General features: G+C 72.2%; 46 protein-coding genes. 23 read left to right on the forward strand and 23 right to left on the reverse strand.

Translation table 11 applies throughout. From position 1 onward, the window contains the following. Positions 1-39 precede the first annotated feature (39 nt). The 13 genes from AB8A24_RS31175 to AB8A24_RS31235 form a co-directional block, all read right to left on the reverse strand. Complete coding sequence (locus tag AB8A24_RS31175; protein WP_369478168.1) at positions 40-708, reverse strand: class F sortase; 669 nt, start codon at positions 706-708, stop codon at positions 40-42. Positions 709-723: 15 nt separating this feature from the next. Then, a complete protein-coding gene (locus AB8A24_RS31180) occupies positions 724-1,320 on the reverse strand; it encodes a hypothetical protein (protein ID WP_328963246.1) in 597 nt (198 codons plus the stop codon). A 129-nt stretch (positions 1,321-1,449) separates the two neighbouring features. Then, complete coding sequence (locus tag AB8A24_RS31185) at positions 1,450-2,229, reverse strand: HAD-IIA family hydrolase (protein WP_328963245.1); 780 nt, start codon at positions 2,227-2,229, stop codon at positions 1,450-1,452. A gap of 135 nt (positions 2,230-2,364) precedes the next feature. Beyond that, positions 2,365-3,879, reverse strand: a complete 1,515-nt coding sequence (locus tag AB8A24_RS31190) for an alkaline phosphatase family protein (protein WP_369478169.1) — start codon at positions 3,877-3,879, stop codon at positions 2,365-2,367. A 182-nt stretch (positions 3,880-4,061) separates the two neighbouring features. Beyond that, positions 4,062-5,138 (reverse strand): 2-aminoethylphosphonate ABC transporter substrate-binding protein, encoded by a 1,077-nt coding sequence (locus AB8A24_RS31195; protein ID WP_369478171.1) that lies wholly within the window; start codon positions 5,136-5,138, stop codon positions 4,062-4,064. Between the two features lie 81 nt (positions 5,139-5,219). After that, positions 5,220-6,017, reverse strand: coding sequence for an ABC transporter permease (locus tag AB8A24_RS31200; protein ID WP_369478172.1), 798 nt, complete (start codon positions 6,015-6,017; stop codon positions 5,220-5,222). Continuing rightward, positions 6,004-6,867: a 2-aminoethylphosphonate ABC transporter permease subunit gene (locus AB8A24_RS31205; protein WP_369478188.1), complete on the reverse strand. Its 864-nt coding sequence runs from the start codon at positions 6,865-6,867 to the stop codon at positions 6,004-6,006. The genes AB8A24_RS31200 and AB8A24_RS31205 overlap by 14 nt, the downstream gene beginning before the upstream one ends. 67 nt (positions 6,868-6,934) lie before the next feature. After that, positions 6,935-7,984, reverse strand: coding sequence for an ABC transporter ATP-binding protein (locus AB8A24_RS31210; RefSeq protein WP_369478173.1), 1,050 nt, complete (start codon positions 7,982-7,984; stop codon positions 6,935-6,937). Beyond that, positions 7,981-8,700 carry a phosphonatase-like hydrolase gene (locus AB8A24_RS31215; RefSeq protein WP_328963240.1) on the reverse strand — a complete coding sequence of 240 codons (720 nt, stop codon included), beginning with the start codon at positions 8,698-8,700 and terminating at the stop codon, positions 7,981-7,983. The genes AB8A24_RS31210 and AB8A24_RS31215 overlap by 4 nt, the downstream gene beginning before the upstream one ends. 5 nt (positions 8,701-8,705) lie before the next feature. Then, positions 8,706-9,833 carry a TIGR03364 family FAD-dependent oxidoreductase gene (locus AB8A24_RS31220; protein ID WP_328963239.1) on the reverse strand — a complete coding sequence of 376 codons (1,128 nt, stop codon included), beginning with the start codon at positions 9,831-9,833 and terminating at the stop codon, positions 8,706-8,708. 148 nt (positions 9,834-9,981) lie between these two features. Then, positions 9,982-10,746, reverse strand: coding sequence for a GntR family transcriptional regulator (locus AB8A24_RS31225; RefSeq protein ID WP_328963238.1), 765 nt, complete (start codon positions 10,744-10,746; stop codon positions 9,982-9,984). Positions 10,747-10,995: 249 nt separating this feature from the next. Continuing rightward, positions 10,996-11,391, reverse strand: coding sequence for a cupin (locus AB8A24_RS31230; RefSeq protein ID WP_369478174.1), 396 nt, complete (start codon positions 11,389-11,391; stop codon positions 10,996-10,998). Continuing rightward, on the reverse strand, positions 11,388-12,836 hold the full coding sequence (locus AB8A24_RS31235; RefSeq protein WP_369478175.1) for an MFS transporter: 1,449 nt from the start codon (positions 12,834-12,836) through the stop codon (positions 11,388-11,390). The genes AB8A24_RS31230 and AB8A24_RS31235 overlap by 4 nt, the downstream gene beginning before the upstream one ends. Positions 12,837-12,893: 57 nt before the next feature. On the opposite strand from AB8A24_RS31235, the gene AB8A24_RS31240 reads away from it, so the two are divergent. Both AB8A24_RS31240 and AB8A24_RS31245 read left to right on the forward strand, forming a co-directional pair. Beyond that, the gene (locus AB8A24_RS31240) at positions 12,894-13,562 is read left to right on the forward strand and encodes a TetR/AcrR family transcriptional regulator (protein WP_328963236.1); all 669 of its coding nucleotides are present in this window, start codon (positions 12,894-12,896) and stop codon (positions 13,560-13,562) included. Continuing rightward, positions 13,516-13,767: a helix-turn-helix domain-containing protein gene (locus tag AB8A24_RS31245; protein WP_369478176.1), complete on the forward strand. Its 252-nt coding sequence runs from the start codon at positions 13,516-13,518 to the stop codon at positions 13,765-13,767. Before AB8A24_RS31240 ends, AB8A24_RS31245 begins: the two co-directional genes overlap by 47 nt. 64 nt (positions 13,768-13,831) lie before the next feature. Here AB8A24_RS31245 and AB8A24_RS31250 read toward each other — a convergent pair whose 3' ends face one another. After that, positions 13,832-14,575, reverse strand: a complete 744-nt coding sequence (locus tag AB8A24_RS31250) for a hypothetical protein (protein WP_266391712.1) — start codon at positions 14,573-14,575, stop codon at positions 13,832-13,834. A gap of 319 nt (positions 14,576-14,894) precedes the next feature. Continuing rightward, entirely contained in the window at positions 14,895-15,605 is a 711-nt protein-coding gene (locus tag AB8A24_RS31255; RefSeq protein ID WP_369478189.1) for a VIT family protein, read from the reverse strand. A gap of 134 nt (positions 15,606-15,739) precedes the next feature. On the opposite strand from AB8A24_RS31255, the gene AB8A24_RS31260 reads away from it, so the two are divergent. Continuing rightward, positions 15,740-16,834, forward strand: coding sequence for a PP2C family protein-serine/threonine phosphatase (locus AB8A24_RS31260; protein ID WP_328963620.1), 1,095 nt, complete (start codon positions 15,740-15,742; stop codon positions 16,832-16,834). Positions 16,835-16,947: 113 nt separating this feature from the next. Here the strand turns inward: AB8A24_RS31260 and AB8A24_RS31265 are convergent, their stop codons facing one another. Continuing rightward, positions 16,948-17,199 (reverse strand): hypothetical protein, encoded by a 252-nt coding sequence (locus AB8A24_RS31265; RefSeq protein WP_030012991.1) that lies wholly within the window; start codon positions 17,197-17,199, stop codon positions 16,948-16,950. 107 nt (positions 17,200-17,306) lie between these two features. Here AB8A24_RS31265 and AB8A24_RS31270 point away from each other — a divergent pair, with 107 nt between their 5' ends. Beyond that, complete coding sequence (locus tag AB8A24_RS31270; RefSeq protein WP_328963619.1) at positions 17,307-17,678, forward strand: ArsC/Spx/MgsR family protein; 372 nt, start codon at positions 17,307-17,309, stop codon at positions 17,676-17,678. A 91-nt stretch (positions 17,679-17,769) separates the two neighbouring features. Here the strand turns inward: AB8A24_RS31270 and AB8A24_RS31275 are convergent, their stop codons facing one another. Next, a complete protein-coding gene (locus AB8A24_RS31275; RefSeq protein WP_328963618.1) occupies positions 17,770-18,618 on the reverse strand; it encodes an alpha/beta hydrolase in 849 nt (282 codons plus the stop codon). Between the two features lie 187 nt (positions 18,619-18,805). Here AB8A24_RS31275 and AB8A24_RS31280 point away from each other — a divergent pair, with 187 nt between their 5' ends. Together AB8A24_RS31280 and AB8A24_RS31285 are read left to right on the forward strand one after the other, a co-directional pair. Then, complete coding sequence (locus AB8A24_RS31280; protein WP_328966006.1) at positions 18,806-19,261, forward strand: MarR family winged helix-turn-helix transcriptional regulator; 456 nt, start codon at positions 18,806-18,808, stop codon at positions 19,259-19,261. Further along, positions 19,258-20,673 carry a PLP-dependent aminotransferase family protein gene (locus tag AB8A24_RS31285; RefSeq protein WP_328963617.1) on the forward strand — a complete coding sequence of 472 codons (1,416 nt, stop codon included), beginning with the start codon at positions 19,258-19,260 and terminating at the stop codon, positions 20,671-20,673. Before AB8A24_RS31280 ends, AB8A24_RS31285 begins: the two co-directional genes overlap by 4 nt. A 10-nt stretch (positions 20,674-20,683) precedes the next feature. On the opposite strand, the gene AB8A24_RS31290 is transcribed toward AB8A24_RS31285, so the two are convergent. After that, complete coding sequence (locus tag AB8A24_RS31290) at positions 20,684-21,889, reverse strand: enoyl-[acyl-carrier-protein] reductase FabV (protein WP_369478177.1); 1,206 nt, start codon at positions 21,887-21,889, stop codon at positions 20,684-20,686. Between the two features lie 320 nt (positions 21,890-22,209). On the opposite strand from AB8A24_RS31290, the gene AB8A24_RS31295 reads away from it, so the two are divergent. Further along, on the forward strand, positions 22,210-22,785 hold the full coding sequence (locus AB8A24_RS31295; protein WP_328963614.1) for a hypothetical protein: 576 nt from the start codon (positions 22,210-22,212) through the stop codon (positions 22,783-22,785). On the opposite strand, the gene AB8A24_RS31300 is transcribed toward AB8A24_RS31295, so the two are convergent. After that, on the reverse strand, positions 22,778-23,647 hold the full coding sequence (locus AB8A24_RS31300; RefSeq protein ID WP_328966005.1) for a Gfo/Idh/MocA family oxidoreductase: 870 nt from the start codon (positions 23,645-23,647) through the stop codon (positions 22,778-22,780). The genes AB8A24_RS31295 and AB8A24_RS31300 overlap by 8 nt on opposite strands. 309 nt (positions 23,648-23,956) lie before the next feature. On the opposite strand from AB8A24_RS31300, the gene glnII reads away from it, so the two are divergent. The 3 genes from glnII to AB8A24_RS31315 all read left to right on the forward strand — a co-directional run bounded on the left by glnII (position 23,957) and on the right by AB8A24_RS31315 (position 26,396). Then, complete coding sequence (gene glnII / locus AB8A24_RS31305; RefSeq protein WP_369478178.1) at positions 23,957-24,976, forward strand: glutamine synthetase; 1,020 nt, start codon at positions 23,957-23,959, stop codon at positions 24,974-24,976. A 148-nt stretch (positions 24,977-25,124) separates the two neighbouring features. Continuing rightward, positions 25,125-25,454, forward strand: coding sequence for a hypothetical protein (locus tag AB8A24_RS31310; protein WP_369478179.1), 330 nt, complete (start codon positions 25,125-25,127; stop codon positions 25,452-25,454). Between the two features lie 345 nt (positions 25,455-25,799). After that, a complete protein-coding gene (locus AB8A24_RS31315; RefSeq protein WP_328963611.1) occupies positions 25,800-26,396 on the forward strand; it encodes a winged helix-turn-helix domain-containing protein in 597 nt (198 codons plus the stop codon). A gap of 99 nt (positions 26,397-26,495) precedes the next feature. On the opposite strand, the gene AB8A24_RS31320 is transcribed toward AB8A24_RS31315, so the two are convergent. Further along, on the reverse strand, positions 26,496-27,938 hold the full coding sequence (locus tag AB8A24_RS31320; protein ID WP_369478180.1) for a PepSY-associated TM helix domain-containing protein: 1,443 nt from the start codon (positions 27,936-27,938) through the stop codon (positions 26,496-26,498). A 62-nt stretch (positions 27,939-28,000) separates the two neighbouring features. After that, entirely contained in the window at positions 28,001-28,672 is a 672-nt protein-coding gene (locus AB8A24_RS31325) for a hypothetical protein (RefSeq protein ID WP_369478181.1), read from the reverse strand. 153 nt (positions 28,673-28,825) lie between these two features. On the opposite strand from AB8A24_RS31325, the gene AB8A24_RS31330 reads away from it, so the two are divergent. The 8 genes from AB8A24_RS31330 (at position 28,826) to AB8A24_RS31365 (ending at position 37,383) form a co-directional block, all read left to right on the forward strand. Continuing rightward, positions 28,826-29,413 (forward strand): rhomboid-like protein, encoded by a 588-nt coding sequence (locus AB8A24_RS31330; protein WP_369478182.1) that lies wholly within the window; start codon positions 28,826-28,828, stop codon positions 29,411-29,413. A 25-nt stretch (positions 29,414-29,438) separates the two neighbouring features. Beyond that, positions 29,439-30,233 (forward strand): tyrosine-protein phosphatase, encoded by a 795-nt coding sequence (locus tag AB8A24_RS31335; protein WP_369478183.1) that lies wholly within the window; start codon positions 29,439-29,441, stop codon positions 30,231-30,233. Between the two features lie 160 nt (positions 30,234-30,393). Beyond that, positions 30,394-32,304 (forward strand): hypothetical protein, encoded by a 1,911-nt coding sequence (locus AB8A24_RS31340; RefSeq protein WP_328966004.1) that lies wholly within the window; start codon positions 30,394-30,396, stop codon positions 32,302-32,304. A gap of 162 nt (positions 32,305-32,466) precedes the next feature. Then, complete coding sequence (locus AB8A24_RS31345; protein ID WP_369478184.1) at positions 32,467-33,957, forward strand: hypothetical protein; 1,491 nt, start codon at positions 32,467-32,469, stop codon at positions 33,955-33,957. 122 nt (positions 33,958-34,079) lie between these two features. Next, entirely contained in the window at positions 34,080-34,976 is an 897-nt protein-coding gene (locus AB8A24_RS31350; RefSeq protein ID WP_328963605.1) for a metal-dependent hydrolase, read from the forward strand. Continuing rightward, the gene (locus AB8A24_RS31355) at positions 34,973-36,019 is read left to right on the forward strand and encodes a 2Fe-2S iron-sulfur cluster-binding protein (RefSeq protein WP_369478185.1); all 1,047 of its coding nucleotides are present in this window, start codon (positions 34,973-34,975) and stop codon (positions 36,017-36,019) included. Before AB8A24_RS31350 ends, AB8A24_RS31355 begins: the two co-directional genes overlap by 4 nt. A 23-nt stretch (positions 36,020-36,042) precedes the next feature. After that, positions 36,043-36,762, forward strand: coding sequence for a TetR/AcrR family transcriptional regulator (locus AB8A24_RS31360; RefSeq protein WP_328963603.1), 720 nt, complete (start codon positions 36,043-36,045; stop codon positions 36,760-36,762). Positions 36,763-36,846: 84 nt separating this feature from the next. Next, positions 36,847-37,383, forward strand: coding sequence for a GNAT family N-acetyltransferase (locus tag AB8A24_RS31365; RefSeq protein WP_037865019.1), 537 nt, complete (start codon positions 36,847-36,849; stop codon positions 37,381-37,383). Here the strand turns inward: AB8A24_RS31365 and pulA are convergent. After that, positions 37,370-42,679, reverse strand: coding sequence for a pullulanase-type alpha-1,6-glucosidase (gene pulA, locus AB8A24_RS31370; protein ID WP_328966003.1), 5,310 nt, complete (start codon positions 42,677-42,679; stop codon positions 37,370-37,372). The two genes, AB8A24_RS31365 and pulA, sit on opposite strands and share 14 nt — an antisense overlap. A 136-nt stretch (positions 42,680-42,815) precedes the next feature. Further along, positions 42,816-44,543, reverse strand: coding sequence for a carbohydrate-binding module family 20 domain-containing protein (locus AB8A24_RS31375; protein ID WP_328963602.1), 1,728 nt, complete (start codon positions 44,541-44,543; stop codon positions 42,816-42,818). Between the two features lie 331 nt (positions 44,544-44,874). Between AB8A24_RS31375 and AB8A24_RS31380 the strand changes: the two genes are divergently transcribed. From AB8A24_RS31380 to AB8A24_RS31400, 5 genes are all read left to right on the forward strand, one after another. Beyond that, positions 44,875-45,615, forward strand: a complete 741-nt coding sequence (locus AB8A24_RS31380; protein ID WP_328963601.1) for a hypothetical protein — start codon at positions 44,875-44,877, stop codon at positions 45,613-45,615. Positions 45,616-46,105: 490 nt separating this feature from the next. Next, entirely contained in the window at positions 46,106-47,872 is a 1,767-nt protein-coding gene (locus AB8A24_RS31385) for a multicopper oxidase domain-containing protein (protein WP_328963600.1), read from the forward strand. 85 nt (positions 47,873-47,957) lie between these two features. Next, positions 47,958-48,479, forward strand: coding sequence for a hypothetical protein (locus AB8A24_RS31390; RefSeq protein WP_369478186.1), 522 nt, complete (start codon positions 47,958-47,960; stop codon positions 48,477-48,479). A 74-nt stretch (positions 48,480-48,553) separates the two neighbouring features. Then, positions 48,554-49,120 carry a hypothetical protein gene (locus tag AB8A24_RS31395; RefSeq protein WP_266390894.1) on the forward strand — a complete coding sequence of 189 codons (567 nt, stop codon included), beginning with the start codon at positions 48,554-48,556 and terminating at the stop codon, positions 49,118-49,120. Further along, positions 49,107-50,146: MAB_1171c family putative transporter (locus tag AB8A24_RS31400; RefSeq protein ID WP_369478187.1), on the forward strand; the 1,040-nt coding region annotated here is incomplete at its 3' end. The genes AB8A24_RS31395 and AB8A24_RS31400, both read left to right, overlap by 14 nt.

Consider the following 50,146-nt stretch of genomic DNA (forward strand, 5'->3'; position numbering starts at 1 on the left):
CTCGCAGCGAAAGCTGCGAGGGGCTTCTTCGTTTTCCGCTCAGGCCGCGGTGCCCGGCGCGCCCGGGCGGGCTCCGACGCCCGTCAGGTAGGCGGAGACCACCACGTTCGCCGTGTACTCCTTGGCCACCTTGTCGTACGTGCCCCCGCAGGTCACCAGCCTCAGTTCGGCGCGGCCCCGCACCCGCTGGCCGTACGCCTTGTGCGCGTCGAAGGCCGCGCGCTCGTAGACTCGTACGTCGTCGACCGTGAACTCCGCGACCGAACCGTCCGTCCGCACCACCCGCACCTTGTCGCCCGGCTGCGCGGAGCTCAGGCCGTAGAACACCGCGGGCTTGGAGCGGGTGTCCACGTGCCCCACCATCAGCGCCGTCCCGGCCGCCCCCGGCTGGGTGCCCCGGCCCCACCAGCCCACCGTGCCCGGCTGGTCGTACGGGGGCGGCTCGATCGCCCCGTCCTTGTCCAGGTCCCGGGAGATCACCGGGGCCTGGATGCCTATGGAGGGCACGTCGACGCGCTGGGGCGGGGCCGCGGCGAGCGGGGCGTGCGCGGCCGGCAGCCCCGGACCCACCGTCCCGCCGGCCTGACCGGCGGGCGGGGCCGGCGCCACGGTGAGCTGGCGGCCCCACAGCCACAGGCCGAGCACCAGCACCGACCAGGCGGCGAAGGTCAGCAGCCGGCCGCCCGCCGAGGCCCTGTCCTCACTCACCGGCCCTCACCGGCCTCACTCACCACTGCGGCGCCGGCGCAGGGCCAGCGCCCGGCCCGCGACGGCCAGGGTGGCGACCGCGGCGAGGACGGCGCCGATCACCGTGTGCGGCAGCCCCGGGCCGTCGGCGCCGTGGGCCTTCTTGACCGGCTGCGCCGCGAGCTCGGCCGCCATACCGCCGCCACCCGCGTGGACCGGCCAGACGGGACTGGGGTGGTGGGACGGGCGGTACTGGGAGATCTGGATGGAGCCGCTGATCTTCTCGTGGCCGTCGCACATCACCCGGACGGAGTGCCAGCCGGGCGAGACGTGCGAGCTGATCATCGCGTCGCCGTAGAGCGGGCTGCGGCCGCCGTCCCGGCCGTAGAGGTCGACGTCCGACACGAAGGCGGCGGACTTGGCCGCTCCGCGGGTGCCGTCACACCCCTGGACGCGCAGCTTGACCTGCGCTCCGGGGTGAGCCGGATTCGGGTCGACCGTGACGCTGCCGCGGTCGCCGCGGTCACCGCGGTCCTCTTCGCCCGCGAGGGCGATCGGCGCGGTCACCACCGAGAACGCCGCCAGGGTGACGGCCATCGCGGTGGCGCGGACAGCGATCGGAACACTGCGCATGGTGAACCTCCTCGACAAGGAGATTCACGCGCGGCGCGCCGCCGCGCATCCGGAGCGGCGCCGTACGTGTCGGCCGTACGCCCCAAACGCGCTACGCCCGTTCGGCCGTACGCCGTACCCGGGAACGGATCAGATCAGGTCGACCAGATCCGCGATCGAGGCGACCGTCCTGGTCGGGCGGAACGGGAACTTCTCGGTGTCCTGCTCCGTGGTCAGGCCGGTGAGGACGAGGAAGGTCTGCATGCCCGCCTCCAAGCCGGCCAGCACATCGGTGTCCATCCGGTCACCGATCATCGCGCTGGTCTCCGAGTGCGCGCCGATGGCGTTCAGGCCGGTACGCATCATCAGCGGGTTCGGCTTGCCGGCGAAGTACGGCTTCTTGCCGGTCGCCTTGGTGATCAGCGCGGCGACGGCGCCGGTGGCCGGGAGCGGGCCCTCGGTGGAGGGGCCGGTCTCGTCGGGGTTGGTGCAGATGAAGCGCGCGCCCGCGTTGATCAGACGGACCGCCTTGGTCATCGCCTCGAAGCTGTACGTCCGGGTCTCACCCAGGACCACGTAGTCGGGCTCGTGGTCGGTCAGGATGTAGCCGATGTCGTGGAGGGCGGTGGTCAGGCCCGCCTCGCCGATGACGTAGGCCGTGCCGCCCGGACGCTGGTCGTCGAGGAACTTCGCGGTGGCCAGCGCCGAGGTCCAGATGTTCTCGACGGGGACCTGCAGCCCCATGCGGCTCAGCCGGGCCTGGAGGTCGCGGGGGGTGTAGATCGAGTTGTTGGTCAGCACCAGGAAGGGCTTGCCGGACTCGCGCAGCCGCTTGATGAAGGCATCGGCGCCCGGGATCGGGGTGCCCTCGTGGATGAGGACCCCGTCCATGTCGGTGAGCCAGGATTCGATCGGCTTGCGCTCTGCCACTGGATTGTTCTCCGCTCTCGGTGACCTGCGACCTCTGGTCTGTACCACCCTATCGGGGCCGGGCTGTGGACGGCAGGGACGTCCACAGCCCGGACCCGGAGCGCGACCCGGAGCGGCCCGGAGCGTGGGGAGCGGTCAGCTCAGGCGGACGTTGTCGACGGTCCAGAACCAGTTGTTGGTGCCGCTGTAGCGGAAGCGGACCTGGACGTCGGTGGCGCCCGCGGGGACCTGGAGGGCGAGGGACTCGGCCTTGGCGACGGCGTCGGCGGTGTAGGTCTTCACCACCGTCGGGGCGGCGCCGTTGTAGGAGACCAGGACCTGGGCGGTCTGGCCGGCCTCGTGCCGGTAGTGCGTCTGGAAGGTCAGATTCCGCGTGCTGCCGCCGCTGACCGCCCACTTGGGGGTGACGAGGGTGGAGTCGAAGGTGCCGGTGTGGCTCTTGTCGTCCCACTCGTCGGAGTCGGCGACGGCGAAGACGTCACGGGAGCGGACGTTCAGCTCGCGCCACTGGTCGCGCTGCGACTGGCTCCAGAACTCGTCGGTCGCGAACGCCCAGCCGGCCCACTCGGTGACACCGCCCGTACCCATCCGGGAGTTGTCGACGGACCAGCCGGCGGGCGGGGTGTGCGTGAAGCCCTTCACCCCGGCCGGGATGCCCGTCTCGTCCACCCGGGCCTGGAGGTTCGGGCGCAGGGTGTCGAAGGGGTCGTCGTCCGGGGCGTTCAGCGGGACGCCGTCGAGGCCGGAGCCGCTGACGCCGACCTGGGCGAGCGCGGTGGCGGCGACGTCGACCAGGCGCACGTCGGAGCGTACGGAGCCGGCGGGGATGCCCGCGCCCTTGGCGATGACGAAGGTGCCGCGCTCCTGGATGGTCGAGCCGCCGTGGCCGCCGGAGTCGGTGTGGCCGTGGTCGGTGCTGACCAGGACCTTCCAGTTCTCCTGGGCGTACGTCGGGCGGTTCTTGACGGCGGTGAGGAGCTGACCGACCAGGGTGTCGACGCGGGCGATCGTGTCGAGGTACTGCTGGCTGGCCGCCCCGTAGGAATGGCCGGCCTCGTCGATCTCGCCGAGGTAGACGAAGGCGGCGTCCGGGTTCTGGTCGCGCAGCTCGGCGGCGGCCGCCGCGGCGATCTTCGGGTCCTCGGTGCGGTAGCCGTCGCGGTCGCCCTTGAGGGAGAGGCGCTTGTCGACCTTCGAGGAGAAGATCGGGCCGTTCTGGTCGGTGGAGGTGATGGGCTCCCAGTCTGCGGCCGCGTAGGTGTTGAGCGCCGGCTCGGCGTTCTCGATGCGGGTCAGGAAGTCCGGGTGGGCGGCGTAGTTCTTGCCGATGAAGGAGTTGTCCTTCACCCCGTGCTTGTCGGGCCAGACCCCGGTGGCGATGGTGGACCAGCCGGGGCCCGAGGAGGTGGCGGCCATCGGGCCGGCGTAGAGGGTGCTGCGGGCGGTCAGGCCCTGGGCCATCAGGCCGTTCAGGTTCGGCGCGGCGGCGACCTTGACGCGATCGAGGACCGCGCCGTCGATACCGATGACGAGGACCTTGTCGGTGTTGGCCGCCGCGGCGGCGGGGGTGGCCGCGACGGTGGCGGCGATCAGGGCGGAGGTGACGGCGGTCGCGGCGATGGCACGACGTCCGGGCAGGACAGGGGACACGTACTCCTCCTGGGAGCAAGTGAGCGGCGAAAGGAGCGGGGGTGTTTCGACGTTCGGGTGTTCCGGTGTTCGGCGTTCGGCGTTCCGGTGTGCACCGGGTCCGGACCGAAGGTGCGGTCTTCGGTCCAGACCTGTTATGCAACGGTCACTCTGCCGGGCGGGGATGGCCGGCAAGTAACCGGTCAGCTTCCGGTGGCCGACTTCCACGCGTCGACGTAGCCGGTGAGGTTCTCGTCGATGTCGGCCCAGTTCGGCTCGAAGATCTCCACGCCCGTCATGAGCTTGGTGAGTTCGACGGCGTTGGCGTCGGTCGGCTTGACGTCGGTGCGCGCCGGGAAGCCGCCGCCCACCGCGCTGACCTGCTGCTGGGCCTCCTCGCTGAGCAGGAAGTCGAGCAGCTTCCTGCCGTTCTCGGTGTGCGGGGCCTTGTCGACCAGGCCGGCCGCGTAGGGCAGGGCGAAGCTGGTGGGCTTGCCGCCCTCCTTCGCCGGGAACCAGATGCCCAGGTTCGGCATGGACTTGGACTGCGCGAAGTTCATCTGGACGTCACCGTTGGCCACGAGCAGCTCGCCCTTGTCGGTCTTGGGCGCCAGCTTGCTGGTGGAGGAGGACGGGCCGACGTTGTTGGCCTGGAGCCTCTTCAGGAACTCCATCGCCGGCTCCTTGCCGCCGAAGTCGTGCATCGACTTGACGAGCACGGCCGTGCCGTCGCCCGCGACACCCGGGGTGGAGTACTGCAGCTTGCCCTTGTACTTGGCCTCCAGCAGCTCCTCCCAGGTCTTGGGGGCCTCGGGGAGCTCCTTCTTGTTGTAGACGAAGCCGAAGTAGTTCTTGACGACCGAGGTCCACGTGCCGTCGGAGGCCTTGTCGGCGCCGTTGACCTTGTCGGAGCCCTGCGGCCGGTAGGACTGGAGCAGGCCCTTGCCGTCGGCCTGCTGGATGAAGGGCGGCAGGGTGATCAGTACGTCGGCCTGGGTGTTGGTCTTCTCGCGGACGGCGCGCTGCACCATCTCGCCGGAACCGCCCTCGACGTACTTGACCTCGATGCCGGTCTTCGCGGTGAAGTCGGCGAAGACCTTGTCGTACCAGCCGTCGCCCTTCTCGCTCTTGAGGCCGTCGGCGCTGTAGACGGTGACGATCTTCTCGCCGCCCTTCGAGTCGGCGGCGGAGGAGCCGCCACCGCAGGCGGTGAGGGAGGAGGCGAGGGCGAGAGCGCCGGTGACGACGGTGGCGGTACGGAGGAGTCTCTTGCCGGTCATGGAACTTCCTTACGGGAAAAGGGAGTCGGCGGGGGTGGGAGTACGGGTTCCTACGGGGTGGGTACGGGGTGCGTACGGGGTTCAGCGGTAGGAGGCCCTGGTACGGACGCGGGAGACGGCCAGGAGGACCAGCAGGGTGGTGGCCATCAGGACCACGGCGACGGCGGAGCCGCTGTGGAGCGAACCGCGGTCGGTGGCGGTGAAGACGCGGACCGGGAGGGGCATCCAGTCCGGCGGGTAGAGCATCATCGTGGCGCTCAACTCGCCCATGGACAGGGCGAAACAGAGGCCGGCCGCGGCCGTGAGGGACGGCAGCAGGAGGGGGAGTTTGACCCGCCACAGCACGTATGCGGGACGGGCGCCGAGGGAGGCGGCCGCCTGCTCGTACGCGGGGTCGAGCCGTACGATCGCCGCCGAGACCGACTGGTGGGCGAACGCCGTGACAAGGATCGTGTGCGCCAGGATGACGATCGAGCTGGTGCCGTTGAGCAGGACCGGCGGCCGGCTGAAGGCGACGAGCAGGGCGAGGCCGACGACCACGGACGGCACGGCGACGGGCAGCACGAACAGCGCGTCCAGGAGCCGCTTCCCCCGCTTGCGCAAGGTGGCCGCGGCGAGCGCGGCCCAGGCGCCGACGGCGAGCGCGAGCAGGCTCGCGGCGAGGGCGGTGACCAGGCTGGTGGTCAGGGCCTGGAGGGATTCGCCGCGCACGGCGGCCGCGTAGTTCTCGGTGGTCGGTCCGGAGGGGAAGGCCCCGGACCAGTGGGTGGCGAAGGAGGCCGCGACCACGACGAGCAGGGGCAGGGCGAACAGCGGCAGGAAGAGGAGGCCGAAGAGGCCCCAGGCGGCCCAGCGGCCGCTCTTGCTATGCACCAGCACGCTTGCCCACCACCCGGTAGAGGCCGAACAGGCCGACGGATATCGCGATGTTGACGACGGCGACCACGCAGGCGGCCGCGTAGTCGGATTCGAGGATGGCCTTGCCGTAGATGAGCATCGGGAGGGTCGTGACGTCCTTGGCGCCGGTGAACAGGACGATCCCGAACTCGTTCAGGCACATGACGAGGACGAGGCTGCCGCCCGCGGCGAGGGCCGGGAGGGCCTCGGGCAGGATCACCTGCCGGACGATCCGGGCGGGCCGGGCGCCGAGGCCGGCGGCGACCTCCAGTTGGGCGGTGTCCAGCTGGGAGAAGGCGGCGAGCAGCGGGCGCATCACGAAGGGCGTGAAGTACGTGATCTCCGCGAGCAGGACGCCCCAGGGGGTGGTGAGGAAGTGGAAGGGTCCCTCGGCGGCTCCCGTGAGGTCGGTGACGAAGCCGTTGGCCATGCCGACCGTTCCGTAGACGAAGAGGAGGGCGAGGGTGATGAGGAAGGAGGGGAAGGAGAGGAAGACGTCGATGAACTTGGCGACGGCGCGGGCCCCGGGGAAGGGCACGAAGGCGATGATCAGCGCGAGCACGAAGCCGAGTACGAGGCAACCGACGGTCGCGCCGACGGCCAGCCAGACGGTGGTCCCGAGGGCCTCGCGGAAGCTCTGCGAGGCGAAGACGGAGGCATACGCGTCGAAGGCGCCGCCGCCGTTCTCGGGACTGAACGACTGCTGGACGACCAGCCCGAGCGGATACAGGAACACGAGCCCGAGCACGACCACGGGCGGCAGCGCCCAGACCGGATTCATCCTCGCCGGCGTTCGAGGCGCGGGGTCCGGGGCGGAGCCCCGCTCTTCCAGCCCCGCCGGCGCTTGAGGCGCGGGGTCCGGAGCGGAGCCCCGTGGGAGCGCGGCCCCCGGCGCGGCGTCAGGCACGGGTCACCCCTGCGGCCAGCAGCACGGCGTCCCGCGGCTCGAAGTGCAGCGTGACCCGGTCCCCCAGCGCGGGCGTCTCCCGCAGCTCGGGAAGGTCCGCCTTCACGCGGTGACCGGCGACGTCCACGTACAGCCGGTGCGTCGAGCCGCGCCACTGGACCTCGGTGATGGTGCCGCTCAGCGCGTTGGGGCCGGTCCCCAGACCGAGGAGGTGTGGTCGTACGCACAGGGTGGCCGTGGCGCCCGGCGTCGCGCGGCCGCGGTCGAGGGCCAGCGTCCGGCCCGCGAAGACCGCGCCGCGCTCGGCCACCGTCACCGGCAGCAGGTTCGCGTTGCCGACGAACGAGGCGGTGAACTCGGTGCGCGGGGCCCGGTACAGCTCCTGCGGGGTCCCGCAGTCCCGCAGCCGGGCCCGGTCCATGACGGCGATCCGGTCGGCCAGGGTGAGCGCCTCCACCTGGTCGTGGGTGACGTACAGAATCGATACGTCGGGCAGTTCGCGGTGCAGGCGGGCCAGTTCGGCGAGCATTCCGGAGCGCAGCTGCGCGTCGAGGGCGGACAGCGGTTCGTCGAGCAGGAGCACCCCGGGGCGGATGGCGAGGGAGCGGGCGATGGCCACGCGCTGCTGCTGGCCGCCGGAGAGCTCGCGCGGGTAGCGCTTGGCGTACGCCGCCATGCCGGTCATCTCCAGCGCCTCGGCGACGCGCCCCGGGATCTCGGCCTTCGCGGCTTTCTGGGCCTTGAGGCCGAAGGCGACATTGTCCTCGACCCGCATGTGCGGGAAGAGCGCGTACTGCTGGACGACCATGCCGATGCCGCGTTTGTGCGGCGGGAGCGCGGTGACGTCCCGGCCGCCGATCAGCACCCGCCCCGCGACGGGCCGTACGAAACCGGCGACGGCGCGCAGGGCCGTGGTCTTGCCCGAACCGGAGGGGCCGAGCAGGGCCATCACCTCGCCCGGTTCGACGGTCAGGTCGAGGGAGTCCAGGACGGTGTTGCCGCCGTAGGCGACGCTTACCGCGTCGAAGCGAATACCGCTCACGGCGACTCCACGAGGAGGGAGGGGAGTTCGGCGACGGAGGCCAGGACCTGGGTCGCGCCGTGCCGGGTGAGCGCCGCCCGGTCGTGGGCGCCGGTGAGGACGCCCGCCACGATCCCGGCGCCGGCGCGACGGCCGCTGAGCATGTCGTAGGCGGTGTCGCCCGCGACCACGACGTCGCTCACGTCGGCCACGGCGCCGGTGCGCAGGAACGCGGTCAGCACCATGTCCGGGTACGGGCGCCCGCGGCCGCCCGCGTCGGCGGGGCAGAGGGTGAGGTCGGCGAGGTCCTGCCAGCCGAGGGCGTCGAGGATGGCGTCCTGGGTGATCCGGGCGAAGCCGGTGGTCAGGACGACGGTGCGGCCGTCGGCGCGGAGCTGCTCGATCGCGGCGCGGGCGCCGGGGAGCGGGGTGACGAGGCCGCCGTCGACGAGGGCGCCGTAGGCCTCTTCGAAGGCGGAGTTGGCGCGGCGGGCGAGTTCCTCCGTGCCGAAGAGGTGGCGGAAGACCGAGATCTTGGACTCGCCCATGGTGTCGAGGACGTACCGGAGCTTCTCGGCGTGGTCGGGGGTGCCGGGCTCGACGCCGAGGCGCTCGGCGGCCTGCTCGAAGGCGCGCTCGACGAGGCCGCCGTCGGCGACGGTGGTGCCGGCCATGTCGAGGACGACCAGCTTGTGGCCGCTGCTGTCGGTTGCGTTGGTGATGTCGCTGTCGCTCATCTGACTTACCAGCCCAGTTCGTTCGCGGTGGTCTCGGCTATGGCGGGCGAGCAGGTCATGCCTCGCCCGCCGGGTCCGGTCACCAGCCAGACGCCGTCGGCCACCTGCTGGCGGTGGACGACGCGGGTGGTGTCGGTGCACTGCGCGTACACGCCCGCCCAGCGGTGTCGGATCCTCGGCAGGGGGCGGCCGAGGAAGGACTCGACCACGGCGGCGACGTGCTCGTAGGGGTCTTCGAGGGTGTCGAAGGCGAAGGGGTGCTCGTACTCGTGGGTGTCGCCGATGGTCAGTCCGCCGTCCCGGCGCTGGACCATCAGCAGTTGCATCTTGTGCTCGGCGGCGATCGGCGCCTGCTCCTGTTCGGCGTTGAGGGCGTCGAGCGCGGGGGACCGGTAGGCGGGGTAGTAGCGGAAGCTGTCGGCGTCCGCGACCGAGGTGGTCAGCGGCTCGCCGAGCGGGTCGGTCTGCATCATCTGAAGTCGGACGCGGCGGACGGGCAGGTCGGGGACCAGTTCGCGGACCAGGCCGGACAGCCAGGCGCCGGTGGCGAGGACGACGGCGTCGCCGCGGTGGACGTCGCCGTGGTCGTCGCGGACGGCGCCGTGACCGACGACCTCGCGGACCTCGCGGCCGGCGAGGAAGGTGTAGCGGCCGGCGGCGCGGGTGCGCAGGGCCTCGCGGAGGTGGAGCTGCGCGGTGCGCGGCTCGACGGCCGCGTCCCGTTCGCACCACAGAGCGGCCTCGAACGCGCCGCGCAGGGCCGGGTTGATCTCCCGCGCCTCGGCCGCGGTGAGCAGTCGGTAGCCGCGGGCGGCGGCGTCCGGGCGGGCCAGGGCCGCCTCGGCGACCGCGAGTTCGCGCGGGGTGCGGACGGGGGTCAGGGAGCCGTTGGCGCGGAAGCCCAGGCCGGGCACCTCCGCGCCGATGCGCTCCCAGAGCTCGCGGGCCCGCAGGGCGGTGTCGAGCTCCTCGCCCCCGGCTCGTCCGCTGACCCAGATCTGGCCGAAATTACGCAGGGACGCGCCGCGGGCCTCCGCTTCTCGCTCGATCTGGACGACCTCGTGGCCGCGTTCGACTGCTTGCCAGGCGTGCATGGTGCCGACCACGCCGCCTCCGACGACTATGACTCTCACGCCGCCAACGGTGGGTCGGGTCCGTGGCCCGGGAGGGGCCGTCCGGCGACGCGCCGGTGAACAGCCCTCGACACTTGGACTAGACCCGTTATCTTTTTGTGATGTGAGTGCGTCCTGATTCGACCTGTACCGGATGATTCCTCCTGGGCTATTCGGCGTGCAGTCGGGTCGTGAAGCTGAACCGGTCACCACGGTAGAGCGAACGCACCCGCTCCAGCGGCCGGCCCTCCTGGTCCCGCGAGAAGCGGTGGATCAGCAGCATGGGGAGAGCGGGCGGGGTACCGATCAGCAGGGCTTCGCGCGGGGTCGCCAGGACCGTCTCCAGCTTCTCGTCGGCCTCGCCGAAGGAGATGCCGAGGCTGTCGCGGAGGTACCCGTAGAAGGAGGAGTCGGGCTGGAAGTCGCTGTTCAGGCGAGGGGCCCGGGCCACCCGGAGGTACGTGCTCTCCAGGCCGACGCGCTCGTCGTCGGCGAGCAGGACCCGCTCCAGGTGCCAGACGGGCTCACCGGGCTCGGCCCCGATGCCGGGGGCGAGGTCGGGCGGGCAGGGGAACTGCTCCAGGCCGATGAGGTGACGGCCCGGACGGCGGCCTTGGCGGCGTACGCCCTCGGTGTAGCTGGCGAGGGAGAGCGGCTGCTCCAGCTTGGGGCCGGCGACGACGGTCCCGCGGCCGGAGCGGCGCAGCCGGCCCTCCAGCAGCAGTTCGCGCAGGGCCTGGCGGACGGTCTCGCGGGACACCTCGTACCGCTCGGCGAGATCACGCTCGGTGGGCAGCGTGCCGCCCTCGCCGAGCTCGTCGAGGAGCTCGGCGATCCGGGCCTTGACGGCGTAGTACTTGGGGATCCGGCCGTGCTCGGGAATGCCGGAACGCACGGGCGAGCCGGGGCGGTGCCGCTGGGTCTGTTCTTCCACGGTGGGACTCTATGCGGGGCGGTCGACGGCGCGCGGTGACGGGGGCCTCGCCCGTGGCATCCCTGCGCATGGCGGTCATGTCCCGGTCCGCCGGACCGGGGAACCGGCGACAGTTGGATACGCGAGCTCATCCGTACGGGATCGCTGTGCAGTCGACGAGGGCTGTCCGACGGCGCGTTGTCGGAACTTCGTGAGGACTGGGCGAGGCTCGCGGTGGCCCGGCAGCGAATCTGTCGGGCCACCTCCCGATCAGTGCGTGTCGGTGCGCTTTTCGAGGCGCGTGCCGTGGCGAAGGGTGATCGACATCAGGTCGCTGGGGGCGTTCAGCTCCAGGCGGTGCCAGCGGCCGCGGGGGACGATCACTGCGGTGCCTGCCTGCAACTGCACCATGTCCTCGGCGCCACCGGGCGTGGTGGCACGGAAGTAGAGGCGGACGCCGCCGGTCAGGCAGCACACCGCCTCTTCGGCCTCCGGGTGCATCTCCCAGTGGTCGGCGTGGACGTCGACGTCGGTCTCCACGTGGAACGTCGTGATCTGCCAGGCGCCCGAGTCGCTGCTCGTCATCTGCCGTTCGGCGGCTCGGACATCGCCGTCGGGGCGGAACTGCAGCGCGGAGACGAACAGGTCGATCGGGGTCGTCGTCATGACGGCGTTCCTTCCAGTCGGTTCTTTGCGGGGGCAGCGGGTTGCGGGTCGGGCAGGGCGGCCTGGCGTCGGGGCAACACCCCGATCGCCACGACTGCCGCGAGTACGAAGAGGCCGGCGGTGACGGCCAGGACCAGGGCATAGCCGTCGTTGAGGGAGGCGGGGTCGGTGGCCGTGCCGGTGCGGAGTGCGGCGATGGTGGCCAGGGCGGCCAGGCCGACGCAGCCGCCGAGTTGGCGGGAGCTGTTGAAAAGGCCGGAGGCCATACCGGCCTCGTGGGAGGCGACGCCGGTGGTCGCGGCGGCAGCGACCGGGGCCAGGACCAGTCCGACGCCGACGCCGGTGATGAGGCAGGGACCGAGCACGTCGGTGAGGAAGCCGCCGCTGGGGCTGATGAAGGCCAGCCAGGCCAGGCCCACGGCGGCCAGCAGAGCGCCGGGCACCAGGGCAGCTCGGGGGGTGCGCGCCGTGGTGACGCGGGTCGCGATGACGGTGCCCGCGACCAGGCTCACGGAGAACGGCAGGAACGCGGCGCCGGTCGCCGCGGCACCCATGCCCAGAACCTGCTGCATGTACAGGGACACGAAGTAGAACGCCGCGAACTGGCCGGCCGCGGCCAAGAAAACCAGCACGTTGGCGCCGGCCACCCAGCGACTGCGCAGCAGGCCGAGGCGCAGCAGCGGCGCGGGGGCCCTGGATTCGGCCAGGGCAAAGGCGGCCAGGAGCGCGGCCGCAGCGGCGAGGGTCGCCACGGTGGCCAGGGATCCCCACCCTCGGGCGTCGGTGCGGACGACACCGAACACCAGCAGCCCGACTCCGCCGGTCGCCAGGACAGCGCCGAGCACGTCCGGCCTCTCGCGCCGGTCGGGCTGTGCTCCGGCGGGCACGCCTGCCAGAACCAGCGCGAGAGCCGCCGCCACGATGGGCAGGTTGACCAGCATCACCCAGCGCCAACCCGCGTACTCGGTCAGCAGGCCACCTGCCAGTACCCCCAGCGCTCCCCCTGCGGCGCTCACCGCGCTCCACGCCCCGAGCGCCCGGACACGCCGAGGGCCCTCAGGGAACGTGGTGGTGAGCATGCCCAGCGCGGCTGGGGCGGCCGCGGCAGCGCCCAGGCCCTGACCGGCGCGGGCGGCGATCAATTGCCAGGGTTCCTGGGCCAGCCCGCCCACCAGCGAGCACAGCCCGAAGACGACCAGGCCCCCCACGCACAGCCGACGGTGCCCGTACAGGTCACAAGCGCGACCCCCCAATAACAACAGTCCGCCGAAGGTGAGCGCGTAGGCGTGCACGATCCACGACAGGTCGAGCGGCGAGAATCCCAGCGCGGTGCGGATTGCGGGCAGTGCGACGTTGACCACCGACATGTCCAGAGCGAAGACGAACTGGGCGACGGCCGCCGCCGACAGCACCACTCCGGGTCGCCTCCGTTGGTTTTTATACATGTAAAGAAATTAGCGTCAGGGGATCGTCGTTGTCGACACCTGGGGAATGATGGGGGCATGCCGCAGCCGTCCGCACCGCGCAAATCCCCCGGCCGACCTCCCCGCATCTCCCGCGAGGAGGTCATCGGGACGGCCCGCCGGATCGTGACCGAGGAAGGCGTGGACCGGCTGACCATGCGACGGCTGGCCACGGAGATCGGCAGCACACCGATGGCGCTCTACCATCACGTCCGCAACAAGGAAGAACTGCTCGTCCTGCTGCTGGACGACTACGCGGCGCAGGCGCTGCGTCGACCCGAACTGCCCGCCCACCCTCGCCGGCGGATCGTCGTTGCCGCCGCCGCGATCCACGAGGCGCTCGCCGCCTGTCCCTGGATCGTGGAAGTGCTGACCGCCGATGACCTGATGTCCACGTCAGCGCTGTGGTTCGTCGAGCAGATCGTCGACGGCCTGGTTGAATGCGGACTGTCCCCCGAGCGGGCCGTGCACGGTTACCGCGCGATCTGGTACTACACCGCCGGCGAGATCGTGGTCCGGGCGACAGCGGCCCGGCGGCGCGCAGACGACGACCGAGGGACCTACCGGGAGCAAGTCTTCGGCGATCTCGACCCGGGTGAGCTGCCCCGGTTGGCACAGATCGCGGACCGCTGGGCACCGCTGACCGGCGAGGACACCTACCTTGACGGGCTCCGAGCTCTGGTGGACGGCCTTCTCGCCGCCCGCTGACGACCGCGGCCGGGTCGGGGGGCGCCGGCCGAACCTCACGGCCGACCAGGCCGAGCTCGCCCAGCAGCTCCACGACGCCCGGGAGAAGACCGTCCGGCAGATCGCCGACATGTTCGACGTGCCCCGCTCCACGGTCTACGAACACCTCGACAAGGCCAAGACCGTGCCCCGCCGACCGAAGAAGACCGCTGCGGCGAAGCCCTGAAAGCTACCGGCGGTTGCCTAGTCACTTGGTTCGCCACTCGTCGACGACACCCCGTACGCGTGGGTCAGCGTGCGGAACGGCGCAGTCGGCGGGCCCCCAGCAGCAGTCCGCCACCGGTGGCGAGCGCGGCCACGGCGCCCGTGCCGTACACCCACTCGCGCGGGCCGGTGTGGGCGAGGGAGCCCGCCTCGACGGGATCCTCCGGCCCCTCGACCGAGAACCGGTAGCCGCCCGCCTCGCCGATCCAGTCACCGTCGTCCCCCTTGCGCTGGACGAGCGCGGCGTCGGCGACGACCTCGCCGACGGGCGCGTCGGGGGCGAAGGAGAGGCCCACCTTGACGGTCATGGAGCCCCCGGGGCCGACGGTGAAGCCGGGGAAGGCGTCGCCGCCGTCGAAGATGGCGATGATCTCGTCGCGGTCGCTGTGCTCCAGGCTGACGGGGAAGGTGCCGCCCGGGGCGTCGAACTCCATGCGCAGGTGGGCGGGGCGCAGGGTGTGGGCCTTGTCCGTGAAGACGACGATCGGGTGGATGGCCGTGCACTCGGAGTTGGTGGTGTTGGTCAGGTCCAGGTACCAGGTCTGCGGCCCGGCACCGGTGCGGTACACGGCCGGACCGCCACGGATCCGCGCCCCGATGGGGAAGGCGGTGCTCTTCCCGTCACCGCAGGTGGCCTGCGCGCGCGAGGGCAGCGCGGGGGCGGGGCGCCCGCCGCCCGCACCGATGTCGGCTCCGGCGGTGGACGCGGTGGTGGCGACCAGGGCGGCGGAGAGGGCGGCGGTGAGGGCAAGGGCTTTGCGCAGTCGCATGGAAGACCTTCGCTGCTCGCCGGACGGGACGATGATCGGACGAGGTGACAATCACCCTGGCCTGCCCGCACCCTGCCACTCCCGCGCGACCCCTCATCGGGAGCCACGCCTGAGTCGTACCGGTTTACGCCCGAATGACGCACGAGGTCAACCCCGTCCCACCCCCTGAACCCCAACCAGCGCATCCCAGCCCCGCCGGTGTTTGGGCGATCTTTCAGCCCCGCCGGCGTTTGAGGCGATCTTTCAGCCCCGCCGGCGATTGAGGCGATCTTTCAGCCCCGCCGGCGATTGAGGCGCGGGGTCCGGGGCGGAGCCCCGGTCAGGCGGTCGTGCCGAGCCAGGTGCCCACCGCGTAGGTGACGGCCATGGCGAGCGCGCCCCCCACGACGTTGCGCAGCACCGCCCGGCCCACCGGCGCCCCGCCCAGCCGCGCGCTGATCACCCCGCACAGCGTCAGCGCGGCCAGCACCGCCACCACCGTCACCGGTACCCGCTCCGACGGCCCCGGCAGGATGATCGCCAGCAGCGGCAGCAACGCCCCCACCGTGAAGGCGATGAGACTGGCGAAGGCCGCGTGCCACGGGTTGGCCAGCTCGTCGGGGTTGATCCCGAGCTCCACCCGGGCGTGGGCCCGCAACGCGTCCCGCTCCGTCAGCTGCTCGGCGGCCTCCCGGGCCACGTCCCGGCTGAGCCCCCGCTCGGCGAGCAGGTCGGTGAGTTCGTCGAGTTCCGCCTCCGGCTCCTCGGCCAGTTCCCAGCGCTCCAGGTCCAGCGCGGCCTTCTCGGAGTCCCGCTGCGAGCTGACGGAGACGTACTCCCCCGCCGCCATCGACAGCGAGCCCGCCAGCAACCCTGCGACACCCGCCGCCAGGATCGCCGAGCGCGAGGTGGTGGCTCCCGCCATACCGACCACCAGGCCCGCGGTGGAGATGATCCCGTCGTTGGCGCCGAGCACACCCGCGCGCAGCCAGTTGAGCCGTGTGCTGATCTCCGCGCTCTGCGATCCGCTGCCCTCGCCGTGCGCCTCGATGTGCGCCTTGCCGGGCCGTTCGCCCGCGCCTTCGCCTGCCGTCACGCCCCCACTGTCGCGGCCCGGGGCCCGCGGGGCCACCCGGCGGACCGGTCCGGGGTGCGCGGGCCCGGCCCCCGTACCAGGGTGGAGGGGTGAGACGCGGACGTCAGGAGCCGGGTTGGCTGCGCGGCGAGCCGCCGCCGCGCTGGGCCCGGATCGCGCCCGCGGTGGCCCTTGTCGGGCTGGTCCTCGCGCAGGCGCTCACCCCCGGTGACGTGGAGCTCGGCTATTTCCTGGCGGGCCTGCCCCCGGTGGCCGCCTTCGCGTACGGGGCGGCCGGGACCGCGGTCTTCGCCGCGATCGTCCTGCTGCTGCTGGGCGTGCACGAGCTCGGCGTCGCCCATGCCCGGGGCACCGATCTGGCCACCGTGGCCGTCGTCGGCGTGCTCAGCGTGGTGATCGCCTGGGTCCGCCAACGCCGGGACGCGCAGCTGGTCAGTGTGCGGACGGTGGCGGAGGCCGCCCAGCTCGCGGTCCTCCCGCCGGTGCCGGAACGGGTGGGCCCGGTGCGCTGCTCGGGCCTGTACCGGGCGGCGCAGCGCGGCACGCTGGTCGGCGGCGACCTGTACGACGTACGGGCCGGGCCGTACGGGGTGCGGGCCCTGGTCGGGGACGTACAGGGGCACGGGCTGGCGGCGGTCGCCACGGTCGGGGCGCTGCTCGGCGCCTTCCGCGAGGCCGTGATCGACGACGCCGGGCTCGGGGCGGTCGCGGCCCGGCTGGACCGCCGGCTGGTGGCGGACGCGGCGGCCGCCTCGGTCGAGCATCCGGAGCTGTTCGCCACGGCCGTGCTGCTGGAGTTCCCGCCCGGCCTGGATGTCGTACGGATCGTCTCGTGCGGGCATCCGCCGGCCCTGCGGGTCCGAGGACCGGCGGTGGAGGAGGTGGTCGTGGATCCGGGGCCGCCCCTGGGGCTGGGGCTCGCCGGCCCGAGCCCGCCGAAGGTGACGGAGCTGGCGGTGCACCCCGGGGACCAGCTGCTGCTGCACACCGACGGCGTGACGGAGGCCCGCGACGCGACGGGGCACTTCTACCCGTTGGCCGCCCGCGTGCCCGTACTGGCGCGGGACCCTGGGGGCCTGGTCGGGGCGGTGTGGCGGGACCTGTTGGCCTTCACGAACGGCGGCCCGAACGACGACGTGGCCCTGCTGCTGCTGTCCCTGGACGGCCGGGAACCGGTGACGTAGGCCGCCGTGCCCGGGCGGAGCCCGCTCGTCCAGGGGACCGCGGGGTCCGACCCCGCCCGGCCGGCGCCCGGCCGGTCGGGGCCCTGTCGTGCGGTGCGGCCGACAACCGACGCCTACGACTCCATGATGAACGCGCGCACCATCTTGCAGGTGACATTCGACGGCCGGTGGATCCCCGTCCGGACGGCCATCGTCCGGATCTTCCGGTTGGTGGCACGCCGAGCGTCGTACGTCCCCGAGTCGAGCAGGGATATCGCCAACCGCATCGCCTTCAGACGGCGGTTGTGGCTCTCGTACCACTCGCGGGGCAGCCCCGCCGGCAGTGGCTTCTTCTTGACGTGCTGGACGGTGGTGGCAGTGGCCATCTACAGCCTCCCAAACGGTAGTTGGCTTCCTGTCGTTCTCCCTCGATTTTACCGGGGACCACTGACAGAAACCCCTGGCCGGACGCAGCCCGGTTAGGGTTGACGCCATGGAGATCTGGATCAATCCCGCCTGTTCCAAGTGCCGCAGCGCCCTGACGCTGCTGGACGCGGAGGGCGCCGATTACACGGTGCGCCGCTACCTGGAGGACGTGCCCTCCGAGGACGAGATCCGCGAGGTGCTCGGCCGTCTCGGGCTGGAGCCGTGGGACATCACGCGCACCTCGGACCCGCTGGCCGAGGAGACCGGTGTCAAGGACCTGCCGCGCGAGGGGACCGACGCGGCGCGCGGGCTGTGGATCGCCCACCTCGCCGCCCACCCGAAGCTCATCCAGCGCCCGATCATCACCGCCGAGGACGGTACGGCCGTGGTCGGCCGCTCCGAGGAGGCCGTCCGCGAGGCCCTGTCCCGCAAGGGATAGGAGTGTCCCGCCCGGTCGGACGCGGCGGCCGAGGTCGAGGTGCCCGTCTCCGTCGACCTCGTGATGCCGCGCGGGAGCTGCAGAACCGTACTCAGCGGGCGAGCCGCCGGACGATCTCCTCGGCCGCCGTCAGCGGCAGCGCGTGGTGCGTGACCCCGGGCAGTACGTCGACACGCGCGCCCGGCAGCACCTCGCGCGCAGCACGGGCCGCGCGGCCGGAGTCGTGGCAGCGGGCGAGCCCGGCGAAGAGGACCTCGACCCGCGGGCCCGTGCCCGAGGGGTGCGCGAGCCCGGCCGGGTCCGGGCGCGGCCCGGTGACCGGCCGGACGGCGGGAAACCCGGCGCTCTCCTCCTGCAGCCGCAGCCAGGCCGGATCGAGCACGGCCCCGCGGGTCTCCCAGGCGAGGAAGGAGCGGATCCGGTCCGGGGTGGGTCGCGCCAGCATGGGCACGGCGCGCAGTACGTAGCCCGGGCGCAGCCCCGCGAAGACCTGGGTCGGGTCGAGCAGCACCAGACGGCCGAGCCGGGCCGGGCGCAGGGCGGCGTGGTGGGCCGCGATCCAGGCCCCGTACGAGTGCCCGGCGAGGGTCACCGGCCCGTGCGGGCCCAGCCCGTCGAGGACCGCGTCGAGCCAGCCGACCAGGTCCCCGACGGACCGGATCGCCCGGTCGGACGCCGGCACGCTGAGCCCGGGGTCGCCCACCAGGTCCACGGCGTGCACCTGGTGGGCGCGGGCCGCCCCGGCCGCGACGCAGGCCCCCCAGACGGTGGAGGTGGCCCCGCCGCCGGGCAGCAGCACCAGCGGTGGCGCGCCGGCCGGGCCGCAGCGGTTGACGCGGGTGACCCCGAACGGGGTGGGCAGGTCGACGGACTCGACGGGGCCGGGCCACCGGCCGAGCGCCGCATCGTAGGCGGCGCGGAAGGAAGACGTCCGACGCATGTCCCGCTCCGATGCCCGAGCCACTGTCTCCTCCGACCGTCGACTGTCGCGCAATCTCTCGCCAGGCGATAATCTCGCTCAGCGAGAGATTGCGCCAGGGGGAGATGTGGACGAGAACCGGAACCCGGACCACCGGGAACCCGCGAACGGGGAACCCGTGGACGAGGAACCGGTGAACGAGGAACCCGTGAGCGAGGAACCCGACAACCTCGGGCTGGTGCACCTGCTCCGCGCGGTGACCGTCGAATTCGGCCTGCGCCAGACCGACTTCGCCGCCCGCAACGGCATGCACCCCACCGACGTACGCGCCCTGATCTGCCTGCTGGACGCGGCCCGCGCGGACGAACCGGCCACCGCGGGCCTGCTCGGCGCCCGCCTCGGCCTCAACTCCGCCGGCACCACCGCCGTGATCGACCGCCTCGAACGACTCGGCCACGTGGCGCGCGTCCGCGACGACCACGACCGACGACGGATCCTGCTGCGCGTGGAACCGGCCGCGATCCGCCTGGGCCGGGAGTTCTTCGGACCCCTGATCGACGGCATGCTCCAGGTGCTCGACGGCTTCGACCCCGCCGAACGGGAGACCGTACGCCGCTTCCTGACGGCCACCCACGCCGTCTTCGCACCGGAGCCACGCCCATGACCACCCCCGACCAGGGACCCGGCGGCGCCGACCTGCACCTGGAACTCCCCGCCGAGGGCGCCCGCCGGACCGCCCTCGCCCAGGCCCTGCGCAGCGCCGTGCGCAGCGGCCGACTGGCCGGCGGGACCCTGCTGCCGCCGTACCGGACGCTGGCCGCCGACCTCGGGCTGGCCCGCAACGCCGTCGCCGACGCGTACGCCGAGCTGGTCGCCGAGGGCTGGTTCACCGCCCGGCAAGGCTCCGGCACCCGCGTCGCCGAAGGGATCGCCACCACCGACGCACCGACCGCCACGGTCGGACCCGCCCCCGACCGACCCCGCTACGACCTGCTCCAGGGCAAGCCCGACCCCGCCTCCTTCCCGCGGGCCGCCTGGGCCGCGAGCGCCCGCCGGGCCCTGGCCGAGGCGCCCACCGAGGCCTTCGGGCCCGGCGATCCGCAAGGCCGCCCCGAACTGCGCCGGGCCCTGGCCGGCTACCTCTCCCGGGCGCGGGGCGTGCGCTGCGGCCCCGAGAACATCGTGATCTGCTCCGGCTTCGCCAACGGACTACGGCTCCTGACGTCCGTCCGGCCCCCCGACTGGGCCGTCGAGGCGTACGGGCTGCCCTTCCACCACGGCATCCTCCGGACCGCCGGGGTCCACCCGCACCCCGTCCAGGTCGACGAGGACGGCGCCCGGCTGGGGGCACCTCCCGGCCGGAGGCTGGGGGAGGAGCTCCCCTCCCGGGTGCCCACGTTGCTGCTCACACCGGCGCACCAGTTCCCGACGGGCGGCCGCCTGCTGCCCGCACGGCGGGCCGCCGCCGTGGAATGGGCCCGACACACCGGTGCCGTGATCGTGGAGGACGACTACGACGGCGAGTTCCGCTACGACCGCAAACCGGTCGGCGCGCTGCAGGGACTGGCCCCCGAACACGTGGTGTACGCGGGCTCGCTGAGCAAGAGCCTCTCCCCGGCGCTGCGCCTGGGCTGGCTGGTCCTCCCGGACCGGTTGCGCGACCAGGTCCTGGCCGCGAAGGGCCTGCGGGAGTCCTGGGCGAGCACGCTGGACCAGCTGGCCCTGGCCGACTTCATCGAGTGCGGGGCGTACGACCGCCACGTACGCCGCATGCGCCTGCGCTACCGGGACCGCCGCGACCAGCTGGTCGCCGTACTGGCGGCACGCGCCCCGGAGGTCCGGGTGACGGGCATCTCGGCCGGCCTGCACGCCGTACTGGAACTCCCCCCGGGCCGGGAGTCCCCCGCCCTCGCGGCGGCCCACGCCGCGGGCCTGGCCCTGGACGGCCTCTCGGCCTACCGGCACCCGGCCGACCCGACCCCACCCCGCGAGGGCCTGGTGGTCGGCTACGCGGCACCCCCGGACTCGGCATTCGCCCGGGCGCTCGAAGTCCTGGCGGGGGTGGTGGGCCGGTAGGGCCGCGCGATCAGCCGCCGGACACCGGGGCCGCGGGCCAGGCGACGGAGGTCTCGGCCGCGACCCCGTAGCCGACGCCGGGAACGTCCCAGCCGTAGAGCCGGCCGACCTGGTCACGGAACCAGCCGGTGTCCGCCGCGTCGGCGATCGTGTCGGCGCCGACCTCGTCCCACGTGGCGCGGACGGCGGCCTGGACCCGCGGGTCCATCTCCCAACCGTCCAGCCGGATGCGGTCCTGGTCGTCGAGGACGAGCTCGGCGTCACCGGCGAGCTGCTCCCACAGGGCCGCCGCCTGATCGACGGTGCTCTGCCAACCGTCACCGGTGACGCGGTGAAGGATGCTGGTGTAGAGCGCGATGCTCGGAATCGCCGTGGAGGCCTGGGTGACGGCCGCGCCCGCGACGACGGTGTGGGCGTGGCCCGTGCCCCCCAGCCGGGTGTTGATGGCGCGGGCGGTGTCTTCCAGGTGCTGCTTGGCCGCGCCGATGGTTCCGGCCCGGTAGATGGGGGCGGTGATGTCGGAGCCGACGTACGACAGCGCGACGGTCCGGAATCCCTCGGCGAGCAGACCCTTGGACTCCAGTACGTCGATCCACATCTGCCAGTCGGCGCCGCCCATGACCTGCACGGTCGCATCGCGCTCGGCCTCGTCCGCGGCCTCCAGGTGCAGCGCGCCGACCTGCGGGACGCCGTCCTCGAACACGAGCGTCTTCGCGCGGTAGTCGGTGCCGAGCGGCTTGATGACGGAGTGGTGGACCTCGCCGGTCAGCGGGTCCGTCCGACGCGGGGCCGCGATGCTGTAGATGAGCAGGTCGACCTTGCCGAAGCGGGCGGCGAGCCGGCTCGCGGCCTCGTCCTTGACGCCGTCGGAGAAGGCGTCGCCGTTGAGGAAGCTGAAGTCGGCGCCGGCCTCGGCGGCGAGTTCGGCGGTCCGCGCGGTGCGATACCAGCCCGCGCCGGCGGTACGCCGCTCGGTCTCGGCGGCCTCGAAGGCGATGCCGAGCCCGCGCATCCGGTGGCCGCGCAGGCCGACCAGCGTCGCGGCCAGCCCGTAGCCGGCGCTGGAACCGATGACGAGGGCGACGGGACCGGGCCGGTCACCGACAGGCTCGGGCGCCTGCTCCCACATCCGGTCGACCACCGCCTCGCAGCCGACCGGGTGGCTGTTGACGTACAGGTAGCCGCGGTTGCCGGGCTTGATCTCGCGGAGGCTCACTCGTGGGGTCCTTCGGGTGCGGGAATCGTGAACGACGGTCGCCGGCCCGGATCTCGCCCGGGAGGGGCCCTGTCCACATCCTCGGCGAGCACGCCCCGCCCGCACGATGTTGATCTTCACCAGAAGTGCCCGCCCATTCTTGTGGGTGTCCTTGGAAGGGGGCGAGGGGCGATCGGCCGGGGCCGGATCGGGGAGCGGGGGGCTCCGGGGGGGGCGGGAGCCGATCGACCGGGGTCCCGCCCCTCTTCACCCCGCCCCCACCTCCCACCCCCTAGGGTGGCTGGAGTGACAAAGAGGACGTATCGCATCAAAGGACCGTCGTGAACGAGGAGCAGCAGCCGCACGGCCGGCCGACCCCGACCCCGCCGACCCCGCCGACCCCGCCCGGCCTCCCCGGCGAGGGCTCGGAGCGGGTCGGGCGACGGGGGGTCGACTGGATGTTCGGTGGGGTGTACGGGACCGTTCTGGCCAGTGCGCTGTTGGCCGCGCTGCACCAGAAGGGGGAGGAGTTCACCCCGTACTACGACGCCAGCTGGGTGCTCGTGACGGCCGCGACCGCCGGGCTCGCGCACGGCTACGCGCACCACATGGCCTCCCACCTGCAGGACTCCGCCGCGCACCGGTGGCGGTTGCTGGGGCTGACGCTGTGGAACGAGTGGCCGCTGATCGTGGCCGCCCTGCCCACCGTCCTGCTGCTGGTCGCCGCCGGGCTGTTCGGGTGGGACGCCTACGCGGTGACCGCCGTCGGGCTGGGGCTGAACACGGCCCTGCTGTTCGCCTGGGGCGCGCTCGTCGCGCTCCGCGTGGGCCACCGACTCGGCTCGGCCCTGGCGATCGGCATGGCGGACGCCACGATCGGCCTGGCCATCATCGTGGCGAACGCGGTGATCAAGTAGGGAGCTGCGCCTCCGCCTCGGCCAGGATCTCCGTCAGCCGGGCTCCGAACTCCGCCCCGCGCGGATCCGGCACGCCCGTCCGGGCCGCGGTGAGCAGCGCGTCCAGGGCGCGCCCGTAGGCGCCCGGTACGTCGCTCCAGCCGGGCAGTTCGTGCACGCCTTCGGTGCCGCGCAGTTCGAGTCCCACCCCGGCGGCCGCGCGCGGCGCGCCCAGGCTGAGTACGGCGGTGCTGGCCGCGCCGGAGGTGTGGCGCAACGCGAGTTGGACCACGTCGGAGGGGCCTCGGGTGGCGCTGATCGCGGTGACCTCGCCGAGGACCGGGATCAGGACGGAGAGGGCGTGCGGGCCGACGTCCCACAGTCCGCCCTTGGCCTTGCGCCAGGGCGAGTCGGCGTAGGCGCTGGGTGTTCCGTCGGACGGGAAGACGGCGCCGAGCCAGTGGGCCGCGGCCGTGAACCAGCCGGAGCGTGCGGCCTGTTCCTCGACCCAGCTCGCGGTGGGCTCGGCGAAGCGCAGGGTGAGGAAGACGACGGAGGCGACCTGGTGGCGCGCGGCGGCTTCGGCGACGGCGCGTGCGTCTTCCACGGTGGTGGCGACGGGCTTGTCGAGGAGCAGGTGGCATCCTGCGGCGGCGGCGCGGACGGCCATGGTGGCCTGTACGTCGGGCGGCAGGGCGAAGGCCACGGCGTCACACTCGGCGAACAGCTCGTCGGGGTCTTCGTACACCTTCACGCCGTACTCGTGCGCCAGCTCGGCCGCGGCTTCGGGCCGGCGGCCCCACACCCCGACGAAGTCGGAGCCGGCGTGCGCGGCGAGGGCGGGGGCGTGGGTGCGGTGCGCCCAGGGGCCGGTGCCCAGCAGTCCGACCCTGGGGCGGCGGCCTGCTGGGGCCTGATCGGTGGCTCCGTCGGCGACGCGTTCGGCGGCGCTCTCGATGGGGCCCTCGGCGGAGTTCAAATCAGACGAAATGCTCACGTGGTCAGTCTGCCCCACCCGGACGGGCGCGCCGTCATCAACCCGCACAACCCGCCCGACCTGCGGTGCAAACCTCGGTAACACGGGGTTCACACACGGGCAACGGAAGAGAAATCGCGGGCGGGCACGCTGCGGTCATCACCGCAGCGACGAAACAGCGACCAGCAGCACCCGCAGAGTCTGAGGATGGGGCCCGTGAGCTACAAGGCTGAGTACATCTGGATCGACGGCACCGAGCCGACGGCGAAGCTTCGCTCCAAGACGAAGATCCTCGGGGACGGCGACGCGCTGCCGATCTGGGGCTTCGACGGATCGAGCACGAACCAGGCCGAGGGCCACGCGTCCGACCGCGTCCTCAACCCGGTCTTCTCCTGCCCGGACCCGATCCGCGGCGGTGACAACGTCCTCGTCCTGTGCGAGGTCCTGAACATCGACATGACCCCGCACGAGTCGAACACGCGCGCGCTGCTGCGTCCGATCGCCGAGAAGTTCGCCGGCCAGGAGCCGATCTTCGGCATCGAGCAGGAGTACACCTTCTTCGACGGCACCCGCCCGCTCGGCTTCCCCGTGAACGGCTTCCCGGCCGCGCAGGGCGGCTACTACTGCGGTGTCGGCTCGGACGAGATCTTCGGTCGCGACATCGTCGAGAAGCACCTGGACCACTGCCTCGCGGCGGGCCTGAGCATCTCCGGCATCAACGCCGAGGTCATGCCCGGTCAGTGGGAGTTCCAGGTCGGCCCCGTCGGTCCGCTGGAGGTCTCGGACCAGCTGTGGATCGCGCGCTGGCTGCTCTACCGCACCGCCGAGGACTTCAACGTCTCCGCGACGCTGAACCCGAAGCCGGTCAAGGGCGACTGGAACGGCGCGGGCGCGCACACCAACTTCTCCACGAAGGCGATGCGCGAGGACTACCGCGCGATCATCTCCGCGTGCGAGGCGCTGGGCGAGGGCAGCAAGCCGCTCGACCACGTGAAGAACTACGGCGCCGGCATCGACGAGCGCCTGACGGGTCTGCACGAGACCGCCCCCTGGAACGAGTTCAGCTACGGCGTCTCGGACCGCGGCGCCTCGGTCCGTATCCCGTGGCAGGTGGAGAAGGACGGCAAGGGCTACATCGAGGACCGCCGTCCGAACGCGAACGTGGACCCGTACGTGGTGACCCGCCTCATCACGGACACCTGCTGCACGGGCCTGGAGAAGGACGGCCTGGTCTGAGGACCAGGTCAGGAGACAGCGCAGCCGGGAACAGCACCACCCGCAACAGCACCACCCGGACCGCGTCCGGCCGATGACCACTGACAGCGCCCGCCACGCCCCCCCGGGGCCGGCGGGCGCTGTCAGTGGCGTGTGGGACGGTGTGACCATGTTGGCGATCAAGATCCAGACGGAGCGCGGCGAGTCCTACGAACGCCCCGCGCTCGGCATGTTGTCCGAACTGGTGGAGCGCATCGGCGCGGACGGGGACCACTTCGTCGTCGTCGAGCGGATCGTCGAGGACCCGGACGTCTACATACAGGTCTGGCGCGACGCGGGCGCCGACTACCAGTTGGAGCACCGGGACGGGTCCGCGGAGCGGCACTTCCAGGCGTATCTGCCCACGGCGGCCGAGGTGGTGGAGGTCATGGCGCGCTGGGCCCGTCAGGAGAAGGGCTGGGACGTCGGGCCGGGGTGGCAGCCGCTGCACCTCGACTGAGGGTCGACTTTGTCCGGGATTGACAGGGGCGTGCGCTCGACATGTGAGATTTCGATCCACGCTGTGAGACGGGGCCTGCCTTGGGGACATGACATCTGGTTGAATGGCGTCATGGCCAGCCATTCGCACACCTCGTCAGGTCGCAGCGACCTCGAGCCTTTCTGGCCGTCCCGTCAGGATCACGATTACGACCGGGAGTGTTGCCGCGCGAAGAACGCGCCGGCCCTCTAAAGCCCCGGGATCACCTCTCCGACCTTCCCCGAGGCCTTCGGTCTGCGCGGTATCGACATCGACGACGTACGCACGTCTCCTGCCGACCACTCCGCGTGAAAGAGCTGACCACTCATGGCGAACACCCGCTCCCTCTCCTCCGCCGCCACCGCTGCGACCTCTCCCCTGACCTATCCGCCCAGTCCGCGCCACCGGCTCCGTTCCGTCGACCGAGACGAAGTGGCTCGCGTCGTGGACCTCCTGCCGCCGGGTGCCACCTGGCTGCCCGCGCCTCAGCACACCCTGCCGACGCTGCCGGGCCAGCCGCCGATGATCGGCTACCTGGTGCTCGTACCGGCCGACCAGCAGCCGCCGATCGCCTTCGCGCCGCAGGCGGTGGCCACCCCGGTCCCGTCGGCTCCCGCCGCCTCGGCCCCGGCCGGCCCGGGTGACGGCCTGGTCCGGATCGACTCGGCGCAGCGCACCGCCGAGGTCGACGGCCAGGTGCTCGACCTGACGTACCTGGAGTTCGAGCTGCTGGCCCACCTGGTGCGCCACCCGCACCGGGTGCACAGCCGGGACCAGCTGGTCACCACCGTCTGGGGCTACGGGCACGTCGGCGACGGCCGGACCGTGGACGTCCACATCGCCCGGCTGCGCCGCAAGCTGGGCGCCTCCCACCGCGCCGCGATCCAGACGGTGCGCCGGGTCGGCTACAAGTACGCCCCCTGAGCCGCCGGTTGACCTGACGGCGGTGGGCCCGTACTCCCCAGGGGAGTACGGGCCCACCGTCGGTCGGCGAACGGGCGCCGCGCGACTTCTACGCGGCTCCTACGCGGCCTCGGCCCTGCGGCCCGCGACGAAGCCCAGCAGGACGTCGACCGCGAGGAAGACGACCAGGCTGATCCCGAGCAGCGGGACGAACCAGCCGATGAGCGCGGTCACCGCGGCCACCGGCAGCAGCACCGTCACCGGGAGCTTGCGCCAGGCGCCGCGCGACGGCGCGCGGCCGGCGGACAGCGTGCGGTCCTTCGTCGGCCGGCGGAGCCACCACATGCGGTAGCCCCAGAAGACGAGGAACATCACGGCGACGGCGAGCGCGGCGAGCGCGATCTGGTTGACGAGCCCGAAGGTCGTGCCCATGTGCAGGTCGATGCCGAAGCGGGTCATCTGGGCGAGGACCGGGTAGTCGGCGAAGCGCAGTTCGTCCATGACGCGGGCGTCGGCGGGGTCGACGGCGACCGAGTCCAGGTGCACCGGCACCAGCTTGTCCTGCTCCTTGATGACGTACCCCTTGCCCTTGGCGGGCAGGGTCACGCGGAGCGCCTCGGTGACACCCGCGGCCCGGGCGGCGTCCACGGCCTTGTCTATGCCGACGTCGGTGGTGGGTGCGGGCGGCGGGGCCATCTGCGTGCCGTCGGGCATGGTGTGTCCGGCGTGCTCGTCGGAGCCGGCGGCCGCCCCGGCGCCGAGCTGCGCGGAGACGGCGGGGGTGGCCCCACCGAGGCTGTCCTGGAGTTCGCCGATGTTCTCACCGGCGTACTTCGACCAGGTCAGGCCGGTGGCGGAGAGGACGACGAGTCCGGCGACGGCCCACAGGCCGACAGCCCCGTGCCAGGACAGGGTGCGGCGGTGGCCGGTGGCCCCCCGGTCGGGGAGGACGAGCTGCGACTTCCGCTTGCGGCGGCGGCCGATCCACAGGGCGAGGCCGCCGAGGGCGACCACCCACATCCAGCTCGCGGCGAGCTCGCTGTAGTTCCGGCCGAACTCACCGAGCTGGAGGCTGGAGTGGAACTCGCTGAGCCAGGCCCGCAGCGGCAGCGCGTCGCCGACGGTGGCGAGCTGCCCGCGCACCTCGGCCGTATACGGGTCGACGAAGACGGTGAGGGTCTCGCCCTCGGGGAGGCCCGGGCTCTCCATGATCACCCGGGTGGTGGCCTCGGTGTCGGGGGCGGGCCAGACGGACACGACCGCACCCTCGGGGGCGGCGTCCATGGCCGCGTCGACCTGGGCGCTGAGCGGCAGGGCGCTCTCGCCGACGCGGGCGACGGTCAGTTCGTCGGAGTAGATGATGCTCTCGGCCTGCCAGGAGACGGCGTAGAGCAGCCCGGTGGCGGCGGCGAGGAAGATCAGCGGGGCGACGAGCAGGCCCGCGTAGAAGTGCATGCGCAGGAGCAGCGGGCGTACGGCGGCCCAGCCGCTGCCGCGGTTCTTGGCCGTCGCGGCCGGTTCGGCGTCCGGGGTGCGGACGTCTTGAGCCTCGTCAAGAGACATGGGGATCCTAGGTGTTGGCGAAGACACGGGGAATCAGCCCCAGGTCTCGCCGCTTCGCCAGGTCAGGCGTGGGCGGGCCGGCCGGGGGCCGTGAAGCGCGGGAGCGGAGCGCGTCCGGGCGGCCCGCGGCGCACCACGGCATGGGCGTGTACGGCTCCGCGCAGGCGGCGCGGCCGTTCGTACCGGGCGGGGAGGACGGGCGGGGCCGGTACGGCGGCCACCCGTGCGCGGACCAGGGCGAGCGCGCGGGCGAGCGGCCGGGCCGCGTGGAGCGCGGCGGTGGCCAGGACCCGGGCCAGCCGGAAGACGGCGGCCTCGCCGCGTGCGAGCCAGGCGGCGCAGAGCAGCGCGGCGAGCACGTGGGCGGCGATCATTCCGGCGCCGCCATGACCGGCCATGCCGACCATGTCGGCCATGTCGTTCATGCCCGTGGTGCCTGCCATCCCTGTGGCGCCCGCCATATGGGCCAGGTCGGCCGCGCCGGAGGCTTCGGCGGCCATCGCGCCCGCGTCCGCGGCCGGCACCGGGTGGTGACCGTGCATCGGGGCGGGAGCGGCGAACGGCTTCGCGGCCGCGCTCCCCGAGAAGACCAGGTGCAGCGCGCCCTGCACGGAGAGCACCGCGGCGGTGATGCCCACGGGGCCCCGCCGTCGCCCGGCGGCGAGCCATGCGAACCCGCCGGTCACCCCGAAAGCACCCAGAAGGCCGAAGAAGGGGATATCCGTGCCGGACATGTACGAATGCCCTATCGCGCCCAAGGCGACGCACATCGCCGCGAAGATTGCGGCTCGCGTGGCGCGCATCGGCGCGAATGATTCGAACATGGCCGGGACATGTTCGCACGGGGTGCCTCGGTTCCCGCCAGAGGCTTATCCGATCATGAGCAGATGAATCCAATTCCGTGGGGAGCGGTGTACGCCGGCGGGGTCCAGCTCGGGGCGTACGCCTTGCAGCGCACCGGGGCCGCCGAGCGGGAGCGCCTGCTCCGGGACTGCTCGACGAACGTCGACAATCTCGCCGCCGGACGCTGGGAGACGCTGCTCAGCAGCGCCCTCGTCGTCGAGGAGCCCATGCCCCTGCCGTACGCGCTGCTGCTGGTCGCGGTCCTCGGATACGCCGAGTACGCGTACGGAGCCTGGTGGGCGGCCGCGGTGTTCCTGTTCGGGCACGCCGCGGCGACCCTCCTCGTCTACGGCGCCCTGCGCACCACGACCGATCAGCCGACCCGGCGCGCGTTGGACGTGGGGACGAGCTACGGGTTCAACGCCGTGCTCGGCTCGTTGACCTCGGCCCTGCCGCGCGGGGCGGTCCGTACCGCCGCGCGGGTGGGGCTGCTGGCGCTCGCGGCGGCGCCGGTGGTCCGGCGCGGGCGGACCTTCACGGACGCCGGGCACCTGGCCGCGCTCGGGGTGGGCATCGGGGTCTCGCCGGCCTTCGATTGCCTTTCCGGGGCGAAACATCAGAAAATTACATGAACCACACCCAGCAGGAGCCGCCACGATGACCGCCACCCCGTCCACCACCGTCGCCAACCTTCGCGACCTCGGCGGCACCCCGCTCTCCGGCGGCCGCACCGTCCGCCCCGGCCTGGTCCTGCGCTCCGGCCAGCTCGACCGGCTCGACCTCGACGCCGACCCGGTGGTGGCCGCGCTGGGCCTGCGTACCGTCATCGACTTCCGCACCGACGCCGAGCGCGCCGACCACCCCGACCGGATACCCGCCGGGGCCCGGGTCCTGATCGGCGACGTCCTCGCCGACAAGTTGGACTCCGCCAGGATGCCCGCCGCGGTGCAGCTCAAGGACCTGCTGTCCGACCCGGCCGTGGCCGAGGAGCACCTGGGCGGCGGGCGGGCACAGGCGCTGTTCGCCGACACCTACCGGTCCTTCGTGAACTCCGGCTCCGCGCAGGCCGCATACCGGATGCTGCTCACCGAGGCCGCCGACGCCGACTCGGGCCCGCTGCTGTTCCACTGCACGGCCGGCAAGGACCGGACCGGCTGGGGCGCGACGGTCGTCCTGGCGCTGCTGGGCGCGGACGACGAGACGCTGATGGCCGAGTACCTGTCCGTCAATCCGGCGGTCAAGCAGGCTTTCGCCCCGATGATCGAGGGCTTCACGGCGGCCGGCGGCGACCCGGACATCGCGCTCGCGCTGATCGGCGTCTTCCCCTCCTACCTGCGGGCGGCACTGGACGAGGTCGAGACGCGGTACGGCTCGATGGAGAAGTACGTGCGTGAGGGGCTCGGTGTCGCCGACGAGACGGTCGAGGCGCTGCGCGCCCGTCTGGTGGCCTGACCCCCGCACTCCGCACCCCCCGCGTCGGGACCGGGACCCGGCGCGTGGACCGGGACCCGGCCCGCGGACCGTTACGCGGCCGGGGGACCCGGATCGGTGACCATCCGACGATTCGCTCGTTCTGCTGAACGTGACTGCGCCGGATACCGCCACCCGCTCCATGCCTCCCGTGTCTCCCGTGCCGCCGGACGTCGAGCAGGCCGAGGCCGCCATCGTCGAGCACTACCCCCGGCTGGTGCGGCTCGCCTATCTGGTGCTGCCGCCCGCCCTCGGCCGCAACCGGCGGGTGCTCACCGCCCACTCGCTGGTCCAGCGGGCACTGCCGCGCGGGCGGCGGGATTCGGCGGCGGCCGCGGCCGCCGTGCAGGGCGGGGTTCCGGGGCAGCGGGGCGGGCCGGACGACTCCGGGTACGCGTACGTCCGGCTGCGCGTGCTGCGCGCCGCGCTGGAGGCGGGGATTCCGCTGACCTTCCGGGCGCTGCCGAGGCGGGCGCAGCTCCCGCCGGTGCTCCCTCAGGTGTGGGGGCTGCGGCTGTTCCCCCGCTCGGGCGGGGCCGAGGAGCTGGCCCTCGACCAGTGGTTGGCCACCCTCGACGGGCCGGGCCGGGCCGCCTGTGTGCTGCGGGCGCTGGAGCGGCTCTCGGAGCCGGAGGTGCTCCGGGTGCTCGACGAGGCCGGGGTTCCGGATCCGGCCGCGGCAGTCGCGGAGTCCGGGGATCCGGCGAACGACGCGCTGTTCGCCTCCCCCGAGTTCGACCCGTGCGTGCTCCAGGCCCGGCCCACCGATCTGCTGCGGCGGCGGCGTCTCGGGCGGGCCGCGCTGGCCGCCGGGGCCGCGCTCGCCGTGTGCGGGGCGCTGCTCGCGCTGCCGGGTGGGGGCTGGGGCTCGGACGGGGCCGCCGCCCCGCTGTACTCGCGCAACGCCGCGGCCGAGCAGGCCCTGGATCCCGGGAAGTTGGTCCGTGCCGCGCCCATCCTCTGGCGCACGTCCTCCCGTACGGACTTCTCCACCTGGCCCGCCCGCGGCGACCGGGCCGGCGACACGGAGCTGCTGCGCCGGGCGCTGGCCGTGTGGGCCCGGCCCGGTCCGTCGGTGGTCACCTCGGCCACGCCGGGCACGCCCGTCGGGCCGCCGATGGGACCGGCGCAGCTGCTGTTCGCGGGTGCCGTGGACCAGGCCGTCGTGGTCCTGATGTACGACGGGCTGCGCGTGGTGCGCTACGCCGAACCGCGGACCGGGACCGCGGGCGCCGCCCTCGACTTCGCCCGGACCGACGGCGCCTCGGCGGACACCGCGACCGCGCTGGTGCTCAGCCGGGTCGACGGCAACGTCCGCTACCTCACCGCGCCCTGGGTGACCGGCGCGGCCCTGCGGGACCTGCTCAAGCCCACTGCCCCGGTGGTGGCGCTGAAGCCGACCCCGGACGGGGTGACCCCGCCGGTGGCGGGCCCGGCGCCGGCGGGCACCTGTACGAGCTGGAACGCGCTGGCCCTGACGGGCGACGGCGCCACCCGGCTGATCACCGACCTCGGTGAACTGACCCCGGCCCGGCTGACGTCGGGCGCGCCGGGCGCCGAGCGCGATGTGACGGAGGCGGCGGAGCTCGGGGACTGGTCGAGGATCGCGTGTCTGCTGCCGGCGGTCCGCTCGCACGGGGTCCGTACGGTCAACGCGTGGACGTACGCGAAGCAGCCCCTGCCGGAGGGCGACGGGACGGCGGCCTGGCTCTGCACGCGGGCCGAGACCTGGCAGGGTGCGGCGGACCGGGTGCAGGCGCAGTTCCTGGCCCCGGGTGCGCCGACGGCGGCGCAGGCGGCCCGGTCGGAGGGGTCGGCGGCCTGCGGGCCGCGGGAGCCGCGGGTGCTGGCGGGCGTGCTGTGGAAGTCGCGGGCGGGCCAGTGGTACGTACTGGCGGCGGGCAGCGCTCAGTTCGCCTCGCTGTCGGTGTCGGGCGGCGGGGTGAGCGGGTCGGCGAACGGCAACCGGCTGGCGGTGAAGGCGCCCGCGGGTGCCCAGGTGGACCTGTCGGGCAAGCTGACGGACGGGACGAAGGCGGGCGTGCTGCGGTAGACCTTCACACCCTCGCGGGTGGGTGAAGCTTCAACAGTCAGAAACTGTTGGGCAGTTGGCGGGATCCGGACATGACGGTCGCAGTCGACACATGGCATGATCTGATTCCGGTTACCACGCGGTAACCCCCAACACCCCTCCCCCACCCGAAGGTCACCCCACGTGCGCACGCTCGCCCGACGCCTCCTCATACCCGGCTTGACCGCCCTCGCCCTCACCGCCACCGGCTGCGGCTCGACCTCCCACACCGGCGCCGCCGAACCGGCCGCCCCCGCCGCCGTCACCCCCTCGTCCGACGGCACCTCGCAGCAGCTCGACGTGGCCGCGGCCCCGCAGGGGACGTCCACCCCGGCGGCCGTGGCCCGGGCCGACGGGAAGGGCAGGACCGAGAAGTCCGCGCTGAAGGTCGCCTCCTACGACCGGGCGACCGGCCGGGCCGTCATCGCCAAGGGCGCGCAGACGCCCGGCCGTTCGCCCGCGCCCGGCAAGTCGTCCGAGACCGGCAAGTCGCCCGAGGCCGGCAAGTCTCCGGAGGCAGGCAAGTCCCCGGAGGTCGGGAAGTCCCCCGACGCCGGGAAGTCTCCGGAGGCCGACAAGCCCGTCGCGGTCGGCGATGTCATCGCCAGCGCACCGGCCCCCGGCGCCCCCTCGGGTCTGCTCGCCAAGGTCACCGAGGTCGTCGGCAAGACCGACCAGGGCACCGAGGTCAAGACCGCCGCCACCACGCTGGCCGCCGTCCTGGGCGACGACAAGGCCGACGGCAAGGTCCCCGTGGACCCGGCGGCGGTCACCGTCGAACCCCTGACGAAGGGCGTCACCTTCTCCTGGGCCAAGGGTCCGGGCCTGACCTTCGGCCCCGAGGGCGCGAAGCTGCCGCTCGGCAACCTGCGGCTCGACGTCAACGCCTCCGTGGACACCGCCCCGGACGCCCCCGCCTCGGCCGGCGCCTCGGTGTCCGGGTTCGTCCAGCTCGCCCCGCAGGTCGAGTTCGCGTACGACGGCGGCGCCGGCGGGGCCCCCGGCCCGCGCGGCGCCTTCCTCGGCATGAGCGGTGACTGGTCCTCGCAGTGGAAGCTCCAGGGCCGCGCCGCCGCGAGCACCGGAGCGCCCAAGCGGATCCCGTTCGCCAAGCTGCACAGCTCGCCCGTCATCCAGGTCGGCCCGGTGCCGGTCGTCGTCAACCTCGACCTGACCTGCTACATCCAGGTGGAGGCCGACGGCCGCGTGACCGTCGAGGTCCAGCAGGACGTCAAGGGCGACTTCAAGGTCGGCGGCAGCTACGCCTCGGGCAAGGGGTGGACCCCGGTGAGCGCCTCGAACGTGAAGAGCACGCCGGTCAAGGCGAGCGTCACCGCCACCGGAAAGGTCAAGGGCGCGATCGGCGCCGAGGCCTCCGTCGGTCTCTACGGGGCCGTCGGCGTCACCGCGGACTTCGCCCCGTACGTGCGCGGTGAGGGCGACATCAAGGCGGCCGCGTCCAGCGACGGCAAGACCTCCCTGGAGGGCGCCTGGGCGCTGTACGGCGGCTTCGACCTGAGCGGGAACCTCCAGCTCCAGCTGTCGCTGTTCGGTACGCCCGTCTTCGAGCGCAAGATCCCGCTGGGCACCCTCAACCGCGAGTGGGCGCTCTCGACCGGCCACATCAAGCGATAGTCGGCGGGACGCCGGTACGAACACGAACACTGCCCGGGTGCGCAAGCGCCCGGGCAGTGGCATGTCGGAGAAGTCCTCGCAAGGGGCTTCTCCTCCCACCTACCCATCAGTACATTGACGCCATGTCTAATACGCCGCTCGCGCCCGCCCCCGTGGCGTCGGAACACGTGGACCTGAGGCCCCGGAACGTGTCCTTCGGCTGGGAGGACACCCCGCTCCACTGGCTGCCCGGCGACCCCTTCGCCGGGCACATGATCAATGTGCTGCACCTCCTGCTCCCCGCGGGAGAGCGCTGGTTCGTGCACGTCTACAAGCAAGTGCTCCCGTACATCGAGGACGAGCGACTGCGGGCGGACGTCGTCGGCTTCATCGGCCAGGAGGCCATGCACGCCACCGCCCACGACGACGTGCTCCCCCACCTGAAGCGGCTGGGGCTCGATCCGACCCCCTACACCGCGCAGGTGGACTGGCTGTTCGAGAAGCTCCTCGGCGACCGGACCCTGCCGCCGGGCCGGGCCCGCCACTGGTGGCTGATGGAACGGGTCGCGATGATCGCGGCGATCGAGCACTACACGGCGTTCCTGGGCGACTGGGTGCTGAACGCCGACGCGCTGGACCGGCGGGGCGCCGACCCCACCATGCTGGACCTGCTGCGCTGGCACGGGGCGGAGGAGGTCGAGCACCGCTCGGTGGCCTTCGACCTCTTCATGCACGTCGACGGCAACTACCGGCGACGGGCCCGCACCTGGGCGACCGCCTTCTCGGCCTTGGTGTTCCTGTGGCAGCGCGGGGTGCGCTTCTTCATGGAGAACGACCCGCACCTGGTGGACGGCAACGCCTCCTTCGGGAAGTTCTTCGTGGCCGGGCAGCAGGGGGTGCTCCCGTCGACGGGAGCGATGCTGAAGTCCATCCCGAAGTACCTCTCCCGCACCTACCACCCCTCGCAGGAGGGCTCGACGGCCCAGGCGGTGGCCTATCTCGCCGCCTCCCCCGGCGCGAACGGCGGGGTGCGGGCATGAGGCGCGCCCTCGCCGTCACGGCCGCCCTGGGCGCGGCCTGGATGACCCGGCGCGCCCTGCAGCGCCGCGTCGACAGGTCCCCGCTCTGGCCGCTGCCGGCCCTGGAGACCCCGGTCTCGGGCCACTCCCCGCGCCGGGCGCTGCGCGCGCTGATCGTCTCCCGTACGGAGCCCGCGCACGGCGTGCTGCAGTTGACCCTGGAGTCACCGGAACTCCCGGCGTGGACCCCGGGCGCGCACGTGGACGTCACCCTGCCCTCGGGCCTGGTCCGCCAGTACTCGCTGTGCGGCGACCCGGCGGACGCCGGCCGGTACACGATCGCGGTCCGGCTGATCGAGGACGGCCGGGGCGGCTCCCGCGAGGCGCACGCGCAACTGGTCGAGGGCGCCGAGCTGGAGCTGCGCCCGCCGCGCAACCGCTTCGAGCTGGTCCCGGCGGCCTCGTACGTCTTCGTCGCGGGCGGCATCGGCATCACCCCGATCCTCCCGATGTTGCGGGCCGCCACGGCGGCGGGCGCCGACTGGACCCTCCTCTACGGGGGCCGCACGCGCGCCTCGATGCCCTTCCTGGCCGATCTCGCGCCCTACGGCGACCGGGTGTCGGTCCTCGCCGAGGACGAGACGGGCCTGCCCGATCTGGCCGCGGTGTCGGCGGCCGGACCGGGCACGGCGGTCTACTGCTGCGGTCCGGAGCCGCTGATGCGGGCCGTCACGGCGGCGGCCGCGGATCCGGCGGCGGTGCACCTGGAGCGGTTCGCCCCGGAGGGCGAGGCCGGTCCGGGGCGGGCCTTCACGGTCGAACTGCGCCGCTCGGGCCGGGTCGTCGAGGTGGCGGCGGACGAGAGCACGCTGGCCGCGGTGCGCCGGGAGCTGCCGGACACCCCGTACTCCTGCGAGCAGGGTTTCTGCGGGACCTGCCAACACCGGGTGCTGGCGGGCGGGGTGGACCACCGCGACGAGCTGCTCACGGACCAGGAGCGCGAGGACTCGATGCTGCTGTGCGTCTCGCGCGCGAAGGGGGACCGACTGGTCCTGGACCTGTGAACGCTCCCCAGTAGGGTGTCCGCATGACAACCGGGGTGCGACGCAGGATGGGTGTCGAGGAGCGGCGGCAGCAGCTGATCGGGGTTGCCCTGGAGCTGTTCAGCAACCGCTCGCCCGACGATGTGTCGATCGACGAGATCGCGGCGGCCGCGGGGATATCCCGGCCGCTCGTCTACCACTACTTTCCGGGCAAGCTGAGCCTGTACGAGGCCGCGCTGCGGCGGGCGGCCGACGAGCTGGCGCTGCGGTTCGTGGAGCCCCGGGAGGGGCCGCTCGGGGCGCGCCTGCTGCGGGTGATGGGGCGGTTCTTCGATTTCGTCGACGACCACGGGCCGGGTTTCTCGGCGCTGATGCGGGGCGGTCCGGCCGTCGGCAGCAGCCGGACGAACGCGATGATCGACGAGGTCCGGCAGGCGGCGTACGAGCAGATCCTCACGCACCTGGGCATCGGGCTGGACCGTACGCCCGCGCGCATGGAGCTCGTGGTGCGGTCCTGGGTGTCGCTCGCCGAGTCCACCGCGCTGATCTGGCTGGACGGGCGCCGGATCCCGCGGAGCGAACTGGAATTGCAGCTGGTGCACGACTTCGCCGCGCTGGCCGCCGTGAGCGCCGCGTACGACGCGGAGATGGCGGGGATCCTCGTACGGATCCTGGCCGACGAACCCGCCGACGGGCCCTTCGGGGAGCTGGTCGGGCGGCTCGTCGGGCTGGTGCCGGGCGGGGCCTCGCAGGAAATCCCCTAGGAACGGGACGGGTCCCGGCCCCGGTGGCGAAGCCGCGTCGAATCCGGGGTGTGGCGGCCGCCCATGATCATCGATAATGCCCGCGTGATCATTGACGACGAGATCCTGTTCCGGCCGGCCGTGGAAAAGGACGCCGGCACGCTCGTGCAGCTGTACGACCAGGCTGCCCGGTGGATGCGCAAGCACGGGATCGATCAGTGGAAGCCGGGCGACAAGGACGCCGAGCACTTCCGGTCGAAGATGCGCGAGGGCGAGGTGTGGCTCGCCGGTGACGCCGACGGGCGCGTCTGCGGGGCCTACGAGTTGTGGTGGTCCGACGAGGAGGCCTGGGGAGTCCAGCCGCCCGTGGCGGGCTACGTGCACCGGCTGATGGTGGCGCGCGAGGTGGCCCCCGCGGGGGCCGGGCGGCGGCTGCTCGAACACGCCGAGCGCCGGACCGCCCGGACCGGTCGGGAACGGGCGCGGCTGGACTGCGTCTCCACCAACCCCCGGCTGCTCGCGTACTACCGGGGTGCGGGCTACCGGGTGGTCGGGGAGCTCCCTGACAAGCAGGGGAAGGACGGCAGGACCTACGGGGTGATCCTGCTGGAGAAGCGGCTGGACCGGCTCACCGCCGTGTGAAGACCGAGACGGTGCGGGCGGGGACGGTGAACTCTCCTGTCTTCGCGTCGTACGTGGACCGCTTGACGGTGGCGTCGGAGCCCGCGGCCTGGACCGGGTGCAGCCGGTAGGCGGTGCCGGCGAGGGCGGGCACGCGCTGCGCCGCTCCGGTGGGGGCCGCGTTGAAGACGACCACCAGGTCGCCCAGGGTCATGGTGATCACGCCCGGGGTCTCGTCCTTGCCCGAGAGGGGGAAGGCCAGCCCGGACTGGACGGCCTCCGTCGTGGTGAGGGCGAAGTCCGGCTCGGTGGTGCGGATCCTCAGCAGGTCGCGGTAGGCGGCCGAGGTCGCGCCGATGTCCGTGCAGCTGGGCGCCGGTCCCGTGAGCAGCGGCTTCGCGTAGAGCCACTTCGAGGCGTTGTCGGCGGCCGGGGGCAGGCCGCGGCCGAAGCCGTTGCCGTCCCGGCAGTCCCAGTGGATGGCGTTGAACCAGTCGCCGCTGTCGTAGGAGTTGCGGTCCAGGGACTTGGAGCGGAGCAGGTCGGTGCCCGCCTGGGAGAGGGCCGGGCCCTGCGAGAGGGTGGCCGTCGCCATGGCCAGGACCTGCATGCGGGCCTGGTCGCGGGGGGCGGTGCCGGTCGGGAGTTTGTAGGTCAGGGCGTCGGCCAGGGATTCGTTGTCGTGGGCGTCGGCGTAGGCGAGGGCGTCGCCGGGGGCGGCCGCGTAGCCGGCCGGGGCGCCGTTGTAGTCCACCTCGGCGCCCTTGACGCGGCGGCCGGTGGTGTCGGTGAAGGCGTACGAGGCGAGGTTCCCGGAGAGCCCGACCTTGATCAGGTCCTGGGCGTGCAGGAGGCGGGCCTTCTGCTGTTCGGGGGTGCCGTTCGCGGGCGAGGCGTTCGGGGCGGTGAACAGGCCGGACGCGAAGCCCTGGACGCGCGGGTCCTCGTCGAAGGGGCCGCCGCCGCGGACGGCGTCACGGGCCCGGTCGGAGAAGGTGGCGATGCCGGTGCCGGCCATGTTCTTCTGCGTGGCCTGCACGAAGCGGGCGTCGTCGGCGATCTCGCCGAAGTTCCAGCCCTCCCCGTAGAGCACGATCTTCTTGCCGTCGACGCCGTCCTTGGCGACGGTCAGCGCGTCGAGGGCTGCGCGGACGGCCAGGATGTTGGCCTTCGGGTGGTGGCCCATCAGGTCGAAGCGGAAGCCGTCGACCTTGTACTCCTTCGCCCAGGTGACGATCGAGTCGACGACCAGGCGCCCCATCATGGCGTTCTCGGGGGCGGTGTTGGCGCAGCAGGTGGAGGTGGCGACGCTGCCGTCGGCCAGCAGGCGCTGGTAGTAGCCGGGGACGACGCGGTCCAGGACGGACTTGTCGGCCTGGCCGGCGGCGACGGTGTGGTTGTAGACGACGTCCATCACCGTGCGCAGCCCGGCCCCGTTGAGGGACTGGACCATCCTGCGGAACTCGACGGTGCGGGCCGTGCCGTTCGGGTCGCTCGCGTAGCTGCCCTCGGGGACGGTGTAGTGCAGCGGGTCGTAGCCCCAGTTGTAGGCGTCCTTCGCGGCCGCGGCGGCCACGCAGGCCTGCTGTTCCTGCGAGTCCGGCGCGTACACCGTGAGGTCGCAGGCGGGCTCGGTGCGGTCGGCGGCCTTCTCCGGGATGGTGCCGATGTCGAAGGCCGGCAGGAGGTGGACGTACGAGGTTCCGGCGGCGGCCAGGTCGCGCAGGTGCCGCATGCCCGCCGAGGCGGTGTCGGTGAAGGCCAGGTACTGGCCGGGGTGGGTGGTGGTGCGGTCCGCGACGGAGAAGTCGCGGATGTGCAGCTCCTGGATCTGCGCGGAGGTGAAGGGGACGGGCGCGGGCTTGCGCAGCGTCTTCCAGCCGGGCGGGGTGAGCTTGGGGTCGGCCAGGTCGACGACGAGGCTGTGGACGGAGTCCGCGGTGAGGGCGGTGGAGTAGGGGTCGGTGACGAGGTTGCGGACCACCTGGCGGGTGCTCGGGGCCCAGACGGTGACGTCGTAGCGGTAGGGCTTGCCGGTCCAGGAGCGTTCGCCGCGCACCGACCAGACGCCGGTGGCGTCGTCGCGGCGCATGGCGAGCGTGCGGCCGTCGAGTTCGAGGGAGACCTGCTGGGCGGTGGGGGCCCAGACGGAGAGGGTGGGGCGGCCGTCCTTGAAGACGGGGCCGAGGGAGGCGGTGGTCGCGTACAGGTCGTCGAGGACGCCGGCGAGCTGGACGCCGGTGGCGGCGAGGACGGCGCCGTTCGCGGCGCGGGCGCTCGCGACGAGCTGGCCGCGCAGGGCCTCGCGGACCCGGTCGCGGTCGCGCGGGTCGACGGTGTGGGCGCCGTACGAGGCCAGGTGCGGGAACTTCTGCTTCTGGGCGGCGGTCAGCTCGGTCCGGGCTCCCAGCCGCAGCCATTCGGCACGGCCGGTCAGGGTGCCGTTCTCGGCCTTGACGGCGCCTTCGCGGGAGGCGAGGAGCTGTACGGAGGCGGCGGTGGCGGGGGCGTTCCAGGCGAGGGTGTCACGGTCGATCCAGACGGCCTGGGACTTGGTGAGGTCCAGGGCGGCGGCGGATCCGGCGGGCTGCGGGAGGAGGTACTTCTCCTGGCCGCCGAGCATCCACACCTCGTGGCCGGTGGCCTTCAGGTCCAGGGACTGATCGGTGGGGAGGTCCTTCTCGTCGCCCTTGTGGAGGATGTAGCTGAGGCCGGTGGCGCCGGCGGCGAGCGGAACCTCGTAGACCGCGCCGTAGGCGTCGGTGCGGGTCGGGAGCAGCGGCTTGGACCAGTCGGTGGGGTTCGCGGCCCCGGTCCACACGTGCAGGCCCCAGCCGTCGTAGGCGGCGTCCGGGCGCTGGTAGTGGAGAACGGCCTTGTTCTGATCCTGCGGCGGGTAGGCGGGGCGGTCGGTGCGGGCCGCCTCCTTGCCCTGCTCCAGCCAGATCTCGCCGGTCTTCGTCACGTCGATGGTGCGGTCGGCGGCGACGTCCTTGTTGCCGTCCTTGTCGATGACGAGGTAGCCGACGGAGGAGGCGCCGGGCTTGAGCTTGACGTACGCGAAGGCTCCGTAGGCGTCGCGGCCGGTGAAGTCGTGGCCGGCGGGCCAGGGGGTGGCTTCGCCGTCGGCCATGTCGCCCCAGGCGTACAGGCGCCAGTTCGTGTAGTCGCCGTCGGGGCGGTTGTAGTGGACGACCGCGTGGTCGCGCTGGGTGGCGGTGGGGATCTCGGTGGGCGGGGCCTGGCCGGCGGCGGAGGCGGCGAGGGCGCTCGCGGTGCGGCCGGCGGAGTCGACGACGACGGCCTTGTAGCGCAGGGCGGTGCCGGCCGGGGTCGTGGCGTCGAGGTGCTGGGTGACCTTGTAGGGGGCGTGGTCGGCGGTGCCGAGGACCTGCCAGTTGTCGGTGCCGGTCTGGGCGGCGAAGACGACGCGGTTCAGGCCGCCGCCGCTGACGTCGGCGGAGAGCTCGACGGTGCCGGTGGCGCCGGGGGCGGGGGCCTTGAGGGTCAGGGTGGGCTTGACGGCCGGCTTGGCGGCGGGCGTCACGGCCTGGAGGACCACGGAGCCGAGGGCGGGGACCGGGACGGTGAGCTTTCCGGCCGCCGAGGCACGGATCAGCGCGGTGCCGCCGTACAGGGTGCGGTACTGGGCGCCGGCCGGGGCGTCGATCTCGACGGTGCGGGAGTCGGCGCCGTTGTTGGCGGCGACCAGGTACTCGGTGCGGGTCTTGGTGTCGGTGCGGGCGAAGGCGTAGACGGAGCCGTCGGAGAAACGTTCACTCTGGACGCCGTCGCGCAGGGCCGGGTGCGCCTTCGTCAGCTTCGAGAGAGCACTGATCTGCTTGTAGAGCGGGTGTCCCGGATCGTAGGCATCGCTCGCGTGTGTGCGCACCGTTCCGAGCTGGTCGTCGTCCAGGTAGTCGGCGACCTGCGTGGCGAACAGCGGCTGCCGGGCGTCCTTGTCGCCGCCGGCACCGGTGAAGCCCTGCTCGTCACCGGAGTAGATCACCGGATTGCCCCGGGCGAAGAACATCAGCTCGTTGGCCAGCCGGTAGCGCTCCAGCAGCTCCTGCTCCCCGGCCCCCGGCCGGTCCTGCTTCAGGAAGGTGGCGAAGCGGCCCATGTCGTGGTTGCCGAGGAAGGTCACCTGCTCGTAGGCGTTCGCCTTGCCGGAGGTGTACCGGTAGTCGTCGCCGAGGACGGAGGCCAGCCGGCCGGCCGGCGCGCCCTGGGAGGCGTACGCGCGGATGGCGTCCTGGAGCGGGAAGTCGAGCGTGGCGTCGAGCTTCCCGCGCGTCACGTACGGGGAGGTGACGGCGGTGTCGGCGGAGTAGACCTCGCCGAACATGAAGAAGTCGTCGCGGCCGCGCTTGGCCGCGTAGGTGTCGAGGGCGGTCGCCCACTGCGTCCAGAACTCGGTGTTGACGTGCTTGACCGTGTCGATCCGGAAACCGTCGATCCGGAAGTCCCGCACCCACTTCTCGTAGATCTTCTCCATCCCGCTGACGACCTCGGGACGCTCGGTCCACAGGTCGTCGAGACCGAAGAAGTCGCCCTGGTCGGAGGACTCACCGGCGAAGGTGGAGTCACCGCGGTTGTGGTACATCGTCGGGTCGTTCAGCCAGGCCGGCACCTTGAGGTTCTTCTTCGCGTCCGGCACGAAGGGGGTCCTCGGGAAGGACTCGCCGTCCACCTTCGGGAACTTCCCCTTGCCGGCGGCGTAATCGGCATCGTCGAAGGGCACCCCGTCCTTGGTCAGATAGGGGAACGCCCCCTTCGACAGGTACGAGTAGGACGCCTCCCGGTAGTCCACGACATCGGCGGTGTGGTTGGTGATGACGTCGAAGAAGACCTTCATCCCCTTCCCGTGCGCCTTGTCGATCAGCCGCTCCAGGTCGGCGTTCGTCCCGAAGTGCGGGTCGACCTGCGTGAAGTCGGTGATCCAGTAACCGTGGTAGCCGGCGGAGACATCGGCCCCCTTGCCCTGCACCGGCTGGTTCTTGAAGATCGGCGCCAGCCAGATGGCCGTGGTGCCGAGCCCCTTGACGTAGTCGAGGCGGTCGGTGAGTCCCTTGAGGTCACCGCCCTGGTAGAAGCCCTTGTCCGTGGGGTCCAGGCCGGTCTCCAGGCGCGACCCGGTCAGGCCGCCCCGGTCGTTGCGCGGGTCGCCGTTCGCGAACCGGTCCGGGAGCACGAAGTAGAACTGCTCCCGGGTCAGGTCGTGCCGGGCCGGTTCGGCGGCCAGTTTCGCGTCCGAGGGCGGCGCGGGTGGCCTGGCCGGTGCGGCCGAGGCGGGGAGGGCGGGCAGGAAGGTCACGGCCAGGGCGGCGGCGAGCACTCCTGCGGCAGGGCGTATCAAGGCAGGTCTCCTTGTGTACGTGTCGCATGGATGAGGGCCGCCCGGCCTGGCGGGGAGGATGATGCCGGGCGGCCCTGGTCGGTGGAGCGGCGGCTCAGCTGCGCCAGGTGTCGGTCAGCGTGACCTTGCCGCTCGCGGGGACGGTGGCGGTGCGGTTGGCTCCGCTCTCCCAGGTGACGTTCCCGGCGGCGTCCTTGCGGAGGTACTTGTACGAGAACGCGGTCCCGGCCGGGAGCGTCACGTCGAGCTTCCAGACGGGGTACGCGGCCGGGTCGAGCTTCGGCGCGCCGCCGGTGTTCCAGGCGCCGAGCTCGGCGCGGTCACCGGTGACGTAGATGTTCTGTCCGGGCACGGTGGTCGCGGCGACCCCGAAGGAGGCCCCGGCGGGGCCCGCCGGGGTACCGGAGCAGGTACGGGCCCCGGCGTGCAGGGCCAACGCGGTCCCGGCGGCGACCGTGGCGGTGAACTGCCCGCCCGAGCCGACGGTGACGGTCCGTCCGCTCTGCACGTCGCAGTAGTCGCCGCCCGGCAGCGAGGTCTGGAAGGTCCGGGTCAGGGCGGAACCCTCGTGGTTGATCGCCACATAGGCCTTGGTGTCGCGCCCGAAGGCGATCTGGTCGCCGCCGTTGTCCCACCAGTTCGTGACGCCCTGACCGCGGGCCGCGTTGCGGAAGCCGACCATGGAGGAGATCTCCCGCCAGGCGTGCTGACACTTCCAGCCGTCGGAGTAACAGGCGCTCACCGCGCCCCCGCCCGGCGGACCGGCGTCCTTGTCGCTCCACTCGTAGCCGGAGTGCACGTCCGGGGCCCCGTAGGGCCAGGCCAGCGCGAACACACCGGCCAGCGTGTAGGCGGACCCGTCCTTGTAGGTGAGGGTGTCGCCGCCGCGCTCGGTGTCGTGATTGTCGACGAAGACCCCGGCCTGCCCGCTGGGCATGTAGCCCCAGGCCTCACCGAAGTTCTTCAGGTAGGCGAGGTTCTCGCTCTGGAAGACCCGCTTGAGGTCCCGGGCGTACCGGAACTCCTGCACGTCGCCGTTCCCGAGGTACTCGCTCGGCGAGACGGCTTCCCCGGCCCCGTATATCGCTTCCTGCTTCCAGTACACGCCCGGCTTGGTCAGCCGTGACTTGATGTTGGCGAGGTCGGCGGCGGGCATGTGCTTGGCGGCGTCGATCCGCAGGCCGTCCACGCCGAGCGACAGCAGGTCGTTGAGGTATCCGGCGATGCGCCCGCGCACGTAGTCCTCACCGGTGTCCAGGTCGGCGAGCTGTACGAGCTCGCAGTTCTGGACGTTGCCCCGGTCCTGGTAGTTCGATATCGAGGCCCGACAGTCGTCCATGTCGGCACCCGAATAGAGCCCCGGGTAGCCGTACTTCGTGTACGAAGTTCCCCCGGTCCCGGTGAAGGTGGCCCCGGCGTCCGCCGGACCGGCCATGTGGTTGATGACGGAGTCGACGACGACCTTCACCCCGGCGGCATGACAGGTGTCGACCATGGCCTTGAAGGCGGCCCGGTCACCGAGCCGCCCGGCGATCTTGTAGCTGACGGGCTGGTACGAGGTCCACCACTGCCCGCCCTGCACGTGCTCCTGCGGCGGCGACACCTGCACGTACCCGTACCCGGTGGGTCCCAGCGAATCGGTGCAGGCCTTGGCCACGGAGTCGAAGCGCCACTCGAACAGGACGGCGGTGACGTCCTTCTCGCCGGGAGGCGCGGCGGCGGCCGGCGGCCCGACGGCGGTGAGGGTGGCGGCGGCAAGCGCACCCGCGACGACGGCGCGGGCTGTCTGCAGGGTTCTGCCGTTCCTTGCGGTGCGGGGCATGTGGGGCCTCCTGGCGGAGAGGTGGGGATTGCAGGCGACCGTATGGGCCCACCCACAGCCCTGCAATACCTTGCGCAAGAAATTGCAGAATTGTTTCTCGCGTGTGTCCTACGGGACTTGAGCGGGAGCCGACAGGGCGGGGTCGGGTGGTGGGGCGGAGGCTCCGGCAGGCGGGAGCCGATCGACCAGGGTCGAATGGTGGGGCGTCGAAAGATCGTGCGGGAGGAGGTAGGGTGACGCCCGTCAATTGAACTTGTTCAAATGAGGGGGCGGCGTGGACCGGTTCGGCAGCGGCATGCCATCGCGGATACGGCTGGGTGTCGTGCGGTGGTTGGCATTCGGCGCCCTGGCGGTGGGGCTGGCGGTGGGATTCGCACTCGCCGACCCCACCAGCCTGAGGCCGGACTACACCGACGCCTCTGTCCCGTTGGGCGTACTGCTCATCGCCACGATCGGGGCGATGGTGGGCTTCGTGATCGCGCTGACACTCCGGAAGCCCGAGGCGGCCTGGTGGGCGGCCACTTCGGCGATGGTCGCCCCGGCGGTCCTCCTGACGATCGCCTCGGCGGGGATGGGCACCTGGTTCCCTTGGTGTGCCGTTGCCCTCTGCGTGCCGCTCATCGCCATGTTCGTGTGCCTCCGACACGAGCGGCCGGAGCCGGAAGACACGGACGCGGGCCCCGCGCGTGGGGCCCGCAGGGCCTCGGTCGTCCTGTCTGCCGTCGCGCTGGTGGTCTCGATGTTCTCGGGGGCGGGCATGGAGGACATCGACTACTCCGGTACATGGACCAACCACGAGCACGGTGTCACCCTCACCATGAGCAGCTCATCCGGCGGGCGGTCGAGCTACACCCTGACGTCGGAGACGTGTTCGGAGGAGGCCGACTGGACTCTCGACCACCCGCAGATGTCGACTTCGGTCCAGGTCTGGCTGCTCCGGGACAGCGGGACCACGCGTTGCATACCCGGCCCCGACAGCATCCGGCTGCGCGTCGTCGGCGGCACCGTCGCCAAGCCTGTCCTGAGCACGAACGGCCCGAGCGGCGTCTCCTGGGTCCTCACCCGGCAGTGACGGGAGCCATGACCGATGCCGCCCACCGCGCCGCTGGGCTGCACGCCGACGCCGCGTGGGGTTCCGGACGTACGGAGAGTGCGCCCCGACCTCCCCGCCGCAACCCACCAGCAGCCGCATCGGGCGGACCGGACGGCCTACAGACATTCTGACGGGCGGTAATCATTCGATTCCAATTCCTGCCTATTACTGCCGAGTTCGTCTCATCCAGTGGGTTCTCGCGCCGTCCCGGCGCGCTGCCCGACCGCGCTTCGAACCAGGCCGATATCCCTGGAACGTCACGCGAGGCGTCGGGAGGCAGAAAACGATGGTTGAGCGAAGGAATTTCCTCATGGCCGGTGCCATGGGAAGTGCGGCGGTGCTTTCAGGGGGTTTCGCGGGAGCTCAGGCGCACGCGGATCCTGGGCCCGGCCACAGTCACGGGCACGGTTCGCCGGACCCGGACACGCCGATTCCGCGGACGCCTCCGCTGGAGAAGTACGTCGACCCGTTGCCCACGCCGGAGACGGCCGTCCCGGACACCTCCACCTATCCGGGCGCCGACTACTACGAGGTCACGATGCGGCCGGGCACGTGGCAATTCCACCGGGATCTGGGGCCGGCCGACGTGTGGGGCTACTGGGCCAAGAACCCGCACGATCGACACGAGCCGATCGGCATGGGCTATCTCGGGCCGACCATCAGCGTGATCAAGGACCAGCCGACGGTCGTCAAGTACCGCAACAAGCTGCCGACCACCCACCTGTTCCAGTTCGTGATCGACAAGATCCGCAGCGGGGACCCCCAGCTCGCTCCGATCGCCCCGCCTCCCTACGAGAGCGAGCCGCCGTTCCCCGAGAACGTCAACGTGTGGAACGTCGTGCACCAGCACGGCGGTTTCACACCGCCGCAGTCCGACGGCATGCCGCTGCACTCGTTCAGCCCGGACGGCGTCCACGCCGAGTCCTACACCACGCTGGAGCCGGACCGCGTCGAACGCAACGAGGCGATCTGTGCGTACACGAACCACGAACGCTCGTCCATGCTCTGGTACCACGATCACGGCATGGGGATGACCAGCGTCAACGTCTACGCGGGCCTGGCCGGCCTGTACCTCATCCGCGACCCCGCCGACGAGCGGCTCGGGCTGCCGCAGGGCGAATTCGAGGTACCCCTCATCCTGCAGGACCGGACCTTCCATCCGGACGGCAAGCTCGCCTACACCATGACCCAGCAGGAGGGCGAGGACACCCCGGTCGTCAACGGCAAGGCGTACCCCTTCCTGGCCGTCGAGCCGCGGCGCTATCGGCTCCGGATCCTCAACGCCTCGAACGAGCGTTTCTGGCGGCTGAGGATCGATCCGCCCCGGGACGTGGTGCTCCAGCCCAATCTTCCGTTCTGGCTGATCGGCACCGACGGCGGCTTCCGCGCCCCACTGCAGATGCTGAATTTCCTGATCGGGCCCGCCGAACGCTACGACCTGATCGTCGACTTCAGCGGGATGCCCATGGGCTCGAAGTTCACGTTGACGAACTACCACGCGCCGGTGCACTACCCCGGCGTGCCCGGCCAGGGGCCGGAGATCTCGGAGGTCATGCAGTTCCAGGTCACCAAGCCGCTGTCCGGTGCGGACAGGACCACGCCGCCCAAGCAGCTGAAGCTGCCGGTGGTCGCGCCCAACGAGCCGGAACCGGACATCCACCGGCGGGAATGGGTCGTCTACCAGCACAAGCTGTTCAGCACGATGACGTTCAACGCGGTGCCCTTCATGGAGCCGTCCCAGGACTTCATCAAGGCGGGAGAGAAGGAGATCTGGGAGTACGTCAATCCCAACCACGACGCCCACCCGATGCACGTCCACCTGGTCAACTTCCAGGTCTTGAACAGGCAACCGATCGACGCGGCCGCCTACCAGGCGGATTACGAGAAGTGGATCGACGGCGGCCGCAAGGCCTCGGACAAGCCGGTCCTGGCGAACTATTTCACCGGCCCGCCGATTCCGCCGGACCCGGACGAAGCGCTGTCCTACAAGGACACCTTCAAGTCCTATCCGGAGACGGTGACCAGAATCGTCACCGACCCCTGGAGCCCGCCGATGGAGCCGATCGCGGGGATCGCGAACAGCGGAACCGAGCTCCCCGCGACGTACGTCCACCACTGCCATCTCCTCGAACACGAGGACGACGACCTGATGCGCCCGTTCACGATCGTCGACCCCGACGCCCCCCTCCCCGTAGACCAGGACGGCGGCCACGGGGGCGGCGGCCACGGCCACTGACGGCACCGCTCCCGCCCTCCCCTGCCCGACCGTCCCCCGCGGCCGCCATACTGGGGGGAGCCGGCAGGAAAAGGGATGAGGGCGGATGAACGAGCGCGACGAGGCCGTGCCCTGTGCCGACCCGGGCGGCGAAGAACGTCCGGTGGACGCGGAGGCCGAAAGGCTGGGGCAGCGGGTGGAGTTCCTGTTCGTCCACGTGCAGCCCCTCGGTCGGCGTTTCACCCTTCAAGAGGTGGTCGACGGGGTGCGCGACGGGGCGCGTCCCGGAGATCCGAAGATCTCGGTCGGCAGGCTGTGGACCCTGCTCAAGGGCAGGGTCGGCAACCCCACGGTCGGCACCCTGCGTGCGCTGGGCGAGTTCTTCGGGGTGCCGATGGCCTACTTCGTCGACGACGAGGTGGCCGACCGGGTCTCCGCGCAGCTCGCCCTGATCGCGGCCATGCGGGCCAACGACGTCCGGTCGGTGGCGCTGCGGGCCGCGGCGGTGGCCACGATGTCGTCCCACGGCGTGGACACCGTACGGTCCCTGGTCGAGCGCAGCGCTCTGCTCGAAGCCGGTCGGGAGACCGAGCAGGAGACCGGCCAGGCGGTCGACCCGCGCGCCTGAGTCCCGCCCGAACACCTGTCTCCTAGTATCGCGTCGGGGAAACAGGGGATGCGGCTGGGGGGCTGGGTACCAAAGTGGAACAACGCAAGTGGCGCGCGTTCAAGGCACACTGTGCCGATCTCATCGGGCCGTTGCAGGTGCCGCGCCCGTTCACGATCACGAATCTGTCCGCGCTGGTGGCCAAGCGGCGCGGGCGGCCGTTACGGCTGCTCCCGCTGCCTGGCGGTGACAGCGGGGAATCGGGCGTCTGCGGGATGTGGATCGCCTTCGCCGATACCGACCACGTGTACTACTCCGAGGTCACCAGCCCGGTTCACCAGACGCACATCATCCTGCACGAACTGGCCCACATGCTGCTGGACCACCAGCAGACCGGTGCGCCGCAGGAGGCGAGTCTGGAGCGTCTCTTCCCCGACCTGGATCCGGCGATGGCGGCCCGGCTCCTCGCCCGGGGCCGCAGCGGGGCCAGCGGCGAGCAGGAGCAGGAGGCGGAGCTCATGGCCTCGCTGATGTGGCAGCACTTCGACGTGGTCCCGGCCGCGCTGCCGTGCGCCTCACCCACGTCGTCGAATGCCCTGCACCGGGTCATGAGCACGTTCACCGACGCGTACGGATGGGGCGGTTCGCGTGCGTCCCTTTGATCTCGTGGTGCTGCCGCTGGTCTGGGTGCTCACCGCATGGAGCCTGTTGGGGTTACGGCGGGCGGCCGGCCGCGACCGGGGGATGCGGGCCCTGTGGGCCATGTGGGCGCTGTGGGCCGTCGCCTTCACCGTGGGGGTCCCGGCGGTCCGGCGGGTGATCGACGCGGTGCTCGGCGTCGCGAGTGTCACCAACCTTCTGGTACATCTGCTGGCGCTGGCTGCGACGTCGGCGATGGTGGAGTTCGTCCGTGAGCTGACCGGGCGCTCCCAAGGGCGCCCGTCACGGGTGAACCTCATCGGGCTGGCGGTCGCGATGGCTCTTCTGACCTCGGTGTTCGCCGTGATGCCCCGTCCGAATGGCGATGTCGACCTGCTGACCTACAGCCAGAACTCACCGGCGGGGTTCCTCTACTGGATCATCGTGACCGGGGTCGTCGCCATCGGCCTGGCGGCCTGCGCCGTGCTCTGCTGGATCCACGGAAGCCACGCCCATCCGGGTCCGGTGCGTACGTCGTTGTGGTTGATGCGGCTCTCGATGCTCCTCGGGACCATCTACCTGGCGCATCGGCTCGCCTATCTGACAGCCCGGTACCTGCGGCTGCAGTGGTTCGATTCCGCGGTGGTCAGGGCGATCACCCAAGCCCTTCTGGTGCTCACGCTGCTTCTCCTGGCCCTGTCCGTGCTGTGGCCCGCCCTGGCCGGCCACCGTCAGCGCCGGATCGCCGCGCGGCAGGGCCGGCGGATCGCTCCGCTGTGGCGGCTGCTGCAGACCGCGACACCGGAGGTGGTGCTTGCGCTGCCCGACGAGTTGCATCGTGGTAACCCGCGGCTGCGGCTCTACCGGTACGTGATCGAGGTCCGGGACAGCATTCTCGCCCTGGAAGGACATGTGGGTGCGGCGCATGTGGCGGCCGCCGAGGCGCAGCTGCGAGCGGCCGGGTTCGGCGGCGACCGCTTGGCACCCGCCGTGGAAGCGGCGGTCCTGCGGTACGCCATCGCCGCCGAACTCGGCCTTCGCGAGAAGGC

This window comes from Streptomyces sp. BF23-19 (assembly GCF_041106355.1).
Taxonomy (GTDB): Bacteria; Actinomycetota; Actinomycetes; order Streptomycetales; family Streptomycetaceae; genus Streptomyces; species Streptomyces virginiae_A.

Bases quoted from the DNA above. Each gene is read 5' to 3' on its own strand.
- AB8A24_RS31375 (WP_328963602.1), bottom strand. From the start codon at position 44,543: ATGCCCCGCACCGCAAGGAACGGCAGAACCCTGCAGACAGCCCGCGCC.
- AB8A24_RS31275 (WP_328963618.1), bottom strand. From the start codon at position 18,618: ATGCGTCGGACGTCTTCCTTCCGCGCCGCCTACGATGCGGCGCTCGGC.
- AB8A24_RS31265 (WP_030012991.1), bottom strand. From the start codon at position 17,199: ATGGCCACTGCCACCACCGTCCAGCACGTCAAGAAGAAGCCACTGCCG.
- AB8A24_RS31215 (WP_328963240.1), bottom strand. From the start codon at position 8,700: ATGAGCGACAGCGACATCACCAACGCAACCGACAGCAGCGGCCACAAG.
- AB8A24_RS31350 (WP_328963605.1), top strand. From the start codon at position 34,080: ATGTCTAATACGCCGCTCGCGCCCGCCCCCGTGGCGTCGGAACACGTG.
- AB8A24_RS31235 (WP_369478175.1), bottom strand. From the start codon at position 12,836: ATGTATAAAAACCAACGGAGGCGACCCGGAGTGGTGCTGTCGGCGGCG.
- AB8A24_RS31230 (WP_369478174.1), bottom strand. From the start codon at position 11,391: ATGACGACGACCCCGATCGACCTGTTCGTCTCCGCGCTGCAGTTCCGC.
- AB8A24_RS31250 (WP_266391712.1), bottom strand. From the start codon at position 14,575: ATGCGACTGCGCAAAGCCCTTGCCCTCACCGCCGCCCTCTCCGCCGCC.
- AB8A24_RS31335 (WP_369478183.1), top strand. From the start codon at position 29,439: ATGACCGCCACCCCGTCCACCACCGTCGCCAACCTTCGCGACCTCGGC.
- AB8A24_RS31355 (WP_369478185.1), top strand. From the start codon at position 34,973: ATGAGGCGCGCCCTCGCCGTCACGGCCGCCCTGGGCGCGGCCTGGATG.
- AB8A24_RS31330 (WP_369478182.1), top strand. From the start codon at position 28,826: ATGAATCCAATTCCGTGGGGAGCGGTGTACGCCGGCGGGGTCCAGCTC.
- AB8A24_RS31315 (WP_328963611.1), top strand. From the start codon at position 25,800: ATGGCGAACACCCGCTCCCTCTCCTCCGCCGCCACCGCTGCGACCTCT.
- AB8A24_RS31325 (WP_369478181.1), bottom strand. From the start codon at position 28,672: ATGTCCGGCACGGATATCCCCTTCTTCGGCCTTCTGGGTGCTTTCGGG.
- AB8A24_RS31390 (WP_369478186.1), top strand. From the start codon at position 47,958: ATGAACGAGCGCGACGAGGCCGTGCCCTGTGCCGACCCGGGCGGCGAA.
- AB8A24_RS31270 (WP_328963619.1), top strand. From the start codon at position 17,307: ATGGAGATCTGGATCAATCCCGCCTGTTCCAAGTGCCGCAGCGCCCTG.
- AB8A24_RS31285 (WP_328963617.1), top strand. From the start codon at position 19,258: ATGACCACCCCCGACCAGGGACCCGGCGGCGCCGACCTGCACCTGGAA.
- AB8A24_RS31320 (WP_369478180.1), bottom strand. From the start codon at position 27,938: ATGTCTCTTGACGAGGCTCAAGACGTCCGCACCCCGGACGCCGAACCG.
- AB8A24_RS31360 (WP_328963603.1), top strand. From the start codon at position 36,043: ATGACAACCGGGGTGCGACGCAGGATGGGTGTCGAGGAGCGGCGGCAG.
- AB8A24_RS31340 (WP_328966004.1), top strand. From the start codon at position 30,394: ATGCCTCCCGTGTCTCCCGTGCCGCCGGACGTCGAGCAGGCCGAGGCC.
- AB8A24_RS31195 (WP_369478171.1), bottom strand. From the start codon at position 5,138: ATGACCGGCAAGAGACTCCTCCGTACCGCCACCGTCGTCACCGGCGCT.
- AB8A24_RS31240 (WP_328963236.1), top strand. From the start codon at position 12,894: ATGCCGCAGCCGTCCGCACCGCGCAAATCCCCCGGCCGACCTCCCCGC.
- AB8A24_RS31180 (WP_328963246.1), bottom strand. From the start codon at position 1,320: ATGCGCAGTGTTCCGATCGCTGTCCGCGCCACCGCGATGGCCGTCACC.
- AB8A24_RS31310 (WP_369478179.1), top strand. From the start codon at position 25,125: ATGTTGGCGATCAAGATCCAGACGGAGCGCGGCGAGTCCTACGAACGC.